The sequence below is a fragment of the Candidatus Gastranaerophilales bacterium genome (assembly GCA_028696075.1).
Taxonomy (GTDB): domain Bacteria; phylum Cyanobacteriota; class Vampirovibrionia; order Gastranaerophilales; family JAILCC01; genus JAQVHS01.
Map to the genome: position 1 here is coordinate 1 of JAQVHS010000011.1, position 57671 is coordinate 57671.

General features: G+C 36.8%; 64 protein-coding genes and 1 tRNA gene (1 of these 65 running past the window's edge). 24 read left to right on the plus strand and 41 right to left on the minus strand.

Annotated features, from left to right (window positions below):
- The coding region (locus PHX18_07305; GenBank protein MDD3594416.1) for a thiamine pyrophosphate-dependent enzyme at positions 1-1981 on the plus strand (1981 nt) is incomplete at its 5' end.
- A gap of 344 nt (positions 1982-2325) precedes the next feature.
- On the opposite strand, the gene PHX18_07310 is transcribed toward PHX18_07305, so the two are convergent.
- From PHX18_07310 to PHX18_07320, 3 genes are read right to left on the minus strand one after another with little or no spacing between them, the layout of a single operon-like run.
- Positions 2326-3540 (minus strand): S41 family peptidase, encoded by a 1215-nt coding sequence (locus PHX18_07310; GenBank protein ID MDD3594417.1) that lies wholly within the window; start codon positions 3538-3540, stop codon positions 2326-2328.
- Between the two features lie 2 nt (positions 3541-3542).
- On the minus strand, positions 3543-4295 hold the full coding sequence (map, locus tag PHX18_07315; GenBank protein ID MDD3594418.1) for a type I methionyl aminopeptidase: 753 nt from the start codon (positions 4293-4295) through the stop codon (positions 3543-3545).
- A 43-nt stretch (positions 4296-4338) separates the two neighbouring features.
- Positions 4339-4920, minus strand: a complete 582-nt coding sequence (locus PHX18_07320) for a hypothetical protein (GenBank protein MDD3594419.1) — start codon at positions 4918-4920, stop codon at positions 4339-4341.
- Positions 4921-5015: 95 nt separating this feature from the next.
- Here PHX18_07320 and PHX18_07325 point away from each other — a divergent pair, with 95 nt between their 5' ends.
- From PHX18_07325 to PHX18_07345, 5 genes are all read left to right on the plus strand, one after another.
- Entirely contained in the window at positions 5016-5924 is a 909-nt protein-coding gene (locus PHX18_07325) for a hypothetical protein (protein ID MDD3594420.1), read from the plus strand.
- 66 nt (positions 5925-5990) lie between these two features.
- A complete protein-coding gene (locus tag PHX18_07330) occupies positions 5991-6794 on the plus strand; it encodes a hypothetical protein (protein MDD3594421.1) in 804 nt (267 codons plus the stop codon).
- A 25-nt stretch (positions 6795-6819) separates the two neighbouring features.
- A complete protein-coding gene (gene rimM, locus PHX18_07335; GenBank protein MDD3594422.1) occupies positions 6820-7335 on the plus strand; it encodes a ribosome maturation factor RimM in 516 nt (171 codons plus the stop codon).
- 2 nt (positions 7336-7337) lie between these two features.
- Positions 7338-8075 carry a tRNA (guanosine(37)-N1)-methyltransferase TrmD gene (gene trmD / locus PHX18_07340; protein MDD3594423.1) on the plus strand — a complete coding sequence of 246 codons (738 nt, stop codon included), beginning with the start codon at positions 7338-7340 and terminating at the stop codon, positions 8073-8075.
- Between the two features lie 2 nt (positions 8076-8077).
- On the plus strand, positions 8078-8926 hold the full coding sequence (locus tag PHX18_07345; GenBank protein ID MDD3594424.1) for an undecaprenyl-diphosphate phosphatase: 849 nt from the start codon (positions 8078-8080) through the stop codon (positions 8924-8926).
- Here PHX18_07345 and PHX18_07350 read toward each other — a convergent pair.
- On the minus strand, positions 8923-9729 hold the full coding sequence (locus PHX18_07350; protein MDD3594425.1) for a hypothetical protein: 807 nt from the start codon (positions 9727-9729) through the stop codon (positions 8923-8925). The genes PHX18_07345 and PHX18_07350 overlap by 4 nt on opposite strands.
- A gap of 176 nt (positions 9730-9905) precedes the next feature.
- Between PHX18_07350 and pyrF the strand changes: the two genes are divergently transcribed.
- A complete protein-coding gene (gene pyrF, locus PHX18_07355) occupies positions 9906-10667 on the plus strand; it encodes an orotidine-5'-phosphate decarboxylase (protein MDD3594426.1) in 762 nt (253 codons plus the stop codon).
- Positions 10648-11322: a DUF2817 domain-containing protein gene (locus PHX18_07360; GenBank protein ID MDD3594427.1), complete on the plus strand. Its 675-nt coding sequence runs from the start codon at positions 10648-10650 to the stop codon at positions 11320-11322. Before pyrF ends, PHX18_07360 begins: the two co-directional genes overlap by 20 nt.
- Here the strand turns inward: PHX18_07360 and recO are convergent.
- Positions 11308-12021 (minus strand): DNA repair protein RecO, encoded by a 714-nt coding sequence (recO, locus tag PHX18_07365; protein MDD3594428.1) that lies wholly within the window; start codon positions 12019-12021, stop codon positions 11308-11310. The two genes, PHX18_07360 and recO, sit on opposite strands and share 15 nt — an antisense overlap.
- Positions 12022-12292: 271 nt before the next feature.
- Between recO and adhE the strand changes: the two genes are divergently transcribed.
- Together adhE and PHX18_07375 are read left to right on the plus strand one after the other, a co-directional pair.
- A complete protein-coding gene (adhE, locus tag PHX18_07370) occupies positions 12293-14956 on the plus strand; it encodes a bifunctional acetaldehyde-CoA/alcohol dehydrogenase (GenBank protein ID MDD3594429.1) in 2664 nt (887 codons plus the stop codon).
- Positions 14957-15025: 69 nt separating this feature from the next.
- Positions 15026-15646, plus strand: coding sequence for a redox-sensing transcriptional repressor Rex (locus tag PHX18_07375; GenBank protein ID MDD3594430.1), 621 nt, complete (start codon positions 15026-15028; stop codon positions 15644-15646).
- Positions 15647-15653: 7 nt separating this feature from the next.
- On the opposite strand, the gene PHX18_07380 is transcribed toward PHX18_07375, so the two are convergent.
- Positions 15654-15977 carry a multidrug efflux SMR transporter gene (locus tag PHX18_07380; protein MDD3594431.1) on the minus strand — a complete coding sequence of 108 codons (324 nt, stop codon included), beginning with the start codon at positions 15975-15977 and terminating at the stop codon, positions 15654-15656.
- A gap of 254 nt (positions 15978-16231) precedes the next feature.
- Here PHX18_07380 and PHX18_07385 point away from each other — a divergent pair, with 254 nt between their 5' ends.
- Positions 16232-17467 carry an MFS transporter gene (locus tag PHX18_07385; protein MDD3594432.1) on the plus strand — a complete coding sequence of 412 codons (1236 nt, stop codon included), beginning with the start codon at positions 16232-16234 and terminating at the stop codon, positions 17465-17467.
- On the opposite strand, the gene galE is transcribed toward PHX18_07385, so the two are convergent.
- Complete coding sequence (galE, locus tag PHX18_07390) at positions 17445-18437, minus strand: UDP-glucose 4-epimerase GalE (protein MDD3594433.1); 993 nt, start codon at positions 18435-18437, stop codon at positions 17445-17447. The genes PHX18_07385 and galE overlap by 23 nt on opposite strands.
- A 64-nt stretch (positions 18438-18501) precedes the next feature.
- Entirely contained in the window at positions 18502-19194 is a 693-nt protein-coding gene (locus PHX18_07395) for a CDGSH iron-sulfur domain-containing protein (protein ID MDD3594434.1), read from the minus strand.
- A gap of 121 nt (positions 19195-19315) precedes the next feature.
- On the opposite strand from PHX18_07395, the gene PHX18_07400 reads away from it, so the two are divergent.
- The 3 genes from PHX18_07400 (at position 19316) to PHX18_07410 (ending at position 21851) form a co-directional block, all read left to right on the plus strand.
- Positions 19316-19864: an NAD(P)H-dependent oxidoreductase gene (locus PHX18_07400; GenBank protein MDD3594435.1), complete on the plus strand. Its 549-nt coding sequence runs from the start codon at positions 19316-19318 to the stop codon at positions 19862-19864.
- A 249-nt stretch (positions 19865-20113) separates the two neighbouring features.
- Complete coding sequence (locus tag PHX18_07405) at positions 20114-20605, plus strand: hypothetical protein (protein MDD3594436.1); 492 nt, start codon at positions 20114-20116, stop codon at positions 20603-20605.
- Between the two features lie 76 nt (positions 20606-20681).
- Positions 20682-21851 carry an FprA family A-type flavoprotein gene (locus PHX18_07410; protein MDD3594437.1) on the plus strand — a complete coding sequence of 390 codons (1170 nt, stop codon included), beginning with the start codon at positions 20682-20684 and terminating at the stop codon, positions 21849-21851.
- Here PHX18_07410 and alr read toward each other — a convergent pair whose 3' ends face one another.
- Positions 21852-22985, minus strand: a complete 1134-nt coding sequence (gene alr, locus PHX18_07415; GenBank protein MDD3594438.1) for an alanine racemase — start codon at positions 22983-22985, stop codon at positions 21852-21854.
- Between the two features lie 166 nt (positions 22986-23151).
- On the opposite strand from alr, the gene cimA reads away from it, so the two are divergent.
- A complete protein-coding gene (cimA, locus tag PHX18_07420) occupies positions 23152-24738 on the plus strand; it encodes a citramalate synthase (protein ID MDD3594439.1) in 1587 nt (528 codons plus the stop codon).
- Between the two features lie 77 nt (positions 24739-24815).
- A complete protein-coding gene (locus PHX18_07425) occupies positions 24816-25682 on the plus strand; it encodes a SpoIID/LytB domain-containing protein (GenBank protein ID MDD3594440.1) in 867 nt (288 codons plus the stop codon).
- Here PHX18_07425 and PHX18_07430 read toward each other — a convergent pair.
- From PHX18_07430 to ndk, 9 genes are all read right to left on the minus strand, one after another.
- Positions 25679-26359 carry a hypothetical protein gene (locus PHX18_07430; protein MDD3594441.1) on the minus strand — a complete coding sequence of 227 codons (681 nt, stop codon included), beginning with the start codon at positions 26357-26359 and terminating at the stop codon, positions 25679-25681. The two genes, PHX18_07425 and PHX18_07430, sit on opposite strands and share 4 nt — an antisense overlap.
- The gene (locus tag PHX18_07435) at positions 26356-26826 is read right to left on the minus strand and encodes a hypothetical protein (GenBank protein ID MDD3594442.1); all 471 of its coding nucleotides are present in this window, start codon (positions 26824-26826) and stop codon (positions 26356-26358) included. Before PHX18_07435 ends, PHX18_07430 begins: the two co-directional genes overlap by 4 nt.
- Positions 26827-26886: 60 nt before the next feature.
- The gene (locus PHX18_07440) at positions 26887-27936 is read right to left on the minus strand and encodes an ATP-dependent endonuclease (protein ID MDD3594443.1); all 1050 of its coding nucleotides are present in this window, start codon (positions 27934-27936) and stop codon (positions 26887-26889) included.
- Positions 27937-27986: 50 nt separating this feature from the next.
- Positions 27987-28301, minus strand: coding sequence for a hypothetical protein (locus PHX18_07445; GenBank protein ID MDD3594444.1), 315 nt, complete (start codon positions 28299-28301; stop codon positions 27987-27989).
- Between the two features lie 229 nt (positions 28302-28530).
- The gene (locus PHX18_07450; protein ID MDD3594445.1) at positions 28531-30372 is read right to left on the minus strand and encodes an ATP-binding protein; all 1842 of its coding nucleotides are present in this window, start codon (positions 30370-30372) and stop codon (positions 28531-28533) included.
- 83 nt (positions 30373-30455) lie between these two features.
- Positions 30456-31487: a hypothetical protein gene (locus PHX18_07455; GenBank protein ID MDD3594446.1), complete on the minus strand. Its 1032-nt coding sequence runs from the start codon at positions 31485-31487 to the stop codon at positions 30456-30458.
- 8 nt (positions 31488-31495) lie between these two features.
- Positions 31496-32152: a carbonic anhydrase gene (locus PHX18_07460; protein MDD3594447.1), complete on the minus strand. Its 657-nt coding sequence runs from the start codon at positions 32150-32152 to the stop codon at positions 31496-31498.
- A 64-nt stretch (positions 32153-32216) separates the two neighbouring features.
- Positions 32217-33353 (minus strand): tRNA guanosine(34) transglycosylase Tgt, encoded by a 1137-nt coding sequence (gene tgt, locus PHX18_07465; protein MDD3594448.1) that lies wholly within the window; start codon positions 33351-33353, stop codon positions 32217-32219.
- Between the two features lies 1 nt (position 33354).
- A complete protein-coding gene (gene ndk, locus PHX18_07470) occupies positions 33355-33834 on the minus strand; it encodes a nucleoside-diphosphate kinase (protein ID MDD3594449.1) in 480 nt (159 codons plus the stop codon).
- A 137-nt stretch (positions 33835-33971) separates the two neighbouring features.
- Between ndk and PHX18_07475 the strand changes: the two genes are divergently transcribed.
- From PHX18_07475 to PHX18_07495, 5 genes are read left to right on the plus strand one after another with little or no spacing between them, the layout of a single operon-like run.
- Positions 33972-34307 (plus strand): hypothetical protein, encoded by a 336-nt coding sequence (locus tag PHX18_07475; protein MDD3594450.1) that lies wholly within the window; start codon positions 33972-33974, stop codon positions 34305-34307.
- Between the two features lie 36 nt (positions 34308-34343).
- Positions 34344-34694 carry a hypothetical protein gene (locus tag PHX18_07480; protein MDD3594451.1) on the plus strand — a complete coding sequence of 117 codons (351 nt, stop codon included), beginning with the start codon at positions 34344-34346 and terminating at the stop codon, positions 34692-34694.
- A 2-nt stretch (positions 34695-34696) separates the two neighbouring features.
- Positions 34697-35098: a holo-ACP synthase gene (gene acpS, locus PHX18_07485; GenBank protein MDD3594452.1), complete on the plus strand. Its 402-nt coding sequence runs from the start codon at positions 34697-34699 to the stop codon at positions 35096-35098.
- Positions 35091-35933, plus strand: a complete 843-nt coding sequence (locus PHX18_07490; GenBank protein ID MDD3594453.1) for a YitT family protein — start codon at positions 35091-35093, stop codon at positions 35931-35933. The genes acpS and PHX18_07490 overlap by 8 nt, the downstream gene beginning before the upstream one ends.
- Positions 35934-35940: 7 nt before the next feature.
- A complete protein-coding gene (locus PHX18_07495; protein ID MDD3594454.1) occupies positions 35941-36693 on the plus strand; it encodes a YebC/PmpR family DNA-binding transcriptional regulator in 753 nt (250 codons plus the stop codon).
- Between the two features lies 1 nt (position 36694).
- On the opposite strand, the gene PHX18_07500 is transcribed toward PHX18_07495, so the two are convergent.
- Together PHX18_07500 and PHX18_07505 are read right to left on the minus strand one after the other, a co-directional pair.
- Positions 36695-37858, minus strand: coding sequence for a peptidoglycan DD-metalloendopeptidase family protein (locus PHX18_07500; GenBank protein ID MDD3594455.1), 1164 nt, complete (start codon positions 37856-37858; stop codon positions 36695-36697).
- A gap of 200 nt (positions 37859-38058) precedes the next feature.
- Positions 38059-38325, minus strand: a complete 267-nt coding sequence (locus PHX18_07505) for a hypothetical protein (GenBank protein MDD3594456.1) — start codon at positions 38323-38325, stop codon at positions 38059-38061.
- 154 nt (positions 38326-38479) lie between these two features.
- Between PHX18_07505 and fba the strand changes: the two genes are divergently transcribed.
- Positions 38480-39430 carry a class II fructose-1,6-bisphosphate aldolase gene (fba, locus tag PHX18_07510; protein ID MDD3594457.1) on the plus strand — a complete coding sequence of 317 codons (951 nt, stop codon included), beginning with the start codon at positions 38480-38482 and terminating at the stop codon, positions 39428-39430.
- 69 nt (positions 39431-39499) lie between these two features.
- Here fba and leuD read toward each other — a convergent pair whose 3' ends face one another.
- The 11 genes from leuD to PHX18_07565 form a co-directional block, all read right to left on the minus strand.
- A complete protein-coding gene (leuD, locus tag PHX18_07515) occupies positions 39500-39997 on the minus strand; it encodes a 3-isopropylmalate dehydratase small subunit (protein ID MDD3594458.1) in 498 nt (165 codons plus the stop codon).
- 59 nt (positions 39998-40056) lie between these two features.
- On the minus strand, positions 40057-41151 hold the full coding sequence (locus PHX18_07520; protein ID MDD3594459.1) for an ABC transporter permease: 1095 nt from the start codon (positions 41149-41151) through the stop codon (positions 40057-40059).
- Entirely contained in the window at positions 41148-42116 is a 969-nt protein-coding gene (locus PHX18_07525) for an ABC transporter permease (GenBank protein ID MDD3594460.1), read from the minus strand. Before PHX18_07525 ends, PHX18_07520 begins: the two co-directional genes overlap by 4 nt.
- The gene (locus tag PHX18_07530) at positions 42116-43969 is read right to left on the minus strand and encodes an ABC transporter substrate-binding protein (GenBank protein MDD3594461.1); all 1854 of its coding nucleotides are present in this window, start codon (positions 43967-43969) and stop codon (positions 42116-42118) included. The genes PHX18_07525 and PHX18_07530 overlap by 1 nt, the downstream gene beginning before the upstream one ends.
- Before the next feature lie 121 nt (positions 43970-44090).
- Complete coding sequence (locus PHX18_07535; GenBank protein ID MDD3594462.1) at positions 44091-44855, minus strand: hypothetical protein; 765 nt, start codon at positions 44853-44855, stop codon at positions 44091-44093.
- Positions 44856-44886: 31 nt separating this feature from the next.
- On the minus strand, positions 44887-45438 hold the full coding sequence (locus tag PHX18_07540; protein MDD3594463.1) for a hypothetical protein: 552 nt from the start codon (positions 45436-45438) through the stop codon (positions 44887-44889).
- Positions 45435-46265: a FliA/WhiG family RNA polymerase sigma factor gene (locus PHX18_07545; GenBank protein ID MDD3594464.1), complete on the minus strand. Its 831-nt coding sequence runs from the start codon at positions 46263-46265 to the stop codon at positions 45435-45437. The genes PHX18_07540 and PHX18_07545 overlap by 4 nt, the downstream gene beginning before the upstream one ends.
- Before the next feature lie 118 nt (positions 46266-46383).
- Positions 46384-47052, minus strand: a complete 669-nt coding sequence (locus PHX18_07550) for a PilZ domain-containing protein (GenBank protein MDD3594465.1) — start codon at positions 47050-47052, stop codon at positions 46384-46386.
- 10 nt (positions 47053-47062) lie between these two features.
- Positions 47063-48034 carry a ribose-phosphate pyrophosphokinase gene (locus tag PHX18_07555; GenBank protein MDD3594466.1) on the minus strand — a complete coding sequence of 324 codons (972 nt, stop codon included), beginning with the start codon at positions 48032-48034 and terminating at the stop codon, positions 47063-47065.
- A 15-nt stretch (positions 48035-48049) separates the two neighbouring features.
- Positions 48050-49462, minus strand: a complete 1413-nt coding sequence (gene glmU / locus PHX18_07560; GenBank protein MDD3594467.1) for a bifunctional UDP-N-acetylglucosamine diphosphorylase/glucosamine-1-phosphate N-acetyltransferase GlmU — start codon at positions 49460-49462, stop codon at positions 48050-48052.
- 125 nt (positions 49463-49587) lie between these two features.
- Positions 49588-49890, minus strand: a complete 303-nt coding sequence (locus PHX18_07565) for a hypothetical protein (GenBank protein MDD3594468.1) — start codon at positions 49888-49890, stop codon at positions 49588-49590.
- A 141-nt stretch (positions 49891-50031) separates the two neighbouring features.
- Here PHX18_07565 and PHX18_07570 point away from each other — a divergent pair.
- Positions 50032-50105: transfer RNA gene (locus tag PHX18_07570), tRNA-Met, on the plus strand.
- 483 nt (positions 50106-50588) lie between these two features.
- Here the strand turns inward: PHX18_07570 and PHX18_07575 are convergent.
- The gene (locus PHX18_07575; protein MDD3594469.1) at positions 50589-50777 is read right to left on the minus strand and encodes a hypothetical protein; all 189 of its coding nucleotides are present in this window, start codon (positions 50775-50777) and stop codon (positions 50589-50591) included.
- 96 nt (positions 50778-50873) lie between these two features.
- Here PHX18_07575 and PHX18_07580 point away from each other — a divergent pair, with 96 nt between their 5' ends.
- Complete coding sequence (locus PHX18_07580; protein ID MDD3594470.1) at positions 50874-51101, plus strand: helix-turn-helix transcriptional regulator; 228 nt, start codon at positions 50874-50876, stop codon at positions 51099-51101.
- Between the two features lie 27 nt (positions 51102-51128).
- On the opposite strand, the gene PHX18_07585 is transcribed toward PHX18_07580, so the two are convergent.
- The 9 genes from PHX18_07585 to PHX18_07625 form a co-directional block, all read right to left on the minus strand.
- A complete protein-coding gene (locus PHX18_07585; GenBank protein MDD3594471.1) occupies positions 51129-51710 on the minus strand; it encodes a YkgJ family cysteine cluster protein in 582 nt (193 codons plus the stop codon).
- A 6-nt stretch (positions 51711-51716) separates the two neighbouring features.
- A complete protein-coding gene (atpG, locus tag PHX18_07590; protein MDD3594472.1) occupies positions 51717-52628 on the minus strand; it encodes an ATP synthase F1 subunit gamma in 912 nt (303 codons plus the stop codon).
- 10 nt (positions 52629-52638) lie between these two features.
- Positions 52639-54162 carry a F0F1 ATP synthase subunit alpha gene (gene atpA, locus PHX18_07595; protein ID MDD3594473.1) on the minus strand — a complete coding sequence of 508 codons (1524 nt, stop codon included), beginning with the start codon at positions 54160-54162 and terminating at the stop codon, positions 52639-52641.
- A gap of 15 nt (positions 54163-54177) precedes the next feature.
- A complete protein-coding gene (gene atpH, locus PHX18_07600; protein MDD3594474.1) occupies positions 54178-54738 on the minus strand; it encodes an ATP synthase F1 subunit delta in 561 nt (186 codons plus the stop codon).
- Positions 54738-55241, minus strand: a complete 504-nt coding sequence (locus tag PHX18_07605; protein ID MDD3594475.1) for a hypothetical protein — start codon at positions 55239-55241, stop codon at positions 54738-54740. Before PHX18_07605 ends, atpH begins: the two co-directional genes overlap by 1 nt.
- Positions 55234-55704, minus strand: coding sequence for a hypothetical protein (locus PHX18_07610; GenBank protein MDD3594476.1), 471 nt, complete (start codon positions 55702-55704; stop codon positions 55234-55236). The genes PHX18_07605 and PHX18_07610 overlap by 8 nt, the downstream gene beginning before the upstream one ends.
- Positions 55705-55710: 6 nt before the next feature.
- A complete protein-coding gene (locus PHX18_07615; GenBank protein ID MDD3594477.1) occupies positions 55711-55956 on the minus strand; it encodes an ATP synthase F0 subunit C in 246 nt (81 codons plus the stop codon).
- 19 nt (positions 55957-55975) lie between these two features.
- A complete protein-coding gene (gene atpB / locus PHX18_07620) occupies positions 55976-56665 on the minus strand; it encodes a F0F1 ATP synthase subunit A (protein MDD3594478.1) in 690 nt (229 codons plus the stop codon).
- A 75-nt stretch (positions 56666-56740) separates the two neighbouring features.
- Positions 56741-57671: the 3' portion of a TatD family hydrolase gene (locus PHX18_07625; GenBank protein MDD3594479.1), read on the minus strand. It continues 305 nt past the right edge of the window; only the last 931 of its 1236 coding nucleotides appear in the window; its start codon lies beyond the right edge, outside the window; the stop codon is at positions 56741-56743.

Here is a 57671-nt window from a genome sequence, read left to right on the forward strand (position 1 = left end):
CTCTCATCTGACAAAAGAGATGCAGAAAACTATCATTGACAAGAAAATTAAATTCTACAACATTAACGTTGAAGAATTAATTAAAAAACAGGCCGGTTTGCGCGGTAAAGGTGCAAATACGGTAATGATGGTTGCTTACTTTAAGGTTTCGGGCATTATTCCTTTTGAACAGGCATATGAAGGTATGAAAGAAATGACAGTCAAAACCTTTAAGAAAAAAGGTGATGATATCGTGAATATGAATTTGGCTTTAATCGATGCGGCAGTAGATGCTTGTGAAGAAGTACCTGTTCCCGAATCATTAGATGTTGTTACCTGTGCTATTGATGATGTTAAATTACTTTCTGATGATGCATCTGATTTTGCCAAGAAAATCATTGAGCCTTCAATGAGACAAAAAGGTGATGATATCCCTGTTTCAGCTATGTCGGATGACGGTGTAATTCCTGTAGGCACATCTTGTTTGGAAAAACGTCGTATAGCCCCCAGAGTTCCACACTGGAATGCGGAAAACTGTATTCAATGCGGTATCTGTGCTAACGCTTGTCCTCACGCCGTTATCAGAACAAAATTGATTAAACCCGAAGATTTGGTTAACGCGCCTGAAACCTTCCATACAATTGATGCAAAACCCGGCGACGGCGAAAAATTCAAAGTACAAGTTTACTGCGAAGATTGTACCGGCTGCGGTGTTTGTGTTGACCAATGTCCTATAAATTCAATGAAACCTCAAACACCTGCGTTAGTTTGGTCTACAGTTGAAGAAGAAGAAGCAAACTGCGAAATAGTTAATGCAAAATTCTTCGACGAGTTGCCTGATAACGTAATGGGTAAAAATACAACCAAAACCGTTAAAGGTGCAATGCTTAGAAAACCTCTGTTTGAGTTTTCAGGCGCTTGCGCGGGCTGCGGAGAAACACCGTACGTTAAATTGGTATCCCAGTTGTTTGGCGAAAATATGATTGTGGCAAATGCAACAGGATGTTCATCAATTTATTCAGGCACATTCCCGACTATTCCTTATACAAAAGGTAAAGACGGCAGAGGTCCTGCTTGGGCTAACTCATTATTCGAAGACAACGCCGAGTTTGGTTTTGGTATGAGATTAGCTGTAGAGCAAAACAGAGAAACATTGAAAGTTTATGTAGATAAAGTACTTTCCAATGAAAAAACTCCTGCTGACCTTAAAGAAGCTATAGAAGCTTCTATGGCGCTATGGGATAACTCTAAAACCGATGAGGCAATTGCTGCTCAAGATAAAGTACAGGCAGTTTTGGCTAAATACGCTGATGTTGACTGTCCTGATTTAGCCAAAGTAATGGAACTTCAAGACTACTTTACGGATAAATCGGTTTGGATTATAGGCGGTGACGGCTGGGCTAACGATATCGGATACGGCGGTATTGACCACGTATTGGCGCAAGGTAAGAACGTTAATATCCTTGTTCTTGATACAGAGGTTTACTCAAATACAGGCGGTCAAGCTTCTAAATCAACACCTACAGGTGCTGTTGCGAAGTTTGCTACCGGCGGCAAACCTACATATAAGAAAAACATGGGCTTAATGAGTATGTCTTATGGCTACGTATACGTGGCATCAGTTTCATTGGGCGCTGATAGAGGTCAAACGCTTAAAGCCTTCCAGGAAGCTGAAGCGTACGACGGACCATCAATCATATTTGCTTATGCGCCTTGTATAGCTCACGGTATTGATATGAGCAAAACCCAAACAGAACAAAAACGTGCAGTGGAAGCAGGATACTTCCCATTGTACAGATATAACCCTGCAAGCGAAAATCCTTTCACTTGGGACGCTAAAGAGCCTAAAGAAAGTTATCAGGACTTTATCAGAAGTGAAGGGCGTTATAAACAGCTTATGAAAACCAATCCTGAAGCAGCAGAAGCGCTTTATCAGCAAGCAGAAGCGGATGCGGCTAAGAGAATGGCTGTTTATAAAGCAGTAGGCGAATTGATGAAATAAGTAATTCAATAATCTTAGAAAAGGCAAGTGCTTTTTAGCACTTGCCTTTTTTGTTTTAATCCGGTATTTGTATTTAATTTGCAAATACTGTACAATAAATACGCTTACTAAGATAAGAAAGAGGTTGTTAATGCCCCCTGTGCTTATAGGAAATGGATTTGATGTTTTAATTAGTTTACTTGTAGCGGTGCTTTTATTCTTAATCGGAATGGGGAAAATAAAAATCGGGAATGTACCCTCAGATGTCAACACTTTCAGCAAAAAATACGGTAAATTTTTTATAGTACTCAGTATTTTTTCGTTTCTTAATGCCATAGTTTTAATAGTGAAAAAGTTTTTTAATTTCAATATTTTTTAGCCAACTTCACAGCCGCATCAAGCTGAGGGTCTTTGCCTGTTTTTAAATCACTGATAGTATAATCAATTTTTATATCGGGTTCGATACCCTTTTTGTTTATATCATGACCTTGCGGAGTAAGATATTTGGCTATTGTGATATTAATCCCTGTGTTAGACGGCAGCGGCGTTATTCTCTGGATTAAGCCTTTGCCGTAGGTCTTTTCGCCTATAAGTACCGCCCTTTGGTGTTCTTTGAGAGTTGCCGCCAAAATCTCACTGGCGCTTGCGCTTGAAGAATTTATAAGTACAATGACCGGTCTGTCATCTGAAATGAAAACTTTTTGGACATTTAAATCTTCAGTTGCTCCGTTTTTTTGTTTCATTGAAACTATTTTACCTGACGGTAGAAAAACACTTGCTATAAAAGAAGCGTTTTGCAATAAGCCGCCCTGATTACCCCTAAGGTCTATGATGACGGTTTTTGCATTAGCCGTGTTTTTCAGTGCGTCAACAAATTCAACTGCAACGTTGTGGCTCATAAAGGTTGAAACTTTTATATATGCAACATTGCCTATCATTTTGTGGCTGACACTTTTTATATCTATTTTTTTTCGTGTAATATTTTTTACCAACGATACATCTTTGCGCAAAAGAGTTAATTCAACCTTTGTATTTTCTTTTCCTCTTATTTTTTCTGCGACTTTTCTTACATCCATTCCGCTGACAGAAGTACTATCGACTTTTATAATTACATCATTTTTCCTTAAGTCATTCTGCAGCGCAGGGGAATTTTCTATTACATCAACAACGTTGATTTTGCCGTCCTTTGATGAAATCACGACACCTACGCCGGTAATACTGGAATCTATGTTTTCATTTTGGTCTTCATATTCTTCTTTTGTTAAAAACCTTGTATAAGGGTCATCAAGGCTCTCTACCATTGTATCTATTGCAACATAGGCATCTTGTATATTGTTGATTTTATCAAGATAGCGGGTTCTCCAGTAGTTCCAGTCCTGTTTATCAATATTTGTACCGTAAGACTGTTCCTTTATTTCAACCCAGCTTTTTAAAAACAGATATTTTGCACAAGCAGGTTCTGATTTTTGCTCACACAAAAATTTATTTCTAGGAACTTCGACATCAAAAGAAGTATTGCAGCCTGATAAAAATATTACAAATGATAATAAGCAAATATAAATCGGAAGATTTTTTTTCATAGTTAATCTCGTTTAGTTAAAATTAATGGCCCGTTATCTGTAATAGCAACAGTGTGTTCAAAATGGGCGGAAGGTTTTTTGTCATTTGTTACGACTGTCCAGCCGTCAGCCAATGTGTGAACATCATCGCAGCCTAAATTAAGCATTGGTTCTATAGCTATTACCATCCCTGTTTTGAGCAACGGTCCTTTGTTTCCTGTTCTATAGTTGAATAAAAACGGGTCTTCATGCATTTTAGCGCCTACGCCGTGTCCGCCGTATTGTCTTACAATACCAAGCTTATATGATAAAGCAACATCTTCTATCGCTCCTGAAACATCTTCAAGATAATTTCCTGCAGACATTTTTTCAATACCTGCAAAAAGCGCTTCATTGGTCGCTTTTAATAGTGTTTTTATTTCCTCTGATACGCTGCCTACTGCATGGGTTCTTGCGCTGTCGCCAACCATTCCTCTGAATGTCGCACCGATATCAACGCTGATTATATCGCCGTCTTTTAAAATAATATCCTTAGACGGGATACCGTGAACGACCTGTTCGTTTACAGAAGCACAAATTGAAGCGGGAAAGCCGTTATAGCCCTTAAAAGTTGGGAAAGCTTTGTTTCGTGTAACCACGTTGTAGGCAATTTCATCAAGCTCCCATGTGGAAACTCCCGGTTTTATTCCAGCGGCAATTTCGTCATGAGCCTCTGCTACGATGGCTCCTGCCTGCTGCATTAATTGTAGCTGATATCTTGATTTTCTGTGTATCATAACCCTAGATTAACATAAATTCCAACAATCTTCAAAGAATAATTTACTCTGTTCTTTTTAATTCTCTTATCGCATATTCTAATATTTTAGAGAATTTTGCAAGGCTTTGATTTAATGCTGCTTCCGAGTAAGAGCCTTTTGTTTTGTAGTAAGATACAAATTGTTGATTTTTATTTATGTCATACCAATAATCACGCATTGTTTGCGAGTCGTCATTTACATCGGAAATCACCTTATATGTTCTAAAATATTTTTTATGTTTATATTTCCTTTTAAAGTCTGAAACCGTTAAATTAAGTGTATTTGAAGAGGCTACAAAATATTTTACGGATTTGTCTTCATCGGTAATTTGTTTTATTTTTTCAAGCAGTCGTCGTATTTCAGCCACGTCTTTTTCATATTGTTCATATTCGCTGTCTTTTATCAAAGACGGTTTAAATTCGGGCGGAATAGTCAGTTTATCAAGCGGAAGTATTTCAAAAGCGTCCACTGCCTCTTGAGCGGGCATATCAGGCTGCATTTTATTTGGTACGGGCAATAATTCGGGCAATTCACCAACATAGCCCGAACCGGTAAGCAAGTTTGTGCAAACTAATATTAAAACTAAACCTAGACTCTTTTTCATACAACTTTTATCAAACACCCTTAATTATTATTATACTGATTTATTTTATAAATGACAACGCGTTATCTATACTAAATTAATGGTATTATAACAATATGATAATCCCGCCTGAATATTTTTCTTTAAATAACAGAGATGACCTGCTTGAGATATATGAGAGCAGGACGTTTGATGACACGGTTTTGAAGAGTTTTACAAGCGATAAACATAATATAAAAATCGTTGAGAACGAAATAGGACGATTTATTATGTTTGATGAAACTTATCAGGCAGGGCTTATAGACACGCAGTTTTATAAGGGTAATATTCCTTATATAAATTATTTTTTGTTGAGTTTGAATTTTTGCCCTAAGCCTGAAAATATCCTGCTTATAGGTATGGGAAGCGGAAAACTTGCAGCTGACTTTAACAAATACGCTAACTGCAAAAGAATTGATATAGTTGATGTTGACCCGTTTATGTTTGAAATTGCCCGGGAGTATTTCGGGTTTAAAAAGCAGGATAATATTAATTTGATAATATCAGACGGGGTTGAATTTGTTAAAGCAAGTCCCGTTAAATACGATATCATAATAGTTGATACGGCAGGAAATGACGGGCTTTTGTCTGAATTTTGCGAGATTGATTTTTTAAAAAGTCTTAAAAATATTCTCACCAAAAAAGGGATTTTGATGCAGAATTTATTTTCAAGTGCAGATTTTGCTTCGCCATATAATCTTATTTTAAAAAGTTTTGCGAAGACCTATATGTCTGTGTTTAAGGATGTAAAACTTATTAAAAGCAGCTATAGCGACGAAATTTTTTATCAGACGTTTTACGGAAAAAAAGAAAGATTGGTGGATTTGGTGAATGCGATTTTTATCGCATCAAAATCCCCTCTTGAAACGGTGCAAACTGTAAAAGATTTCAAAAATTATGCCAATGATGTTGGCGAAGTCGATTTTGAGTACAAAAGCGGGCATGTTTTGACCAAAGAATTTTTTGAGAGGTTTGTTTTGTATTAAGATTTACTTAACATAGTGTTGAATTTACGTTTGTTCTTGTTTTAAACTGGATATAGGAAGTTAAGCATGATATTAGCACCTGAAGATACACAGTTTCATATAATATCAAAACTTGTTGATATAGCAGCAAGAGATAAAAAACGCGCCAATCCTGTGATAAAATTTATCAAGCAGGATTTTTTGTATCAATTGAAGAATAATTTTCAGGGTAATCGCTTAAAAACCCCTATTATGATTGCAATTACAGGCGAATCTGCCAGCGGAAAGTCGACTTTTGTGAGGGCTTTAACCGCGCAAATCAGACAAGTTGAACAGGCAAAGAACAGAAATCTTTTAAATTTTGTCAGCGCAGACAATTATTTTAACGATATTTCAGACAAGATAGAAGAACATGGCTCTTTTGACAGTTTTTTGGCAAACGAAAATTACAACCCCGATGCACCGTCAAGCTTTCAGCTTGGTTTGATGAAATCACATCTTGAGCGGCTGGAATATAATGAAGATGTTTGGATTCCCGAGTACAAAGTTAACGGCAGCGGCGTAAGTATGCCTGATGCAATTTTTATCAAATCATCCCCCGTAATAATTTCGGAAGGTATAGCGGTTTTGTACCCTGAGATAAGAGATGTATTTCACATTAAGTTCTACGTGGAAGTTAACGAAAAAACGAGATTGGAGCGTTATTTATCAAGGGCGGTAAATAACAGAAATCAAACGGAAAAGGACGCGCTTGAGCAATACAAAGTTGTAAATGAGTCTGCAATAGAACACCTGATTCCACGCAGAAAGTACGCTGATGTTATTATTAACGGCGCTGCCGATATATCTGATTTTTCGGCAATTGCAAAAGAAATTTGTGATATCATATAAACAAATAATCAATTTTAGGTGAAGAATGTCAAATGATTTTGTTTCTATAGGGAAGGTTTTGAACTTTCATGGGATAAACGGCGAGTTCAAAGTCGGATATACAAATTCTAAAGAAAATCAATTAAAGTCGCTCAAGACTATTTATGTTAAAAAGGACGACAGATTTAGCCCTTTAACTGTTTCAAATATCAGGTTTCATAAGGGAAATGCAATAATAAAGTTTAAAGAAATTTCCTCTATTGATGAAGTCCTTGAATACAAAGGCGGCAGCCTTTATACCACCATAGAAAATGTTCGAAAAAATCTCAATGAAGAAGAGTATTTGGTGGATGACCTGCTCAATACCGAGGCTTATACGACTGATGGCAAATATATAGGTGTAGTGAAATACATAAATCAGCAGCCCTCAAGTGATTTATTGACAGTGAAATCGCCTGAAGGCAAGGAATATCTGATACCTTTTGTTAAGGATTTAGTGCCTGAGCTTGATTTAAAAAATAATAAAATTTTTATAAACGCCATAGAAGGGTTGATTGATTAGCCATGAGATTTGATGTAATAACACTTTTTCCTCAACTTATAGAAGGCTATTTTGATTTTAGTATAATGAAAAGGGCAAAAGACAATGATGTTCTGTCTATAAATACCGTTAACCCCAGAGATTTTTCAACATCCAAGCACAAAAAAGTCGATGACACGCCGTACGGAGGCGGGGCAGGCATGGTGCTTGCTTGTGAGCCGTTTTTCGGGGCATATAATTCTATAGAAAAAGTTCCTAACTCTAAAACAATTCTTTTAACCCCGCAGGGAAAGCCTTTTAACCATGTAAAATCGCTGGAGCTTGCGCAATATGACCAGCTAATTATTTTTTGCGGTCACTATGAAGGTTACGATGAGCGAATTCGTGAGAACATAGAGTGCGAAGAGATTTCCATAGGCGATTTTGTGCTTACGGGCGGCGAGCTTCCTGCTCTTTGCATTATAGATAGCGTGATGAGGCAGGTGGAAGGCGCTTTGGGCAAAATAGAATCCGCCCATTATGACAGTTTTTCAGATGGGCTTTTGGAGTATCCTCAGTATACCAAGCCTTTTGATTACAACGGTTGGACTGTGCCGGAAGTGTTGATATCAGGCAATCATAAAGAAATCGAGCTTTGGCGGAGAAAACAGCAGTTTATCAAAACCGGAAAAAACAGACCTGATTTATTCGCAAAATTTTTAATGCAAAAACATTCTAAACAAGATAGTATTTTATTAGCTGAGATTGAAAAAGAGGATTAGACATGGATTATTTTCATTCATTGATTATGGGGTTTATGCAGGGTTTGACGGAGTTTTTGCCTGTGAGCAGTTCGGGGCATCTTGTTATAACTTCTGCTATTTATAAGATTTTTACGGGTCAGGAGTTTACATCTACAGGGCAGGAGGAAATCTTTTTTGATATTATGCTGCATGTCGGAACTTTAGTGGCTGTTGTTATTTACTTTAGAAAAGATATTAAAGAAATTTTTGAGCAGTTTTTTGTATGCCTTAAAAAAAGAGATTTTAAAGGTAATTATCTTGCGCAGCTGCCGTTTTATATTTTGGCGGGTACTTTTGTAACAGGAGCTTTGATTTATCCTGTTAAGGATATGTTGGAAGCTTTGACCGAAAAGCCTGATATTGTGGGGCTGTTAATTATGTGTACAGGGTTCATTTTACTCTTGTCGGAATTTATATCAAAGAAAATCCCTGTTAAAACCGATGAGGTCAGTTTGAAAAAAGCATTGTTAATAGGCTTGGCTCAAGGTTTGGCAGCTACTCCGGGGATATCTCGTTCAGGCTCTACAATAGCTGCGGCGCTTGCCCTTGGTGTGGACAGAAAAACCGCCGGCAAATTTTCGTTTTTGCTTAGTATACCTATAATATTACTTGCTTTGTTCGTTCACTCCATGGAGATGTCAGGTCTTAACGAAATAGCAAATTTTGCATGGGGTCCGATTATAGCAGGTACTGTATTGGCTGCTGTAACAGGGTATTTTTGTATTAAATATTTTATAGCATTTTTAAGTAAGTTTTCACTCGATATTTTCGCTTATTACTGCTTAAGCGTGGGGTTGGCGGCTTTTGTTTATTTCAGGTTTTTTGCCTAGTCTTCTAAAATCCTTACGCCTCCGCCGATACCGTAGTTATTGCCGAAATCATTTCTGGCTCCGTTTCTTGATGAATTGTAGCTATTAGAGCCCATTCCGCCAAATTGCATGTAATTATTGTTAGGATTGTAGTTGTTGTAAGAAGAGTATGTTTGGTCGTAGGGGCCGTAGCTGTAGGAGTTTGGAGCCGTGTTTGTGTAATTGCCCAAGAACGGTATAATTACAGGAGCTAAAGACTGAAATAAGGATTTTTTCTTTGGCTGATTATCCACAATCGGTGCTGTTGTATAATTATTATAAGGCTTTACATATTGCAGTCCGTAGCCGCCGCTTGCTACATTTGTGGTTGCACGTTTTATATTTTCTATACGGCTTAAAATATTGCCCGGCTGTACAGCGCCAAAAACCTGAATTTCTAACCTTTCAAGTCTTTCTGAAGGGTCATTTTGCGGATAAGTTCTGCTGAAAATCTGACTTTCGGCAAAATCCAAATACCGTATTGCCATATCGTTAGTTTTATTGTTATTGATAGCTTCCAGTATATTTTGAATTCTTATATTTACGGGTAATTCTGAAAAAGTTTTATTAAAAATTTTATTTTCTATCCGATTAAGCCTTTTGTAATTATTTTCTTGAGCGAAGGTTTTGGCGAAAAGTCTTTGCTCCATATCATCAAGCGGAGTGTAGTCGCTTTGTGTGTTATATGCCACTTTTGAAAAGTTTGAGAGCGGTATAACTTCGGCATTGACGCCTGTGGAAAATAATATTAAAGCTAAAAGCACAGCACATGAAATAAATCTCATAATAACCCCAATCTGTCGCTATATAAATCATGCCTAATATAGCCTTTATTGCAGGTTTTTAAATTACCCGATGGAGCATATATTTGAGTTACAATTTCATTCTTGTGTAAGATTTTGGTTCGTGTTAAACTTTGTCATTATCAAGAAGAGTTTTTATTAGAATAGAGTTTTGCAATATGGATAGAGAAAAGTTACCAAAAGACTATTTGGTTTTGGCATTGGATGTTGATACTATAGAAGAAGCCGCCGAGCTTGTAAGAGAATTAAAAGATTATGTAGGAATGTTTAAAGTAGGGCTTCAGCTCTACACTTCCGAAGGTTCTGACGTTATCAAGATGATTCAGGATGAAGGGGCTAAAGTATTTTTTGACGGTAAATTCCATGATATCCCCAATACCGTGGCAAAAGCCAGCTCTACTCTTGTAAAAAAAGGCGTAAACACTTTGACCGTGCATATTAAAGGCGGTTCTAAAATGCTTGCGACAACAGTTAAAATGGTTAAAGAAACAGCTAAAAAATATCATTTTGAACGGCCTAAAATCCTTGGCGTGAGCATATTAACAAGTTTTGGACAAAGAACCTTGACAGAGGAAATAAAAGTCAGCCTTAATATAGATGAATACGCTCTGGCGCTGTCTAAAATGGCAAAGGATGCGGGTTTAGACGGTGTTTTGTCGGCTTCGGTTGATGTTGCGTCTATAAAGAAAACTTGCGGCGAAGACTTTATCGTTATGTGTCCTGCAGTGCGTCCGACCTGGTCGGTGGTCAATGACCAGGTAAGAGTTATAACTCCTGCCGATGCCATTAAAGCAGGCTTTGACTATATGATAATAGGTCGGCCTATTACTTCTGCGCCTGACAGAATTTCAGCGGTTAATTTAATTTTGGATGAAATAGAAGCTACCCTTCTAAAGCAAGATGATGAAAGATTTATTTAAGCTTAAAACGGCTAAATCAGTTAACGGAAAGTCAATCGATTTATATCTTTATGAATCAGAGAAGAATAACCCTTTAAACATTTTATTTGTGGGTGTTACCCATGGCGAAGAGCCGCAAGGCGGATTTTTGATATCAGAATTTTTGGAAGAGATACGCCGTAATAAGCCTTCATTTAAAAACCATCTTTATTTTCTCCCTTGTTTAAACCCTGACGGTAAAGCCGTCAATAAGCGCGGGAATGCGAATGATGTTGATTTAAACCGTAATTTTAGAACCGAAAATTGGATTGAAACAGTATTTGAGGACGGGCTTATATCGGGAACCTGCCCGCAAAGTGAGCCTGAAACTTGTTTTTTAACTCAAATTATCGAGGATTATAACTTTGATGTTATTTTAAGCATTCATGCGCCGTTTAGAGTGGTGAATTTTGACGGTCCTGCTAAAAAAATAGCGGAAGAAATTTCTAAAATTACAAACTATCCGGTTCAAGAAGACCTGGGATACCCGACACCGGGGAGTTTTGGGACTTTTTGCGGTAAAGAAAAAAATATTCCCGTGATTACACTGGAGCTTCCCGACAATGAAACCGATGAAAATCTTTGGCTGCAAAATCAAAAAGTTTTTTATTATCTTGCGGATTTAGATACACTCTAAAAAGTTTAATGATTTAATCTTTCGCTGTGAGTGGAAGGAGATAAAGTCTTTCAAAATATTGAAGCTTTTTTCAAGCAGAGCCAAATTCTGACAGTCAAATGGATTTTTAAAAACCTCAATTACTTCCGCAGAAAAAGCATGGTTTTGTCCGCAGCTTGGGCAAATCACTCCGCCGCCTTGCATTGAAAACCCAAAGTTCTTATCATAAGGTTTGAAGCAGCATGCGCAGTTATTGAGGGCAATTTTATACCCCACAATATCCATAAGCTGCATTTGAAAATCCAATACATGCGCTAAAATATTGCTTTTACCGGCAGTGGAATTTATTTTCTCTAAAGTATCCACAAGAAGGTTATAAATAATTTCGCTGTTAAAATCATTTTCGATACCAAATACGCTTACCAATTCCGCACAATACATGCTGAAACTCAGTTTGTTAATATCAATCCTTAAATTTTTAAAGTTATGCAAAACCTCTGCCTGAGAGACAATATCAAGGTTTCTGCCTTTTACAAGAACGAGATTATTGGCGATAAGCATATCCATTCTGCCGCTTAGTTTGCTTTTGGGCTTTTTAACCCCTTTGGCAACTGCGCGAATAATACCATGTTCTTTAGAATACATTACAATTATTTTATCCGATTCACTTAAATTATATGAATTGATATTAATTGCATCAGTAGTATAATTTTTAGACAAATCTTAATCCCCAAAAAAGACCCTCTCCGTTATTACAATATCATTTTTAACGGAAATCGGCAAAAAATTAACAAAAAGTAATAGTGATGTTATTCACAATTGATTTTTGCCTTAAAATAATTTCTCTCCGGCTAAAAATATGCTTATTAGGCTCCTTGCTGTCATTTGGCTAATTTTTCTTAACAATTGTCAAAAATACACTTGCAAAAATTTTCAAATAGGTTATACTAAATATAGTGAATTAAATCACAATTAAAAAAGGAGACCAAAAATGGCTAAAGAAAAAACTACAAAAACAGCGGTAGTAAAAGACGAACCTAAGCCGGTTGTTGCAGTTAAAAAATCTGTTACAACAACAGAAGATTTGGAACGGCTTTTAGACAGAGTGAAAAAAGCACAAGAAAAATTTGCAACATTTTCACAAGAAAAAGTTGATAAGATATTCAGAGCAGCTTCCCTGGCGGCTAATAAGGCAAGAATCCCCCTTGCTAAAATGGCTGCGGCTGAAACAGGTATGGGGATAGTCGAAGATAAAGTTATAAAAAATCACTTTGCTTCAGAGTATATTTATAATAAATACAAAGACAGCAAAACCTGCGGTGTTATTGAAGAAGATAAAGTTAACGGGATTAAAAAAGTAGCTGAGCCTATCGGCGTTATAGCAGGGGTTATTCCTACTACCAATCCTACTTCTACAGCTATTTTTAAGTCATTAATTTGTTTGAAAACAAGAAACGCGCTTGTGTTTTCTCCGCACCCCCGTGCTAAAAAATCCACAATAGAAGCGGCAAGGGTTGTACTTGAAGCTGCCGTAAAAGCCGGCGCCCCCGAGGATATTATCGGCTGGGTAGATGAGCCAAGCGTAGAGCTTTCTAATCAGCTTATGAAGCATCACTCCATAGATATGATTTTAGCGACAGGCGGTCCCGGTATGGTTAAAGCAGCTTACTCTTCAGGCAAGCCCGCATTAGGCGTCGGACCGGGCAATACACCTGCTGTGATTGATGAAACAGCTGATGTAAAAATGGCGGTAAGTTCGATATTATTGTCTAAAACTTTTGATAACGGTATGATTTGTGCGTCCGAGCAGTCTGTAATTGCAGTAAAAGACGTGTATGAACAGGTAAAGGAAGAGTTTGTATACAGAGGGGCTTATATTTTAAATAATAAAGAACGTCAACAAATAGCCAAAATAATGATTATAGACGGCGCTTTAAATGCCAAAATCGTAGGTCAGCCTGCATATAAAATTGCAGAATTGGCAGGAATAAAAGTTCCCGAACATACCAAAATATTGATAGGTGAAGTAAAGGACATAAGTTTAGCAGAAGAGTTTGCACATGAAAAATTATCTCCTGTTTTAGCTATGTATAAGGCAGAAGATTTTGAAGACGCGACACAAAAAGCTTATGAACTTGTTGAGCTTGGAGGGCAAGGACATACTTCTGTTCTTTATACTGATGAGCGTAAACAGGACAGGGTTAAAATATTCGGCAGAAAACTCAGAACAGGCAGGGTACTGATTAACCAACCTGCTTCACACGGTGCTATAGGTGATTTGTATAACTTTAGACTGGAGCCTTCTTTAACATTAGGCTGCGGTTCCTGGGGTGGCAATGTAGTCAGTGAAAACGTCGGGATTAAGCACTTATTGAATTACAAGACTATAGCAGAAAGGAGAGAAAACATGCTTTGGTTTAAAGTTCCGCCAAAAGTTTACTTTAAAAGAGGAGCTACCGATTTAGCTCTTAGAGAATTAAAAGGTAAAAAGCGCGCATTTATAGTAACAGACAGATTCTTGTTTAATTCAGGAGCTGTATATACTATCACTAATGTGCTTGAAGATATAGGGATGGATTTTCAGATTTTCTTTGATGTTAAACCTGACCCTACTTTAAGTACAATTAATGAAGCCCTTCAAATGGTGAAAACTTATGAACCTGATGTAATTATAGCATTTGGCGGCGGTTCTCCTATTGATGCTGCAAAAATTATTTGGTTAATGTATGAGCAGCCTGATACTGTATTTGAAGATATAGCAATGAGATTTTTGGATATCAGAAAGAGGATTTGTGATATTCCCGAGCTTGGCAAAAAAGCTCAGCTTGTTGCAATCCCTACAACATCAGGTACAGGCAGCGAAGTTACACCGTTTGCTGTTATTACGGATGATAAAACCCATATCAAATACCCGATTGCAGATTATGCGTTGACACCTAATATGGCTATTATAGACCCTAATTTTGTTGACAGTATGCCAAAAGGACTTTGTGCGGCAAGCGGGATAGATGCGCTAACCCACGCTATTGAAGCTTATGTATCAGCTCTTGCGACAAACTTCACAAATTCTCCTGCACTGGAGGCAATTAAATTAATCTTCAGATATTTACCCCGTTCTTATCAAAACGGTGCGGAAGATTCTGTTGCAAGAGAAAAAATGCACTACGCTTCTACTTTGGCCGGTATGGCGTTTGCTAACTCATTCTTAGGGTTATGCCACTCTATGGCGCATAAACTGGGCGCGGCATTTAATTTGCCTCACGGTATTGCAAATGCACTGATTATTAATCAGATAATAAGATATAATGCTAACGATTGCCCTGCTAAGCAATGTGCTTTTGCTCAGTATAAATACCCTAATGCAAAGAAAAAATACGGTCAAATTGTAGATAATCTTGATTGTGGCTGTATGAAAGAGAAAACTGAAGATGATAAAGTGGAAATATTGCTTGATATGATTACCCGGTTGAAAAAGGATGTAAGCATTCCATTGTCTATTAAGGATGCGGGTGTATCAGAAAAAGACTTCCACGACAAATTGGATGAGCTTGTTGATTTGGCATTTGACGATCAATGTACGGGCGCTAACCCTGCTTATCCGCTAATGAGCGAAATCAGAGAGATTTATATCAAAGCCTTTGAAGGAATCGTGTAAATCGTTTACTTCCTGCAGAGCCGTTTTACGGCTCTGCGGCTGTGCTTTAATTATCTTAAGGAAATAACCATGAAAAAGAAAAACATGTCCGCTAAGGTTATAAACCGTTTAACCCTATACCATTGTATATTGGATGATTTTGTCGGTAAAAATATTGAATTTGTTTCCAGCCCGCAAATAGCATCGCTTTTAAAGATGGATGATTCACAAGTCCGCAAAGATATAGCACTCTTGAACAATACAGGTAAATGCAGGGTCGGTTACGATACAGCAGAATTAAAAAATGCCATAGAAAAAACGTTGGGGTTTTCCAAGACTAAAGATGCTTTTATAGTGGGAGCGGGTAATCTTGGTATGGCGCTTGCCAAGTACAGTAATTTTTCAAATTACGGGTTAAACACTCTGGCTTTATTTGATAATGACCCGCTTAAGATAGGTTTAAAGGTAAATAATAGAGAAGTCTTTGGCATTGCCAAGCTGCCTAATCTGGCACAAAGATTAAATGTTGAAATCGCTATTTTAACCGTGCCAAAAGAATTTGCACAGGAAACCTGCGACTTTTTGGTTTCTTCTGACATAAAATATATTTGGAATTTTACCCCGACTGTTTTGCATGCTCCCGATGCAGTACAAATTTGGAACGAAAACCTGATGGGTAACTTTTTGCAGTTTACCTATAACAGTGATTAAAAGTTTTTTAATGCCCAAATTTCAAGCATACAACGCCGCTTATTATAAGCGCTATTCCCAGTAAACGTATTAAACTCATTGAATCTTGAAAGAACATTACCCCGATTATAAATGTACAGGCAGCGCCTATTCCCGTCCAAACCGCATAAGCTGTTCCTATCGGAATATGTTTTTGCGCAAAATATAAAAACACTCCGCTTAATGTCATTGCTATTATTGCAAATATAATCCATAAAACTTTGTTGTTGGTTATTTCCGCCATTTTAAGCCCAACCGGCCACCCCACTTCAAATATTGAGGCCGCTAATAAATATATCCAGCTTAAAATCATGTTCAATTCTCCTTTTATCTTATGAAAACTGCCATTACTTTAATTTTAACATTAAAATTATCTTACCTAAAGAGGATAAATAATAACGCATTTTATATTGACTGCGACTTCCAATAGGACGATATAGCTGCACCTTCGTCCAATCTCACAAAATCACAGATTTTGAGAAACGCCGGAATCTCTTTATTATCACAAACCTCGCGGCTTAATAAAGATTTAGTATTAACTATGATTTGAAATGATATAATTTTTTTATGAAAAAAACAATGCATAAAATATTCTCTTCAACTTTTAGAGCTTTGTATTCAAGAAATTACAGATTATTTTTTATAGGCCAGTCTATTTCTTTGATAGGAACATGGGTTCAAAATGTTGCTATTATGTGGCTCATATATAGCCTTACCAACTCTGCTTTTTTAATGGGTGTTGTGATGTTTATAAACTCATTGCCGTCTATAATTTTTACCCCTTTTGCCGGTGTATTAGTTGACAGAGTAAACCAGTATAAAACTTTGATTTTATTGCAAATCTTATTTGGAGTGCAGTATTTTATTTTTGCTTTGTTGACCCTAAGCGGGCATATTAACATATATTATATAATTTTGTTAGGGCTTGGGATTTCTACTACCATGGCATTTGATATGCCGTTAAGGCAGGCATTTGTTATACAACTTGTTGATAATAAAAAAGATTTAAATAATGCTATCTCCTTGAATTCTTCTTCTTTTAATCTTGCCAGGCTTATCGGGCCTTCTATTGCAGGTATTTTAATAGCTTTATTCGGTGAGGGAATTTGTTTTTTATTTAATTCATTGAGTTATATTCCTGTTATAGCCGCTTTGCTTTTAATGAAAATAACAACAGAAACACACCTTTCTAATCTGTCCGATGATTTTTTTACGGCATTTAAGTCAGGAATTAAATATGCTTCTGAACATAAAAGTATCAAAAATATATTGATTTTTCTCACAATCGCAAGTTTTTTAGGGATGTCTTATCCGTTGTTAATGCCTATTTTTGCAAAAGAAATACTGCATGGTGATGCACAAACTCTTGGTTATTTGATGAGCGCGGCAGGGGTGGGGGCTTTGGCGGCCTCTTTACAGCTGGCGGCAAAAGAATCGGTTGAGGGTCTTTCTAAATGGTTATATTTAGGTGCGCTTATATTATCGTTCGGTATGATAAGTTTAGGTTTTATCCATTATTTATATTTGTCTTTATTTCTTCTGTTTTTCGTAGGCTATGGAATGGTTGTTATAATGATAACATCCAATACTTTGCTTCAGCACTTGGTTGATAATAGCAAAAGAGGCTGGATAATGGGACTTTATACTATAGCTTTTATAAGTACATTACCCTTAAGCAATTTGGCGGCGGGAACTATGGCTGAAAAAATAGGCATTCTCAATACTTTTATTGTTTTTGGTTTGGCAATGCTTTTTACAGGTCTTATGTTCAGAAGCAGCTTTATTCCCCGAAAAAGCCGTTAGGATGGTTTTTGTGCCAATTCCAGGCTGTTGAAATTATTTCTTCAATATTTGTATATTGAGGCTGCCAGCCTAAAATTGATTTGGCTTTTTCACTTGAAGCTACAAGTTTAGCCGGGTCGCCTGCCCTTCTTGGTTCCGTTTTTGCGGGGATTGGATGAGATGTAACTTTTCTTGCCGTTTCTATGACTTCTTTTACGCTGAAACCTATGCTGTTGCCAAGGTTAAAAATATTGCTTTCATTACCTTCTTGCAAATAATTCACTGCTAAAATATGAGCTTGCGCCAAATCAGTTACATGTATGTAATCTCTTATACAAGTGCCGTCCTTGGTATCATAATCATCACCGTAAATGCTTATAAACTCTCTCTGTCCGTTTGGAACCTGCAAAATCAGAGGTATCAGATGGGTTTCTGTTGTGTGGGCTTCTCCTATTTTGCCGCTTATATGAGCGCCCGACGCATTGAAGTAACGCAAAGATACAAATTTTATATTATGTGCCAACGAAACCCATTTGAAGAGTTTTTCCATAGCAAGTTTTGTTTCACCGTAGGTATTTGTCGGGTTTGCGTTATCGGTTTCGAGAATTGGGATGTTTTCAGGTTCGCCGTAAACAGCAGCGGTAGATGAAAATACTATTTTGTTAACGTTATTTTCAACCATTGATTTTAAAAGCATCATAGTGCCGTAAAGGTTATTGTCGTAATATTCCAGCGGTTTTGTCATACTTTCGCCTACAAGCGAATTTGCCGCAAAATGTATAACCGCATCGATTTTTTCTTTTTGAAATAAGTTATCTAAGAAGTCCTTATCCCTTATATCTCCCCGATAAAATCTTGCCCCGGTCGGGATAGCCTCTATATGCCCGGTTTGCAGGTTATCCGCAATAACGGTATCAATGCCTTTTGCTATAAGTTCATACGCCGTATGAGAGCCTATATAGCCTGCTCCGCCTGGTATTAATAAGGCCATTTTGCTTCTCCGATTAAATCTTCGTTCTAATTATATGATAAGATTTCACAAAAGTACAATGAAATTAGTCTTTATAGGTGGCTTTGTAGCCTTTGTGGCAGTGTGCGCTGTCGCAAAACGGTTTGTTTTTTGAGTTTCCGCAGCGGCAAAGTGTTTGGTCGTTTCTTATTTCATAACTTTTGCCATTTATGCTTTCTACTCTGATACTGCCTTTTACCCATATAGGACCGCTTATTTCGAGTCCTTCATCCTCCAAAATAGAAATTTCCTGAGGCGATATATCTTCTATAACAGTTCCGTTTTTATCGGTTATTATAAATCTGCCTGCCGGGCAAAGATTAGCTTGCCTTATTACTTCTTTTTGTGCTTCTTCTGTTTCTTCAAAAATTAAATTCCAGATAGTTCCTTTTGCATCGCAAAATCTGGCTGAAGCGCATAAGTCCTCATTGTCTTTTAAAATTAAACCGGCACCTTCATAAACTACGGTATTATTAATAACCGGTTCAAAAGAAGCTGTTTCTGTCCCGTCAAAATTATCTTTGGTATGCTCTCCATCACAAAACGGCGCATTCTTAGTTTTGCCGCATCGGCATAGTGCTGCGGGGAATTTTTTGATTTCAAAAATTCTGCCTTGCCGGTACTCTATCGCTATATTTTCTTCATCGCTTATTATTATTTCTTCATTGATTTTTGGAATGCCATACAGAAGGTAAGGTCCGTCTTTTGTTACTTTGATATAGATTTCTTTTGGCTGCATTTGAAAATTTTCTCTCAATTTTTATCCAAATATGATACTTTGTGACTTATTATAATGATATTGGACAATTGAATATTTAACAAGTAATATTATAATAAAATTGTATAAAGTCAGGTGAACTATGAAAATTTTTGTATTGAACGGGCATAAGTATTATCCTTTTGCGGAAGGAAAGTTAAACAAGACACTTTTTGATAAGATTGTAGAGATTGTTTCCAAAAACAATGAAGTCAAAACTACTATTGTTGAGCAGGGCTATGATATTGACGAAGAAATAGAAAAATTTCAATGGGCAGATGTTATTATTTTTCAAACGCCTATGAACTGGTTTTCTGTTCCCTGGATTTTAAAAAAATACTTTGATGAAGTATACAGGTATGGCGCTTTTTACGCCGCTTCCGAGGCTTACGGTGAAGGCGGACTTATGAAAGGTAAAAAATACATGTATTCAATTACCTGTAATATCTCGGAAAAAGATTTTGAGAAGCCTAATACTTTCTTTGACGGTAAACAAATTGAAGATATTATTTTACCTTTGCACAAATTGCAGCAATTTTGCGGTATGACACCTGTTAAAGCCTTTTTTGCCTTTGATGTTGTGCATAATCCTGATGTGCCGAAGTATTTAGAAGAGTTAGAGGCTCATATCAGCGCTAATATATTGGTTTAACTGAATTTAGAGTGACAACTCTTAAGCTTTTCACCTCTTAAGCCCTTAAGCCCAATCCCAGCCTCTCAGCTGTCTAGCTTCCTCTTTTTTAATATTAAGAAAAATTAATTTTTTGCACTATTTTTTGTAAGGTGATTTAATATGTTTGTTAATAGTCTAACCATTCCTTTCTTGACTAATGCGGCCGCTATCGGTCGCTTTATTTTGCAAATTATTAATGTATAATTATAATAATTAAAAGAGGTAAAAATGCTCAACAGATTACCTGACTATATAAAACCGACTGTTTTTCAAAGCTCCGTCTTAGGCGCTGTCCTTGGGGTATTGCTTTTAATTCCTATTGTGAATTTTCTTACGATTTTTATTTTTTGGCTGGCAGGCGCCCTTATAGTGATTTCTTTAAAATACAATAAATTGGCAGGGCATCTGGAAAACAGAGAAGGTATTGTTATAGGCTCTATATCGGGCATGTTGACGGTAGTAGTTGCAAGTCTTGTATTTATACCATTGTCTGTTATCACCGGGCTTATTTTTAAAACAGCAAGCATAGCAGGTTTTTTAACCGCGTCTTTTGTTAACTCGGTTTTTTCTTTATTCGTCCTTTTTATCTTTGTTCTTTTTATCGGACTTATGAATATTGTTTTTACGATAGCATCCGCTCTTTTAGCAATTTATATTATTAACAGTTATATTGAACCTAAAGAGGAAGAAGAAATAGCTGAATTTAAAATAGATTTATAGTTAGGGTATCCGGGTTACTATTTAAAACTCCTTTTCTCTGTTGTATTATTAGAAAAAGACAAACAGGAGAGATAACATGATTCAAGAAATAGTTAAAAACATTTATTATTGCGGTATAAAAGATGTGCAGAGAAAGCTTTTTGATGAATTGATACCCCTTCCCCAAGGTACTTCTTATAACTCTTATGTTGTCGAAGGTACGGAAAAAACAGCGCTTATTGATACTTGTTATCCGCCTAAAATTAATGAATATATAGAAAATTTAACCAAAAATGTAAAAAAGATTGATTATATTATCGCAAACCACGGAGAACAAGACCACTCCGGCACTATTTTTGCTGTTTTGGAAAAATATCCCGATGCTATAGTGGTTACGAACGCTAAATGCAAAGAAATTATACAGGATATGGTTCATGTTGAAGAAGACAAATTCAAAGTTGTATGCGACAACGAAGAACTTGAACTGGGCGGTAAAACTCTGCAGTTTAAAATAGCGCCCTGGGTACACTGGCCTGATACGATGTTCACTTATATTAAAGAGGATGAGCTTCTTTTTACATGTGATTTTTTGGGTGCGCATTATACCCAATTTGATTTGTATTCTGATGATTCACAGGAGCTTTTGGAAGCGGCAAAACGCTATTATGCAGAAATTATGATGCCGTTTAGGACTTTTTGCAAAAAATACGTGCAAATGATAAAAGATATGAATGTAAAAACTATTTGTCCCAGCCATGGCGCTGTTTATAAAAACCCTTCATTTATTCTTGATGCTTATGAAAAATGGACCTGCGACACTCCTGAAAATATAGTCGTATTACCCTATGTTTCAATGTACGGCAGTACCAAGCTTCTTGTTGAAGATTTGAAATCCAAGCTTGAGGCAAAAGGTATTACAGTAAAAGTATTTGACTTAATTCAGGCTGATATAGGAGAAATAGCAGTTGCTTTAGTTGATGCAGCTACCTTAGTGTTAGGTTCATCAATGGTTTTAGCAGGACCTCATCCGGCTGCTGTTTATGCGGCGTTCTTTGTCAATGCGCTAAGGCCAAAACTAAAAAATGTGTCGATTATCGGCTCTTACGGCTGGGGCGGAAACCTTGCAGGAAAACTGCAAGATATTTTAGCTCCGCTGAAGCTTCAAAGCCTTGAAGGTGTGATTATAAAAGGCAAACCTAAAGAAGAAGACTTTAAGAAGCTGGATGCCTTGGTTGATGCTATTTGTGAAAAACACGCTGAATTATAGTTATCTTGAATAAACTCTGGGTAGTCTTGCTTTTAAACGGCAGGTTAATTCATAGTTAATTGTGTTGAGCAGCTTTGCCCATTCATCAATAAAAATTGTGTTTACGCCGTCTGTTCCGATAAGGGTTACCACATCGCCTATATGAACGTTTTCGACGTCGCTTACATCAAACATCATTTGGTCCATGGTAATATTGCCGATTTGTTTTACTTTTTTACCGTTTATCAGTCCGTAAATCTTATTTGATAACGCTCTTGAAACACCATCGGCATATCCTACGGGAATTGTAGCTATTTTGGTGGGGTTATGGTCTGTTTTATAGCTGTAACCGTAACTTACACCCAAATCGGACTCTATCTCTTTCAGGTGGACTATTCTTGCTTTTAAGCTCATGGCAGGTTTCAAGGAAGGAACACTGTTAACGTTAGATGATAAATCAGGCATGAGCCCGTAAATGGCTATTCCTGAGCGTACCATATCGAATTGTTTGCCTTGGTAGCTCATTATTCCTGCTGAATTTAGGATATGAGCGGGAATAAAAGGGAATTCTTCTCTTATCGGCTCAAAGTTGCTGAATTGCATTTCAGAGATTATTTCATCCTCGGCACATGCTAAATGGCTGAAAATACTTCTTAATTCTACTTCTTTTGTGCTTATTACCTTGTTAATAAATGAAGATGCTTCTTTATAGGTCAAACCTATTCTGTGCATGCCTGTATCTATCTTGATATGGACTTTGGGCTTTATTTTTAAATGTTCAAAGGTATTAACGCAGGCGGTTAAATGTTCTTGAGTAAAAATAGAAAGCTCAAGGTCATTTTCAACGGCGCTTGCTACAGACCAGGACGGAGCAGTACCAAGAACGAGTATTGGAGCAGATACCCCGCTGTTTCTCAGTTCTATTCCTTCGTCTACCGAAGCCACCCCTAAAACATCAACGCCTGAAGCAAGCAGCGTTGGCGCTGCCATGGTAGAGCCGTGTCCGTACGCATCTGCTTTTACAACCGCAAGAAATTTTGTTTTTTCATTGCAAAGCCTTAACATAGCGGAAATATTATGCTCAATAGCCCCGAGATTTACTTCTACCCAGGCATCTCTTCTTGTTTGCAGGTAAGGTTGTCTTAGTTTTGACATTTTTATCTTTCTGTTAAAATCTTAACTAAATTATACTACTAACACGTTTTAAAACTAATGCACAAATCGAAAAAACAAATTTTCCTGACTTGCGTGGTAATCTTCTTAACTTTAATTATTTTTATGTGCTAAAATTATTAATTATACGGAGTTCTGAGATAGCTTTATGAAGATTGAAATTTACGATACGACATTAAGAGATGGCGCACAGGCAGAAGGGATATCCTATTCTGTAAATGATAAACTCAAAATAGTTAAACTCTTGGACGATTTGGGAGTTTCATATATCGAGCTGGGCTGGCCGGGCGCTAATCCTAAGGATGAAGAAGTTTTTCAGCTTGTAAAAGATATGGAATTGAAAAACGCTAAAATAACAGCCTTCGGCTGCACCAGAAAACCTAACTGTCCTGCAAGCGAAGATAAGGTTTTGCAGCAGCTTTTGCTTGCGGATACGGAAACAGTTACAATTTTTGGCAAAACCTGGGATTTCCACGTAGAATACGCTTTAAATACCACGCTTGAAGAAAACTTAAATATGATAAAAGACTCTATAGAATATTTGATTTCTAAAGGTAAAAGGGTCTTTTTTGATGCGGAACATTTTTTTGACGGGTATAAAAACAACCCCGAATATGCTTTAAAAGCTTTAAAGACAGCTTATGACGCAGGTGCTGCAAGAATTATTCTCTGTGATACAAACGGCGGAAATATTAACACATGCATTTATAAAATGACTAAAACCGTTAAAACCGAGCTTCCTGACGCTTTTTTAGGGGTTCATGTCCATAACGATTCTGATATGGCGGTGGCTTCTTCTCTGGCTGCTGTTGAAGCCGGTGTAAGGCAGGTACAATGTACTATTAACGGTTACGGCGAGCGCTGCGGAAACGCTAATTTAAGCAGTATTGCCCCTAATTTGCAGTTGAAAATGGGGTATGAGGTTTTAGGTGATAATATTGAAAAATTATTTTATGTTTCAAGGCAAATTGCAGAAATTGCGAATAAAAAAATGAATAACCACGCACCTTTTGTGGGGATGAGCGCTTTTGCCCATAAAGCCGGAATTCATGCCAGCGGTGTTATGAAGCATTCGGAAACTTACGAACATGTTGCCCCTGAAAAAATAGGAAACTCAAGAAGGATTTTAGTGAGCGACCAGGCAGGTATGGCAAGTATTAAAGAAAAGTTTAAAAATTTAAGGCTTAACAGCGATATATCGGAAGATGATATCCCGAAAATTATCAAAAGTATAAAAAAGCTTGAATGGGAAGGTTTTGCCTTTGAAGATGCAGATGCTTCGTTTGAAATTCTGCTTATGAAAGTCCTTGACAGAATGCCGAATTATTTTGATATTTGCGGTTTTAGGGTTATTGATGATACTATTTCCCAGGCTTATGAAGGATTAAATGCGGAAGCCTCCGTAAAAATCCAAATAGGAGATGAAGTTGTTCATACCGTAAGTGAAGGTGACGGACCTGTGAATGCTTTGGATAAAGCGCTAAGAAAAGCCTTAAGGGGGCTTTATCCCGTAATTAATAATTTTAAGCTGTCTGATTTTAAAGTAAGAATTTTAGACTCAACCGAGGGAACGAAAGCAAGTACAAGAGTGCATGTTGAAACTACCGACGGGTTTAACAGATGGGATACGGTCGGAGTTTCAAGAAACGTAACAGAAGCCGCGTATCTTGCGTTAGTTGACAGTATTATTTTCGGATTATTATTAAATAAGACAGAACCGCTGAACGCTAAATAAAGTTCAAAATTCCTTTTCCTGATTGATTGAAAAAGTCTTTTTTAAGGTAAAATAATATTATAACGGGGATTAATGTAATGAGAGCAACTTACGGACTAATTCTAATTATTATTACCGGTATTTTTCTATCATCTCCTGCTTATGCAATAAAAATAGGCCTGCTTGATGATGTTAATAAAACTGCTGTTGCCGTATCTTCGGCCGGAGCTGTGTTTGACAGCAGAACAGGCAGAGAAGTGTACAAGCTTGAGCCTATGAAGCGCTATCCTCTAAAAGTCCACCGAAATAAGATAGCAATAAATATAGAAGGCAAATATTACACGCTTGGAACCGATAACGTTACTATACGTACGCAGGAGCCGAGAGGTTTTGTCTTTGTCAAAGGCAGATGGTACAGACAAAATTTAATCATTTCTAAAAAGTTTGACGGTTTGACAGTTATAAATGACATAGATTTAGAACTTTATCTGCTTGGGGTTGTTCCTGCTGAAATGCCGAGCGGGTGGAATTTTGAAGCTCACAAGGCACAGGCAATAGCGGCAAGAAGCTATGCTGTAGCTAACTTAGGTAAAAGAGCGGCAAGGGGCTATGATTTGAAGGATACTCCCGAAGACCAGGCTTATGGCGGCGCCAACAGCGAAACAAAAAGAACTAACAATGCCGTTATAGAAACGCAAGGTCAGGTTTTGGTCTGTAATAACAAAGTTATTTCCGCATATTACCATGCCAGCTCCGGCGGTCAAACCAAAAACAGCGGCAAGGTTTGGAATCAAAACCTTCCTTATTTAAAATCCGTTTCAGGCTTTGATATGGGTGTTCCTAAAAAAGGACATGGAGTGGGAATGAGCCAATACGGCGCTAATAACCTTGCTAACAACGGTTATAACGCTTATCAGATTTTAGCTCATTATTATACTAACGTTACACTTGCCCAAATAAATTAAATTTTTAATCCGCTTGAAGGCGGGAGGATAGAGGCAGTATCTCTAAATACGGGTCTTTTGACAAACTGCTGCTCGTATTTTTTGAAGTCGACATTTCCAAATTTTTCGTTTATATCAAGTCTTTGTTCATTAGGTTTGCCCTGTTTTTTCAATTTCCATGTTTGATAAATACTTGCCAGCTTATTTCTTATTATAGGGGTTACAAGATTACAGGCTACTACTGACCCTATAATACTTGTAATTAATCCTATCCCTTCAATCGCATTATGTGCTTCGGCGAAATTGTTAGGGCAGGTTTTCCTGACATGGTTGAAAAACTCCTGCTGAAGCTTCTCAACCTTGAATGATTTTGGTTTAAAGTCTTTGAGATGTGGAGCAAGAGATTTGGGGATGAATTTTTTGGTTAACACTAATTTTCTGCCCCAGTCGGTTGCCCTTGAAGTTAAACACCAAAATAACGCGACATTTACCACTCCCTCCATAATTTCCTGAGGGATTAAGAATTTCTTTTCTTTGGAAGGTATTTTATCATTAATGATAATAGCCCCTACCTGAGCTAAACACGATAAAACCCAGCCTACAGTACTTACGTTTTTTAAGAATGCTGCACGATTATTAACACCTTGCTCACAAGCTTTATCCAATAACTGTTTTCCAAAAAGCATCAGTTTATTCATTTAGAGCCTCCTGTTTTTTCGGGAGAGTCTTTTTTAATGAATTTTTTTGCTAAGAAGTTAGTTCCCATTTTGGTTAAAGGTGCATCTATTAAGAAGTTAGTGAAGAGCATGACACCTATGGCAATAATATCGCCAAGTGATTTTTGTAAATTGCTGCGGTCTTGCAGCGTTTTGAATACCTCGGGTTTTACCCTTGTTACATCGGGTAATTTTATAAATCTTGAAGCATATTTAATAGCCAGATAGCGGACACTTACGCCCACTACTGTACCTGCTATAATTTTTGACACGGTTCTGCAAACAGAATATTTTCTGGTTTTATCATCTACATTTCTATTATAATAATCAATGAGAGGTTGTGAACAAATAGCTGTAGCCCCAAGAATTAACCTCTGTTCAGGCCCCGCTATTTTTAAAGCGCGGTTCACAAACTTCATGGATTTTTCACCAAGTATTATAGGCCCCATGTCTGTTTTTCTTATTACACTAACTTCATTCCTATTAAAGCAGAAAACAGAATGAATTTGCTAGCATTTTACACATTTTGTAATTTTTTGTAATATAAATTTAATTTCATTCGAGATATCAGACTGCCTTGAGATGTTATTTTTTAGAATTTGAGCAAATCTGGCTTTTTGAAAATCGCCAAACCCCTTGTTTTTATAGAGTATTTTGAGTTTTTTGCACATAGGCATATCGCCTTGCAGGTCTTTTTTTGTTATTTGTCCGATTTGTGAATAATTCTTGTTTATGGTTCGCATTATTAACGCCGGGCTTAATATATCTTCTATTTCGCCGTCAGATATAATATGAAGAGTGTCTTTCTTTAACAATACGGAAGTCAGCGAATCCAAAATATCGGTAGCATCGGCATCTAACAGAATAAATACAGGTATTTTCATAAGGTTTCTTATTTGCGTATAATATTTTACCAGCGGACTTTTCCCCCCTGCCGCAATAAGTTTTATCCCCGATTTTTCAAAACCGCTGCCTATTTTTTGGGCAAATTCGGGTAAAAGTTTTTCTTCCGTAATGCCTTCCGTTAACAAAACCAGTTTTATTGAAGTATAAAGACTTTGATAATTGTTAAAAACCTCTTGTACGCTTAGCTTTTGCAGCTTTTTAGATAGGTATACAAGTCTGTTTATGTACGTAGGCAAGTTTTTTTGATGTGAGAGGGCATTAATTATACCGTCAATTTCAAAGAATAATTGTTTTCTTAACGCATTAAAATTCTTCCCCGGCAAATTATAATCCTGGACAAGCAGCGATGTATTAAAGGTTTTGCTCTCTTCAAAAATTAAAAAATCTTTTAAAGCACTATTCTTAGGTCTTTTTATCCCAAGCCTTTCACAAGATGTATTCCAAATATAATTTGCGATTTTAAATTTATCCAAAAGACCTAATTCTGATGTCTTTTTTGCACTAACAGCAGGTGCGATAAGATTTTTGGAAATTATCTTGTCGCACACTCTGTTAATATTAAAAAACGGATTTTTAAACCTTGTGAGCCAGTCAATATAATGGATGAAATCTTCCATTTCAAGGGGTTTTATTTTAGCGTATTCTAATTCCATTGCTGATTATAAGCTGTGTAACAACTTAATCATAGCATGGAAAATAGCAATTACGCTACATAATTAACACTTGAAGCATGTTTTGTTTTTACCAAATCTTTTATTTCTTCTTCTATCATTTTGGCCTTTATTTCTAAAATAGGGTCAGGTTTTTTAGTGAAAAGATTCCAATATGTCCTGATTTTATCTTTTAAAAACGACAAAAGTGAGATATCTCCATCGGCGAAATCCGTATATACATCCCTGTTTCTTTCCAGGTAGGCTTTTACTTGTCTATTATTGTTTGGCAATGTAAGAGCCTGGGTTTCATTAGGGGTATAGGCCCTGAATATTGTATTGTCTCTAACATTTGCTATAGTTAACATTGTTTTTCTTCCTTAATTAGTGTACTCAAAACACTTTATCTTACAAGCATATTATTAATCATAATAGAAAAAAAGTCAACCCCTCCAGTTGGAGCGCCCGCGAACCCGCAGTTTAACTGCAAAAACACATTTATAATTTATAATCGTGATAAAAATAACTCAAATATTAAGTGTATTTTTTACACATCAAAGGCATGGGTTTTGCACAAGAATATATAAAATAAACCGGTTATTGTTGGATTATAGTATCTGTTTCAGTTTCTGATTCAGTTACTTCCCGAGTGTTATTATCAGCGCTGTCAACAGTATTTAGCGGTAATCTGAAGCCGAACTTGCTGCCGGTTCCGGCTTTGCTTTCAACAAATACTTGTCCGCCGTGATGTTTCTCAATATTAAGCTTTACAAGATGAAGTCCTAAACCCGTTCCTTTTATAGTATGAGCCTCTGTTTCAACCCTGTAAAATCTGTCAAAAACTTTATCAAGATGCTCGGACGGTATGCCAATGCCGGAGTCTTCTATTGTACATTCAAGGTATTGACCTGTATTGTCAATTTCAATTCTGATTTTTACCCTGCTGTCTTCCGGAGAATATTTAATAGCATTGCTTAAAAGGTTTTTAAGAGATCTTTCTATACTGTCAGGGTTCATATAAACCTTTGGCAAGTCAGGCTCTGTAATTACAGAGAATTTTATATTCTTTTCGCTTGCTATAACGTTAATAGAGGCTACAGTTAATTCTACAATAGGCTTTAAATCGAGTAATTGTTTTTCTATCTTAACGTTAGGAGATTCCAGTCGCGAGAAGTCAAGGATATCATTTACCATATTATTAAGCCTTTTAGCTTCCTGATTCATAATTTGCAGGAACTCATGTTTTGTTTTTTCGTCAAAATCATTACCGTAGTTGCATAATGTATCTATATAGCTTCTCAGAACAGTTACGGGAGTGCGAAGCTCATGGCTGACGTTTGATATAAAGTTATTTTTTAATTTATCTATTTGCGCTTCTTTAGTTATATCATGCAATACGATTACGTAACCCAGATAATCCTCATGAGGGGTAAATATAGGTGAAATTGAAGTCTGGTATATTTTTTCTTCAATATTTGCCTGAAATACCAATGGTTCCTGCTCTATTTCTTCACGGGGGGTATTTTTAAACTCCGAAATATGCTGCTCAAAGGCAAAATTGCCGTTAATATCACAATAAGACTGGATTTTTTTGTTTAGGATTTCTTCGGGTTTAACTTTCAAAACAGAAAGCCCCGCATTGTTTATCAGAATTACGTTATCGTAGTTATCACAAACTACAACGCCGTTTACAATACTCATTAAGACGGATTCAAGCTTATTTTTTTCATAAGCCAGCTCTTCTATATTTTCTTCTTCATATTTACGGAGTTTGGTTGACATGTGGTTAAATTCATCAAACAGCAATTTGATTTCACCCCAAAGGTCTTTTCCTTCCAGTTTGTAGCCGAATTCTCCGCTTGAGATTTTCTTTACGCCTTTAGACAGCAGTGAAATTTGTCTTGTTATGAGCAAAGTATTAATTAATACGGCAAGCATTGATAAAAGCCAAATTACGGTAAAGATAATTATCATTGAGTTGCGTGTTGTTTTGGAAATACCGGTCATTGAAGAACCGGTAAAACCTATTTCTACGGAACCTACTATATTTTCGTTAAGATACATAGGAACATTGATGGAAAAAGCGTTTTTGTCTTCTTTTTGAGGTTTGCTGCCGAATTGATACAATACTTCCGATTCATTATTTTTATAAATAATGTATTCAATGTCCTTATTGTCATGCATTAATTTTTCGCTGTAAAATTCAAGCTTATATTTTTTATCTTCAGGAGGAAGACCTTTGATAAGGTCGGTGCTTTCTGTTGCTAAAGTCCTCGAAAGTACAAGCCCGAAATTCTGATAGCTTTCGGAAATTGTTTGCTGGGTTTTGTCTATCATAAACCATGCTATGGCGAAAATCAGCAAAGAGCTGAGGCACCAGCCTGCGATAATTATCTTGTTTTGGTTGCTTAAATTAAACAAATTGCTTTTACTCTTCACTAAAAACTTATTCTAATAGAATTATATCATTAAAAATACCTGCTAGACAATAAGTAAAAGCAATCAGGTTTGATTTATAAAGATTAGAAATCAAATTTCTCTTCACATCCGTTTATTTTTAAGTAGAATTCCAAAGGTTTGGGGTTATCTCTATCCCTCAATACTAATATTCTGGCTGTTCCATGCGGCGCTACAGTATAGTCTTCGGGGAACTTATAAGTATACCTTATTGATTCTGTCTGTATATTTACTGTTCTTATCCAATCGGGGATGCATGCCAGAAGGCTTACTCCAAGAGTAAAAGGAGCCAAAAAACTGCCCGCATAAGCTGCTGCATCTACCCTGTCCAAGTCTATATAGGTGCTTTTTGTTATATCTTTAATATTAATAATGTTATCAGAATCAATTTTTTCTATTAAAAGAGTTGAATCAGAATTGTTTTCTATAAGATATTCATAAGCATGAGCCATTTTATAGGTTTTTTGTTTCAGTTTATATTTGTTTTTTATTACTTTAAACCCGGTACCGGTGTATGTTTCGCTTGATAATTTTCTGAGTTTGATATAGGATGCATCTTCTTTGTAAGGAAGCTGCGGAACCTTTTTATTATCTTTAATTATTGTCGAATCAATTTTATTAACCAAGTTTTCAAACCATTCTGTTCTTTTTTGTATTACAACAAAGTCTAACGGCTTATTTTCCCTTGCATATTTCACAAAATCAAACTTATATTCCTGTATAATCTGTTTGTCTTTAGACTGTAAAAACGGAATATTATGGTTTTTCAATGTTTGTTCTATATCATTACTTTTAAACGGGCGCTTGGGTGAAGATACCAAAAAGATATTTGTATCGTTAAAATCCTGATAAAATCTTACAAAATAAGAGAAATCCCCATTTTTACCGGTTCGTTTGTAGTAGTATATGTTGTTGGCTTTATCCCTGAAAACAGTGCCGGCATTATTTTTTGCAATTTCAGTCATCATCGCCGTTTCTATTTTATTTTTTTCTGTATTTTTTATCGTATACAGGTCATAATCAATTGTAATTGCGGCATGTGCGGTTGTATTTATAAGAAACATAAACACACCGACGTATAATAATTTTTTTAACATATTACCTCCTATCTTTTTAAAAACTCAACTTCACCATCATCAAGATGATAATAAGCAGGAATCACCAGTAAGCCTTTTTCTTTAACATAATGAGAAATAATACGGTCGGATTTTACTAATTCCTCTGCTCCTATAATGGCATTTTCTTTTACTGTATTAGTTATAGTACAGCTGCCGTGATGTTTTTTACTCTCTTTTATTGCAGGCTGCAATGATTTAATAAAACTGTCTATATATTTGCCTTCATGGGCTTTCTTAACGGCGGCAGTTACTGCGCCGCAGTCCTCATGCCCCATTATTATTACAAGCTTTACACCCAGATGTACAACGGCATATTCAATACTGCCTATAACGTGCTTATCTAATACATTGCCTGCATTGCGGATTTCAAAAATATCTCCTAATCCCTGGTCAAATATAAGTTCGGGAGGGACCCGTGAATCAGAGCATGTTAACACAGCCGTAAACGGATGCTGCCCTTTTAACAGTTCAGCTCGTCTTTCTTTTGACAAATCAGGGTGAGAAAGGTGCATTTCCTGAAATCTGATATTACCTTCCTTTAATTTTTGTAACGCTTCATCAGCGCTGAGATTTGACATTCCGGAGGCTATGCATACTGATGAGGTAAATAACAACAGTATTAAACTAAATATTAGCTTTTTCATCTTTTCTATTCCTTTTAATATGTTTTTAGCAGGATTTTGATTATTATGCAATAAAATTTTACAATTATTTTGCATAGATATTAACTGTATTTTCCTCCTTGTTTTCCCTGTAAAATTCTGAAAATCTGTCCTCAAGTATTGCCTGTCTTGCTTCTTCCATTAAATTAACGAGGTAGTGTATGTTATGTATTGATAAAAGAGTAGCGGCAGTTGCTTCGCAGGACTTAAATAGGTGTCTTATATAAGCTCTCGTGTGGTTACGGCAAGCATAACATTGACAGCCTTCTGCGAGAGGGCGAAAATCATTTTCAAATGTTTTGTTTGAAATGATGCCCCTTTCTTTTTTCATAAAGAAGCTGCCATGCCTGGCTATTCTTGTCGGCATAACGCAGTCAAACATGTCTATCCCTCTTAGCACCCCGTCTAATAAATCCTGAGGAGTACCCACTCCCATAAGGTATCTTGGTTTATTTTCCGGCAGGAGAGGGGCTGTGATTTCAACAATATGGTTTTTAACGTCAGCGGGTTCACCTACGCTTACCCCGCCTATAGCGTAGCCGGGAGCTTCAAAAGAGGAAATAACCCTTGCGCTTTCTGTTCTTAAATCATCGAAAAATGCACCTTGTACAATAGGAAATAACGCCACATCCGGTCTTTTTTTTGCGTTAAAACAACGCTCAAGCCACCTGTGCGTACGTTCCATTGCTGTTTTCGCATGGTCATAATCACAAGGATACGGAGCGCATTCATCGAAAGCCATAATAATATCCGCGCCCAATGCTTCTTGGATTTCCATGGAAATTTCAGGATTAATGTAGTGAGAAGTTCCTGACTTAGGGTCTTTGAAGGTTACACCGTCTTCTTTTATTTTTCTTATATCAGCAAGGCTGAATACCTGAAAGCCCCCGCTGTCAGTCAAAATCGGCTTATTCCAATTCATCCATTTATGTAATCCGCCTGCCGATTCTATAAGCTTATGTCCCGGTTTTAAAAACAGATGGAAAGAATTAGACAGTATTATTTGGGCATTTGTGCCTGCAATCTGGTCATTTGTGAGTGTTTTTACGCTCGAATTTGTACCGACAGGCATGAATACAGGCGTTTTAATTTGTCCGTGTGGCGTAAATAACGTCCCTGCCCTGGCTTGAGAGCTATTGCAGGTTTTTTCAAGTTGATAGTTAAAATACTCTGATGGCATCATTTTATACTTTTGCGTATTTCTTTATGTAATATTCACTGATAATTTCACGTCCCATGCAGAGTTCTTCAGGCTTGAAATATAGATTGATTTCTCTTTGAGCGCTTTCTTCCGAGTCTGAACCATGGACAATGTTGCTTTCTTTAACTTGTGCGTAATCCGCTCTTATTGTTCCCGGCGCTGAATTCTGCGGGTCGGTTGCCCCCATCATTTTCCTTGCTTCTGCTATAGCATGTATACCTTCAAGTACCATCGCTACAATCGGACCTTCCGTTATGAATTTTATTAAAGAAGGATAGAAATCTTTTCCTTTATGTTCTGCATAATGAGCTTCAGCTAACTCTAAATTCGGATGAACCATTTTTAACGCAACAATTTTTAAACCTTTTTTTTCAAATCTTGCAATGATTTCTCCGATGAGGCCTCTTTGTACGGCATCAGGCTTAAGAGCTACAAAGGTTCTTTGCATTTTAATCCTTGTCATTTTCTCTCCTCATTAAATTGTGATAAGCATTCTCATTTTAACCCAAATATTAAATAAAGTCCTAAAGTTTACATTATTATTTTAAAAGTTGCCCGACTGCCCTCTATTATGGTATAAAATTGATAAAAGGGAAGAATATGGAACAACGACGTTGGTATGATAATAATGAAGATATGACAAGTATTCTTGAGGTTATTAAGGATCAGCCCGCAGAGCTGATTGATAATTTAGCCGAGAATATTATGAGTTTTTCTAATATTATCAGGGAAAATTTGCTTGAGCTTGAAACAGAAGAACCTATAAGTATAGGTAAGGAGCGGGTTTTAGGACTGTATAAATCCTTTCGCAGAAGAAGATGGTATGACAAAAACTGGACAATTTTAAGCACTATGAATATCTTGTCGACATTGCCTAATGATGATTTTGAAAAAATAGCGGCGGGCACTATGGGGCTGTTAAATGATTTACGCTGAAATAAGGCTTAACTAAACGAGGTATCAGGAGAATATATGAGTGAAGAAGAAAAAAAATATGTACGCTGGTATGACCAGGAGGAACAATTAAGTCTTGTTGTTAATGCCTTGGAGTTTGCTGATGATGATGTAAAATTATCTATTGCTGCAGATTTAATTCAAATGGTGATGGCTAAAAGACAGGTAGATGCCGATGATTTTATAGAAGATATTAATGAAGAATACGTTCCTGTGCGAAAACGCTGGTACGATAAGTTCGAATCACTGCATTCCGCTATAGAAATGCTGAAACACATGGATCCTGAAGAACGCCCCGAAATTTTAAAAGAAGTTCTTAATTCTATGATATATTTTCAATCGACCAAGACAAATAATGAGAATTTGTAAGTATGAAAATATACCTTGGTACTGATATACTTGAAATCTCAAGAATTAAAGATGCCATAGATAATTATGGTGCTAAATTTTTAGAGAAAATATTTACCGATAATGAAATAAAGTTCTGTAGTTCTAATACTTATAAACAGGCAGAGCGTTTTGCGGTTCGTTTTGCCATTAAAGAGGCTGTATCTAAGGCGCTTAAAGCCGGAATTAACAAGTTAGGCTGGGATAAAGGTATTAACTGGAAAGATGTCGAAACCATAAAACTGTCCAACGGAGAGATTTCGGTTGTATTGTACGGAAAGGCACTTGGGCTTGCAAAGCAGTTTGGAATAACAACATGGGAGCTAAGCGCTTCACATTCTAAATATCAGGCAACAGCAGCAATAATAGGTTATACCGATGGTTAGGGTGAGGCTTGTTCTTAAAAATTTAATATTTCTTACAATAGGTGCGTTTATTGCGGCAACAGGATTGGAAGAGTTTTTGGTTCCTAATAATATTATAGACGGCGGCGTTGTAGGCATATCAATTATGGCAAGCTATGTTACAAAACTTCCGTTAGGTATGTTTTTGATTTGTCTTAATATACCTTTTTTAATATACGGTTATAAGCAGCTGGGGCGTGGGTTCCTGGTATATTCTCTTTATGCTGTTGTTATGCTTGCAATTTTTGTTACGCTGCTGCACAAAAGCCCGAATGCCACTGACGATTTATTTTTAGCCTGTATATTCGGGGGGATTATTGTGGGGCTTGGGGTAGGGCTGATTTTGAGAAATAACGGCTCTCTTGACGGTACGGAAATAGTAGCTATGTCTATCGGCAAAAATATTCCGTTTTCCGTCGGTGAAATTATTATGTTTATCAATCTTTTTATACTTGGTTCGGCAGCGTTTATTTTTGGAATTGAAAAAGCAATGTATTCTATTGCTACTTATTTTATTATTTCAAAAACAATAGATGTGGTGCTTGAAGGGTTTGAAGAATCCAAATCCGTTACCATTATTTCTTCGCTTCCTGAAAAAATAGCTGATATTATACTTCATGAATTAAAAAGAGGGGTTACATTTATTGAGGGTGAAGGAGGTTACAGCAGAGAGTATAAAAAAATTATTTATTGTATAGTAACAAGATTAGAAATTTCCAAACTTAGACAATTGGTTTTGGAAACCGACCCAAAAGCATTTTTAGCAATAGCGAATGTACATGAGGTTGAAGGCGGAAGAGTTAAACTAAAAAGGTAATTGAATTATGTCAGGACACTCTAAATGGGCAACAATTAAAAGAAAAAAAGCAAAAATTGACTCGGCAAGAGGAGCGGAGTTCGCTAAATTCTCGAGGGAAATTATGGTAGCCGCAAAGCTTGGCGGAGCTGACCTGAGCGCAAATTTCAGGTTAAGAACTGTTGTTGATAAAGCAAAAGCAGCCGGATTGCCTAACGATAATATTAAACGCGCTATTGAGAAAGCTTCCGGTTCTTCAAGTAATGAAAATTATGAAGAAATAACATACGAAGGCTACGGACCCTCAGGTGTTGCTGTTTTCATAGAAGCTTTGACAGAAAACCGCAACAGGACAGCAGGTGATATAAGAAGTTATTTCAATAAATATAACGGCAACTTGGGTGAAAACGGTTGTGTGAGCTGGATATTTAAGCAAGAAGGTCAAATCATCGTTAAAAAAGATAACGTTAATCAGGACGAATTGTTTGAAGCAGCGATAAATTCAGGCGCGCAGGATTTTCTGGAGGAAGAGGAAGAATATCGGATAATTACAGCACCTTCGGACTTGCAAAGTGTAGCGGAACAGCTCGAAAATTCGAGTTATAAGCTTCTGTCTTATGAGGTAACAAGAACCCCTCAAAATTCAATAGAAATTACTGACGCAGCCGATGCAAAAAATCTTTTACGCTTGCTTGACAGTATTGAGAATCATGACGATGTGCAAAATGTTTATTCTAATTTTGATATGGACAGTGATTTATACGAAAAACTTTCGGTTTAATCTAAAAAGGATTGGTAGGATTACCGTTTATACGCACTTCATAATGGAGGTGAGGACCGGTTGAATATCCGGTAGAACCGACATATCCCACAGTTTGTCCTTTGCTGATACTTGCACCCTGATTGACGGAATAACGGGACAAATGTGCATAAAGGGTAGAGGTGGGCTTTCCTTTGTAATTACCATGGTCTATGATTACAACCTTACCATAGCCGCCGTACCAGCCCGCATATATCACAACCCCTGAATTCGTTGCTCTGACCGGAGTACCGTAAGGCGCACCTATATCCACTCCGGCGTGGAAAGTGCGGCTCCGAAATATCGGATGTATACGCCAGCCGAAAGGTGATGTGATAGGACCTGCTACAGGTCTTGAGAAATCTGTGGTAGTACTGAACTTTGAAGATTGTTTTTTCGCCGTGCCTCTTAACATACGGGCTAAACTTTCTGACTGGTTTGCTAACTCTTTTTCAGCTCTTTCATAAGTTCTTCTGTCTGTTTGGAGTTTATTAATCAAATACTGGCTTGTGTTAATATCCTGGGCGATTTTGTCTTTTTTGTCCTGTATTCTTGCCATCGAATACAAAATGCTCTGCCTTTGCGTATTGACCTGTCTTGTATAATCCGCCAGTTTGGATGCATTTGCTTTTAGGCTTATTAACGCTTCCGTATCTTTTTGCGCAATTATTTGCTGGTAGTAAACTTTATCCAATAATTTATTTATGTTTTCAGATAAAAATATTACATTCAAAAAGCTTATTCTCTCGCCTTTATAAATTTCTCTTAATCTTTTAGCAACTTCGTTCTGGTCGGCTTCATACTTTGCGTTAGCTTCATTAAGATTTTGTTGAAGCTTTGTGAGCCTGGCTTTCGTTTGCTCAAGATTTTGCTGGGTCATAAGGAGTTCTTTTTTTGTTATCTCCATGTTGCCCTGACTTTTATAAAGCTTATTTATTTCCTTGTTTTCTTTTACTTTAAGCTCACGAATCTTTTGTCTTGTATTTTGTCGCTTTTTCTCAATGTTATCCTTCACTTTATGTATTTTGTCGTTAGATACAGTGCCTTTGACCGCATCATTGTAAGTAAGTGCGGCAAAAGACACACTTTGTATGACAAAGAGTAAAAATACACATACTAAAACTAATATTTTAGACTTTAAAGACATGAAATCACATTAAATTAACTGAATAAAAGCGGTATGAGAGATAATCCTACCATCCAAAAGATAAAAACAACCGCGATAAACAAGATTACGGACTTTTGATGTTTTCTGAAAAATTCCAACATATTCACTCTCCTAATAATATTATTACATTAATAATAACTTAAAAGTATCAGCAGGGCAAAAATATTACAAAAATGCTGTTAAGCAAGCTTCTTGGGTTTAACGGTAAGTTCGGGATTCCCGATTTCTTTAAGCAAGCTTTGAACGACTTTTGGCATTTGACAAACAAATGAATAGTTTCCGCCTGCCACAGAACACTCGGTACAGTTGCAATTACTTCTGTAACATGCAATTGCCTGGTCAGTCCAGTTTTTGGTAATTGAGTTGGATATATTTCCTTTGTTTCTCGGTAATGTTTTTCTTGTTTCTGAATTTTTTGAGAGTCTTAATTTTTCTTTTGTTAACATATTTCCCTAAACCTAAAGAACTAATTCTTTATTAATCCTACAAATAATATTGAGCAAATAAATCATCTTGATAGTGTAAAAAATCTATTTTTAGGTTATTTTTTTTGTGCATGGTAAAATTATAGGCGTAAGAAAAATTTACAAGGAGATGAAAATGAGCGAAAGAAAACTCGTTGGAACGCAAGAAATGTTCAAAAAAGCATTAGAAGGCAAATATGCCATCGGCGCTTACAACGTAAACAACATGGAAATCCTTCAGGCAATCGCTGAAGCAGCGGAAGAAACAAAATCCCCCATTATTCTTCAAGTTTCGGCAGGTGCAAGAAAATATGCTAACCAGACTTATTTGATTAAATTAGTAGAGGCTGCTCTTGCTACAACTACAGTACCTATAGCGCTTCACTTAGATCACGGTGCAGACTTTGAAATTTGTAAATCCTGCATAGATGGCGGTTTTTCATCAGTTATGATTGACGGTTCAAGGTTCCCGCTTGAAGAAAATATTGCACTGACTAAACAAGTTGTTGAGTATGCCCACGCACGAGGGGTCAGTGTTGAAGCTGAACTTGGTAAATTGGCAGGTATTGAAGATGATGTTAATGTATCAGCTGCAGATGCTAAATTTACTAACCCTCAGGAAGCGGCAAGATTTGTAAAAGAAACAGGCTGTGATTCTTTGGCAATTGCTATAGGAACAAGCCATGGCGCTTACAAATTCTCAGGCGAAGCAAAGCTTGATTTCGACAGACTTGCAGAAATTAAAAAAGCTGTTAATGAGGCGGTAGGATACGATTTCCCAATCGTACTTCACGGTGCTTCTTCAGTTCCGGAATATTTAGTAGCAAAATGTAATAAATTCGGCGGCAAACTTCCTAACGCAAAAGGAGTTCCTGAAGAAATGCTTTCTTTTGCATCCAAAAACGGCGTAGCTAAAATTAATATTGATACAGATTTAAGATTAGCTATGACAGCTACAATCAGAGAATTCTTCGTGGAAGAACCTGCTAAATTTGACCCGAGAGAATATATGGGGCCGGGCAGAACTGCTGTTAAAGAACTTGTTAAACACAAAATGCAACTTCTTGGCACTGCAGGTAAAGCTTAGTATCAAATTTTCAAATAAAAACAGAGCATTATTTAATGCTCTGTTTTTTTTATGTGCCGATAATTTCTTTTATTTTGCTAATTTTTCTCTGGTGTAGTTAACCAAACCGCCCGCTTTAATAAGATTTTGGATAGACTCCGGGAATTTAGCCGTTGAGTATTCTTTATTTTGGGTTTTGTTGTATATTTTTCCCGAAGCTAAATCGACTTCTATAACATCACCTTTTTGAACTTCATCAGGAAGCTGAGAGTTTTCCAGGATAGGCAAACCTATGTTAATGGCGTTTCTGTAGAATATTCTTGCAAAAGTCTTAGCTATAACAACGCTTACTCCGCTTGCTTTTATTGCGATAGGAGCGTGTTCTCTTGAGCTTCCGCAGCCGAAATTTTCACCTGCTACTATTATATCGCCTGCTTTTACTTCTTTGGCAAAAGCTTGGTCTATATCTTCCATACAGTATTTTGCAAGTTCTTTAGGATCAGAAGTGTTTAAATATCTTGCCGGAATGATTACATCCGTATCAACATTATCTTTGTAAACCCAAGCGTTACCCGAAATATTTGTCATATTGCTCTCCTTTTAAAATCTGCTTAAATTATATATAAAACAAGCCGATAAAACAATTATTATCGCCCGTAGCTTTTGGGGTCTAAAATATCTCTTATGGTATCGCCTATTAAGTTAAAGGACAAAATTGTTATAAAAATCAAATACCCCGGAGTCAAAAGCCATGGCCTGTAGATTATATTTGTGTATTCCTGTGCTTCTTTGAGCATATTACCCCAGCTTGCGTCGGGCTGCTGAATACCTAACCCCAAAAAGCTCAACCCCGACTCGCCCAGGATATACCCGGGTACGCTTAAGGTTACGGCTACTATGACAAAACTTGCGGTTTGAGGAAGGATATGTTTCATAATAATTCTTAAACTGCTTGCCCCTATTGCTTTGGCTGATTCTACATATTCCTGTGTTTTGATGGATAAAACCATTCCCCTCACTACCCTTGAAAACCCTGCCCAGCCTATAAAAGCCAGTATTACTATTATGAGAGTAAACCTTTGTGTGCTTGTCATTCCGGCGGGCAAAAGCGCTGCTAAAATTATCAGGAGATAAAAGCTCGGTATAGACATAATCGCTTCTGCTATACGCATCATAACGGTATCGACAATTCCGCCGCTAAACCCTGCTATACCGCCGTAAATCAAGCCTATCGGAAACGATATAAATAATGCCAAAAATCCGATTGTCAATGATACCTGCCCTCCGTATAAGAGTCTTGAAAAATTATCTCTGCCGTTAATATCGGCGCCTAAAAAATACAGCCTGCCGGCAGGTTTATCAAGTCCGACGAGGTGCCTGTCCGTTTTGAATACACCTAAAAATTTGTATTCAAACCCTTTGGCAAAAAGTTTCAAATAGTATTTTTGCGACCTGTCAAGAGTATAGTCTGTCGAAAAGGTTTCTTTGTTAAATGTTCTTGTATAGTTGTATGTATAAGGTTTTGAGAGGTTTCCACGCTGGTCTATTACAAAAATTTTAGAAGGCGGTGCATAAGAAATATGCCTGTCGCTAAAGTCTTCGGAATTTACAGCGAAAAAGTCCGCAAACGCTATCAAAATATAAAAAACGAACAATATAAAAATAGCTATACGTGCAAATTTATCTTTAAATATTTGCCTTAGGGGGCTTCTGTTTATTTTTAACTCATTTATTTTACTCATTCCATCACCACCCGCGGGTCAACTGATTTTAAAAGAATATCACCAATCAAATTCCCTGCAATAAGCATTATTGAGCCAATCATAAGCGATGCCATAACAAGATTAATGTCAGACTTGAGTACGGCTTCCAAAACAAGCCTTCCCAAGCCGGGGTACTGAAAAACATATTCTGTTAAGGCCGCGCCGCTCAATAAACCTGCAAACTCAAAACCTATAAGCGTTATCATAGGGTTTATTGCGTTAATTAAAGCATGTTTGTAGACTACGGTATTTTCGCTAAGCCCTTTTGCACGGGCAAGTTTTATATAATCTGATTCCAAAACATCAAGCAAATTTCCTCTCATTTGTCTTTGAAGACTTGCAAGGCTTAGTGTAAAAAGTACAAGCACGGGCAGGAATAAATGATGGGAAATATCTAAAATCTTAAAAAACCAGTTCATATTGCTAAATCCGGGGCTGGTTAATCCTCCGACAGGAAACCATCCTGTTTTTACGGCGAAAACCAGAAGCAGCAATGCAAAGAAAAAAGAGGGGATAGCCATTCCTACTGAGGTAAATACTGTAATTATCCTGTCTATCGGCTTTCGCCAGTTTAAGGCTGCATAAATACCCAGCGGTATTCCGACAACCCAGGTGAAAAGTATTGTTATTATTGTTAAAAGAAGAGTGTTTGGTATACGTTCTTTGAGCTTATCGGAAACCTTTTCCCCGGCGGTTGTTACTCCGAAATCTCCTCTTACAAAACTTCCTGCCCATTTAAAATACTGTTTATACAAAGGTAAATGAAGCCCGAGTCTTTGTTCCTCGGCTTTGAGAGTTGCCGCTGAAATGGCAGGGTTAAGCTTTAGTTCGCTTAAAGGGTCAATAGGACTCATTCTTATTATAAAAAAGCTGAAAATCGATACCAAAATTAATAATGGTATGGATTGCAGTATTCTTTTCAGTATATATAAAGGGATAGACATTATTTTATATAAATCTCCTCTAGGTTATGAACAGGACCGCCAAGAGGGGTCGGGTTGATGTTGCCCAAATGTTTTCTTATTGCAACTATATTCAGCGGGGTATAAAGATAAATAAAAGGCTGCTGCTCGTAAGCGATTTGTTGGTATTGGTCGTAAATAGCCTTTCTTTTATTGAAGTCAAGTTCAAGGGCTCCTTTTAAAAATATATCGTCAATCTGAGCTTCCCAAGGTCTTAAATCGGCTTTATTAAGAGCATCTTTGCCCTGCCTTAAATTAAACATGTGCAAAGTCCCGTCAGAGCGCCATACATTTGCACCGTTATTGGGTTCCAGACTTGAGCCGGTAAGCCCTAATATAATCGCATCCCAATCCATAGCGCCTGTTATTTTGCCGACTAAAACATTAAATTCTATCGGTTTAAAGTTTACCTTCATACCGAGTTCTTTGAGGTCTTCTTTTACCATTACGCCGACAGATTCTCTTTCTGTATTGCCCGCATTTGTCAGCATTGTAAATTCTACTAAATGCCCCTCCTTGTCATATAGATTCCCTTTTTTATCATAATAAAACCCTGATTTTTTGAGTAGTTCTCTGGCATAATTCAAATCTCTCGGATGTCCTTTTGCAAGTTCTTTGTCCAGAAATATAGAAGATAAGCCTTCTGCCGTAAACAACGGGGAACCCACGCCTTCAAGGATATTTGACACTATAAAATCACGGTCGATGGCATAGTCAACAGCTCTTCTGAAATTGATATCGTTAAACCATTTTTGCTTTACGGGGTCTACGTAATATTGCCCTTTATCATTTTTTCTGCGGTTCAGATTAAAAGTTATAAAAGTGGTTCCGTCACCGGCACCAAGGTTATACATTTTGTAGTTCGAAGCTTTTTCTTTTTGTTTAAATCGTGCAACCTGATTGCCGCGCACATTCAGATAATCAATCTCGTTAGCTTCAAATTTTAATATCTGATTATTCAGGTCGCCTACTATATAAATCACGTAAGTATCAAGGTACGGGAGTTTTTGGTTTAGTTTATCCGTCATTGCAAAGTTTGGATTTTTCTCGAGAATAACACGTTGGGCAGGCACATATTCTTTTAATTTAAACATTCCGCTTACGACAAAATCTTTCGGGGCTGTTGTAACGCCCCAATATTGATTAAATTCCGCTATGCCTTTTTTTGTAACAGGCTCAAGTTTGTGTTTTGGTGCTATTGGAAAGCCGAGCATTCTTAAAAAAGGTGCAAACGGTTTTGGGGTAGTGAATTTTATCGTGTATTTATCAACTTTTTCTGCTGCGGGCATTTTGCCGTCTACCAGCATTACATCTCGTGCGCTCGTATCGCCGTAGCCGCCTTTTATTATTGTATTAAACGTAAAAAGAACATCATCTGCCGTGATTTCTTTGTCATCTGACCATTTAAGCCCTTTTCTTAAAGTTACCGTATAAACTTTGCCCGTCTTATCCACGCTGTAGCTTTTTGCAAGACGTGGTATTACTTTGCCTGAATAGGGGTCTGTAATAAAAAGTCCTTCAAACATTGTGCCTGCAATAGATGATGAAGTTGCATCTTTTGAATTCCAATAGTTAAAAGTCTTAGGTCCTTCACCTATCATGGAAGAATAGAAAGTTCCGCCTGGTTTGCCTGTTTCACCTCTCGATTGAAGGTACTCTACTCCGCCTATTTCTACTATTTTATAAGGCGGAATTTCTTCCGGTCTGGTTTCTTCCAGGCTGCTTGTATTTTGGTGCTGCGTTTCTTTTTCAGGTACATCTCTATGCAGACATGAGGTGAATATCAGTGCTGCCAGAAATATTATTGAAAGTATTGTAAGGATTTTCTTAATCATAAATTTATTATGATTAACTTCAAATTATTTATCAAGCCCGTTTACATTAGATAGTAGGATAAATTGCAAAATGAGATGAATAAGTAAAAGGTTTGCCGGTGTGCTGCCTCTGCACCTTTTATCACAAATCTATATCTTTATAATCAACCAGTGTTTTTATAAGCTGCGGGTCGTACTTTCTTCTGCCTGTTACCAAAAGCTGCAGCCCTTGCGCATCTTTATTGGAACTATCTATAGAACATTCAACCATATTGTAGTCTTTTTTGGGGGTTATGTTTGTGTAGTAATCTTTTGGGAATTTGTCGTAAATATTTTCTATGCTGATACTGTATTTTTTACATTTTGCCTGTATGGCAAGTTTCGTGCGCAGAGAATCAAGCTGGGTTTTGCTCAGAGTTTCTTCTTTTACCGGGTATTTTTTTACGGGCAGCTCCATTATGCGTTTTTGAGGGAATTTTTTTGTGTAAGGTTCTACCTCGAGAATTTCGTTTACGGTTTTTATACTGTTTGCTATACATATATCTTTTGCTTTGAGTCTGGTTAACTTTGGGCTAAAGCCGATTTCTTTTTTTATAGGCGGGTTGCAGGCATTTTGAAGCACTGTGTTGTAAAAACGCGCAATGCATGAGAATTTTACCGGTTCTTTTCTTATTTTTATGGAGTTATAAAATTCCTCTTGGGTGTTTTGTATAACAAGTTTTTCTTTTAAAGTCGGATATTTACGGACTTTTGCCTGGAATTTTGTAAACTTCGATTTGTTTGTTTTCACTTCATCGGCAGGCAGAGTGTTGAATTTTACTTTTCTCTTGTTGTGTTTTATGCTGCTTAATTTGTGGGTTTTTGCAACAGAGGGTTTGATTTCACAGATTATAGGGTCAAAATCCATGAAAAATCCTAAGAAATGATTATAAATATTTCTAATTTTCTTTAGATAATATGAGCTCAACGGTTTTTTGCACCCTTTCAAGCGGTTCTGTTAAATCAATAAAATTATTGGTATATTTTGTTAATTCCATTACTTTTGTATAAACAGGGTTGTTTTCATCGACTGCTGTTGCAAATTGTATCCGCAATGGCGGGCTTGTTTTAGAAAATTTCACTATGTATTCGTTATCTTTTGTTTTTTGTATTTCGTTTTCCTGGGTTGTTTCTGCGATATTTACAGGGGACATTCTCACAATATCAACTTTTGAACTTTTATAGCCCAGCATTTGTTCGTCTTTTACGATCAGGATATCTACCTTGTTGGAGATAACTTTCATTAAACTGTCTAAAATAACATCAACTTTTAAATATTGTTCAAGTCCGCTTCCATACAATACCTGTTGAATTTTTGTCGGTAAAATCGGGTCTGTATACTGAAATTCTAAAGGAAAACCTTTGCAGTCAGTTACCAGAATTGCCCCTATAAATCCGCTTCCTGTGGAAGAGGCTAATGCATAGCCTATTTTTGTATTTTCGTTGCTCATTCTACTATTTTCCTTAATTCTAACTTGTTACTTGTTAATATATTTCTCAGCTTCATTATTGATTGCGCATGAACCTGGCAGGCACGAGATTCTGAAATTTTAAGCGCTTCTCCTATTTCTTTAAAAGTCATATTTTGGTTATAATACAATGTCAGCACAACTCTTTCTCTTTCCGGAAGTTTTGATAACCCTCTTATAAGGTCTTTTTTTGCGTCTTTTTCTTCCAGTTTATCTAACGGGTTTATGCTCTTGGTATCTTCTATATTATCTATAATTTCGGAACTTTGGTCGGAGGCATCTCTTGTTGCATTTAACGAAATTACTATATCAGAACCGGCTTCTTTTATAATTTCGCGTATTTTTTGGATGGGCATTTCCATTCTTTGAGCAAGCTCTTCTTCGGTGGGCGGGCGTTTAAGCTCTTTTTGCATTATTTGGATAACGGCATTTATTTCTTTTTGTTTTCTCCTGACTGCTCTGGGCACCCAATCCTGCTCACGTATTTTGTCTATAATTTCCCCGCGGATTCTTGTCAGGGCATAGGTTTCAAACCTTGTGTTTTTATCTAAAGAATATCTTTCTATAGCATTAATCAAACCTTCTATCCCAAAGCTTGCTATATCTTCAGAAGCAATGCTTGACGGAAGACTTACTCTCATACGGCCTACAACGTATTTTATTAAATAAATATACTGGACAACCAGGGTGTCTTTGGCTTTTTTGTTGCTCTTATCCTTTATGTATTCAATCCACAAAGCCTCTAACTCAGCTTCTGTGAGTTTTTTTATTTTCTTTTCCGATAAGTGGATTTGATTTACCGAATCCATTTAGTATGCCTGCTTTTCCCAAGTTATCCGAAAAAATAGAACACGAAGTCCTATCCCTTAATATTGTCCGATTTTAAAGGCTTTTAGTCATCATTCATTTAGTGTAATTGAGGAAAAATCAGATGGAGCTGAATAATTTTTCGTTTCTTCTTTGTTCCAATTGAAATTTAAAGCAGGCTCTTATAATTTTGTTAATATCATCTGTTTGAATATTGGTGAAGTTAAGTGCATTTAAAAATATTTTGTCATTGTTCAGGTGTACTTCTCTGGTGTAAACTTTCTCACATACCAAATCGAGCTGCTCATCTTCTATGTTCAGAAGAACTTTCATTTTATCAGCTTGCGGCAGTTCTTTTTGCGATATAAAACAGCAGCCTTTTCCCGATAAATTTTTTGTTTTAAACGCCTGTTTTAATACCAAAGAACCTTCTTTAAACATACTCAGCTCCAGTGTGGTATGGATAGGAACTCTTACATATTCACGTCTTTGGCAATGCTGATTATTATAAGGAAAGCTTATAAATACATCCTGCCCGGGACCGAAATCTCTTTTTAATATACTTGCGTTACCTGAAAATATTCCTATCTCTGTACAAATAATTATCCTTATTTTCCCGTTTTCTTCAATGGTTACATTTTCTTCCAAAGGCAGGGGCTTTGCTATAAGTATCTTATCTTCCTGAACTTCTTTTATTTCGCTGTTTAAAATAAAAGAAACACCAAGTTTGTCAGTATAGACTATTTCCAACTTTGTATCTTTTGTTAAAAATTTGTAAATATCAACCATACATCAGCCTCTATTCAAATAAAGAGCTTACAGATTCATCATCGTGAATTCTTGTAATTGCTTTTCCAAGTAACCGTGCTACATTTAATTGTATTATTTTTTTAGGTAGTTTTTCAACATCTAAAGGAATGGTATTGGTAACAATAATTTCTTTGGCACAGGATTTTTCCAACCGTTCTATGGCAGGTCCGCTGAATACAGGGTGCGAAGCGCAGACAAATACTTCTTTTGCCCCGCATCTTTTTAACAGATTTGCTCCTTCGCTTATAGTGCCTGCTGTATCTATCATATCATCAAAGAGTACAGCTACTTTGCTTTTAACATCACCGATAACATATTCTACTTTTGCTACATTATGCTCTTCGCGCCTTTTGTCGATAAATGCGATAGGAATATTGCCCAAAACATTTGCGAAGTGCCTCGTCCTTTCTACCCCGCCTGCATCAGGGCTTACCAGCACCAATTCTTCCGGAGGAATTTTTTTGTTTTTTATGTATTCAACAAAAATAGGCAAAGATTGAAGATGGTCAACCAAAATATTAAAATATCCCTGGATTTGTCCCGTATGTAAATCCATGGTTAATACCCTGTCAGTGCCGGCTGTTGTAATTAAGTCGGCCACAAGCTTTGCCGTAATAGCTTCTCTGCCGGAAGTTTTGCGGTCTTGTCTTGCGTATCCGTAGTAAGGAATAACGGCAGTGATAGATTTTGCACTGGCTCTTTTAAAGGCATCAATTATTATTAAAAGTTCCATTAAGTTTTCGTTAACGGGCTTACACAGCGGCTGTAATATAAAAATATCATCACCACGTACACTTTCCTGAACTTTGATATAAATTTCACCATCGGCAAAATTCTTAATAATCATAGGTCCTACAGTAGTTCCCAAATATTCGGCTATATCTTTAGCAAGTTTAGGGTTAGCCCTGCCCGAAAATATTTTTATATCATGTGTGGGTTTAATGGTTGTTTTAGTGTCCATTATATGGATATTCCTTTATTTTGTCAGACTCTTTACTTTGTTTTTTACCCAGTCATTAAAGACTTTTAACTTGCTTCTTGTTACAGCAAGGGCATTTTCGGGAACATCTTCGGTAATTACGCTTAATGCTCCTATCATTGCATTTTTTTCAATTTTAACAGGCGCCACAAGTACGCTGTTAGCACCAATGCTTGCTCCGTCTGCAATTATGGTTTTGCATTTTTCCTGAGTTATAGAATTGTAGTTGGCGGTTATTGTACCTGCGCCTATATTGACGTCCCGTCCTATTTTGGTATCACCTATGTAGCTCAGATGGGCTACTTTTGAGCGATTGTCAATGTAGGATTTTTTTACTTCCACAAAGTTACCTATTCTTACTTTGTCTGCTATTTCCACGCCATCCCTGATATGGGCAAAAGGTCCTATGGTCACGTTTTCTGCTATAACAGCATCGCTTACATGCGAGCAGAATATTTTAACGTTATCGGCTGTTTCTACGTTACCTTTGATAATAGTATTAGGTCCTATAGTATTTCTTTCTCCGAGAAAATTTTCTCCGTCAATATAGCAGTTGGGATAAACCATGGAATCATTGCCTATTTCTGTTTCAGGAGAAATCCAGGTCATCATAGGGTCTACAATGGTGACACCGTTACTCATTAATTCTTCAAGCTTACGGTTTTTCAACAAAACCGCGGCTCTTGCAAGCTGTTTTTGGGAATTGATTCCGAATACTTCCAGATTATCTTCAAGAACATAAGCGTTTGTTTTATAGCCCTGTCTTACCGACCAGTCGATTATGTCGGTTAAATAAATTTCGCCCTGCACATTATTAGGCGTTAATTCTGCAAATACAGGTGCGATTTTTTGCCAATCAAAACAATATATTCCTGCATTAATTTCTTTTATTGCTTTTTGAGAGGGTGTAGCGTCTTTTTCTTCAACAATTCTAAGGACATCACCGTTATCATCTCTGATGATTCTGCCGTAATTTATGGGGTTTGCCACAACAGCTGTCATTACGGTTAAAACAGCTCCTGACTGGCGATGCGAGTCAAGAAACTTTTCAATGGTTTCTGTCCTTATTAAAGGAGTGTCTCCGCACACTACCATAACGCTGCCCTGGAAGTCTCCCAAATGATTATAACATTTAAAAACAGCATCACCTGTTCCCAGCTGCGGTTCCTGAAGTACGGTCATGACGTTTTTCAACGGGTATTGTTTCTCTACGAGGTCTGTTACCGTTTGGGCTTCATGTCCGACGATAACGTAAGTCTGCTTAATATCTTCTGCCTTTAATGTGGCATTAATTACCCTCTCTAAAAGGGTTTTACCCATAATACTGTGCAATACCTTTGGGATACCGGATTTCATTCTAGTTCCTTTGCCCGCCGCAAGGATTATAGAGCGAATTTCGTCAGTTGTCATGTCATAAACCTTTACTCAATGAAACATTTTCATTTTCTCATAAATTTTGAAAAATTGGTAGTAAAAATTTATATTCATTACGTAATATATCAAAAGAGAAGCTTTATAGCTTCTCTTTGAAATCTTTATTGGAATATGCTTACCAGTTTGCTTCCTATTGTTGAAACGGAGCTTTTTATTCCGTCTTTTATGAAGTCTGCTGCCAGCTTTGTTACCGGCTGCCTGTCCAAATTGTCAAAAGCCAAGTAAATTGGGTCTCTTGCATTCTTGAAATGCATTCTGTCATATACAGGGTTGAACGGGTCAAATTCACCTTTATTTTCCTTTTTTTGGACTTTTCTTAAAGGCTTATGTTTACCGTTGCCGCCTTGTGTAAGGTTGTTGCCTATGGTTGCTCTTTCTTGTGTTAATAGGAATGTAGTGTTCATTTTCTTGTCTTTCTTTGCTCTCTTACTATAATAAAGTCATTAGTATATACAAAATTGCTATTTAGTATATACTATATTAAGTTTTATTAAGAAAATAAAGCCTTGAAAAAAAATAATCAGCATTGATAATAGATAAAGTACGGCACAGTAGCTCAGATGGTTAGAGCGCACGGCTCATACCCGTGAGGTCGACAGTTCGATTCTGTCCTGTGCTATTTTTGTTAGGTTCGACAGTTCCGCGGATGTGATTTTTTACGCACGTTGTGCTTAAAAATCTACATCTCCGACCCGTCAAACTACGGCTCATAAATTCACCTTGTTTGTCGTGCGATTCTGTCCTGTGCTATTTTTGTTGGGTTCGACAGTTCCGCGGATGTGATTTTTCACGCACGTTGTGCTTAAAAATCTACATCTCCGACCCGTCAAACTACGGCTCATAAATTCACCTTGTTTGTCGTGCGATTCTGTCCTGTGCTATTTTTGTTAGGTTCGACAGTTCCGCGGATGTGATTTTTTACGCACGTTGTGCTTAAAAATCTACATCTCCGACCCGTCAAACTACGGCTCATAAATTCGCCTTGTTTGTCGTGCGATTCTGTCCTGTGCTATTAGTTTTTAGAACTTTAGATATAAGTTACCCGGGGAGAGATCTCTAAATATCTATTAATACTGGAGTTCTTAAGCAAGAATGACTATTATTAATATTCCATATCAATAAATAGGTCATTCAATTTGTCAATGTTATCATGGAGATATTCTACCAATGAATATAAATTAAGAATTTCATCAAGGTCATTATTATTAGCTTTGCAATATTCTTTTAATACAGAACTAAGATTGTAAATTCTCTCTGAAAGTAACGCTAATTCTTCTATCTTATTATTCATTTTTATCCTCTTGTCCTTGCATCTTGTTATTTTTATAACCTAAAGATATTATAATTTACTGACACTTTAGTGTCAATATGTGATAATAATCACATTATGAAAAAAGAATTAGCTAGAAAATTTGGATTAAGGGTTAAATTCGAGCGAATGAAAAAGGATTTAACACAAGAACAGCTTGCTGAATTGGCGGATATTAGCCGTGCAACAATTACAAAATTAGAAAAAAATCTTTCCTCGCCTACTCTTGATATTGTCGAGGATATAGCAAGGGCTTTGGGTTATGAGCCTTATGAACTTTTTATTTTTAAAGATTTAGAAATCTAAATATTCTTTATTCCTTCAGCCGGTCCTCTACCAATGGTAAGAGCCGTATTCTTCCCAAGGTTTGATTTTTTCTTTGATAAGATTTTCAAGCTCTGTTGTTGTCATATTTTTACCCGGGATTTCACCTTCTGCGTAGAGTATTTGGCATTCATACAAATATTCCTTCAACTTACGTACAGTTCGTTTTGTTTCCTCTTTTTTATTAAATTGCCAGCCTTCAAACCCGCAATTGGGCGGCATTAACGACCAGGCATTGGCAGGAGCTTTTCTACAGGCCCCGGGTCTTGTTTTGTGAATTTTACATAATTTATTTTCATCAAGGTGCGGGCAGTAGTAAAAGCTTATTTTTGATTCATCGTAGCCGGGGGATTTTCTTAATTCTTCCAGAACTTGGTCTACATGCTCGGGACAGGCATTTCTGGCTGCTGCTATGTTGTCATAGCGTTTAAAAATATCTATAAAGGTGGAAGCTTCCCCCTCACCTTGTTTTGCAAGTTCTATAAGCTCTTCATGAGAATAGGCGGGAATTATTGCAATACAACATCTGCCGCACATACGACAAAGTCTTTGAGGTCTGTTAATTCCCAGGTTTTCTTGTTCGTCCGTCATAATATCCTATTCTATAGCGTTTGCACCGCTTACAACTTCCAAAATATCTTGAGTAATAGAGTATTGACGCGCCTTGTTGTATTCTATTGATAAAGAGCGAGCCATTTCTTCGGCATTTTTGGTAGCGTTGCTCATAGCGTTCATTCTGCTTGCAAGCTCTGATGCCATTGCCTCTCTTAAAGAAGTAAATACTATGTTTGATAAATATAAAGGAACGATTTTTTGCAGAACAGCCCCTTCTGACGGTTCAAAAATCATTTCGCCGTTGAGTTTTACTTCTTTATTGTCAGGAGGATTAACAGGCAAAAGGTCAAAAGACTCTACGCTGTAAGAAAGCATTGTTTTAAATTTTGTTGTTATTACTTCGATTTTATCTATTTGTTCATTTACAAAAGCTGTTGCTAAGTCTTCAGCTACCATATTTGCTATTTCTATCGTAACAATAGGTGGAATTTTAGAATATTTTTTTACAATTTCGACTTCTGTATTAAAATAAATTTTCTTTAGCGCCGAGATACCTTTTAATCCGACAACAAATAATTTAACCCCTAACCCTTCTTTTTGCAGTTTATCAACGGTTTCTGTTGTGCGTTTGACAATATTGGTATTATAAGCACCCGCCAAACCTTTGTCAGAAGTTATTACAAACAAACCTACCGTCTTAATATCACGTTTTGTAAGTAGTTTAGGGTAGTTTTCTATTGCGTTTTTGAATTTCTTATTGGTTTCTATATCAGGTCTGGAGTTGAGTACTTCGCTGAAAACTTTTATAAGGCTTAATGCATAAGGGCGGGATTCCTTGGCTGACTTTTCTGTTTTTTTTACTTTGGAAGCCGCAACCATTTTCATAGCCTGGGTAATCTTACCCGTACTTTTAACGCTTTTTATTCTGGTCTTTATGTCTCTTAGATTTGCCATAAGTTTCTTTCTAATTTACTGTCAGCATAAGGCTTTTTACCTTATTAATACCCTCTGTCATTTTTGCTTTTGTTTCATCGCTTAAGGCCGTACCTTTATTCAATTCAGCTTCAAGTTCAGGAAGGTTTGCATTCATATAATCAAACCATTCTGCACGAAGCGCTGCAATTTTATTGTTTGGAACATCATCCAACGAGCCTTGATTGACCGCAAACAAAATTGATACCTGCTGAGCAACACTGAGCGGTTTATATTGAGGCTGTTTTAAAACTTCAATAAGTTTTTCACCTCGTTTAAGCTGGTTTTGGGTAGCTTTATCAAGGTCGCTTGCAAACTGTGCAAAAGCTTCTAACTCTCTGTATTGTGCAAGGTCAAGTCTTAACTTGCCTGCTACAGATTTAATAGCTTTAGTTTGAGCAGCTCCGCCTACACGCGATACTGATATACCGGGATTTATAGCCGGTCTTACACCGGAGTTAAACAAATCTGTTTCCAGAAAAATCTGACCGTCTGTAATACTGATTACGTTTGTAGGGATATAAGCCGATACGTCGCCGGCTTGTGTTTCTACAATAGGAAGGGCTGTCATGCTGCCGCCGCCTTCTTTATCAGAGAGCTTTGCCGCTCTTTCAAGCAATCTTGAGTGAAGGTAGAATACATCGCCGGGATAGGCTTCTCTGCCCGGAGGTCTTCTCAGAAGAAGACTCATTGCACGGTATGCTTGTGCGTGGCGGGTTAAATCATCGTAGATAATTAACACGGATTTGCCGTTATCCATAAATTCTTCACCGATGGCAGCGCCTGCAAACGGTGTTATATATTGCAGCGGAGCTGATTCATGGGCTGCTGCAGATACTATTATTGTGTAATCCATCGCGCCTTTTTCTTCAAGAGTTTTGGCTATTTGTGCCACCGAGCTTGTTTTTTGTCCGATTGCTACGTATATACAGATTACACCGGTATTTTTTTGGTTGATGATGGTGTCTAACGCAATAGCTGTTTTGCCTGTTTGTCTGTCGCCGATGATTAATTCACGCTGACCTCTGCCGATGGGAGTTAAAGCATCAATAGCCGTCAAACCTGTTTGAAGCGGTTCCTGAACTGACTTTCTTTTAACGATGCCGGGGGCAATTCTTTCGATAGGGCGGACTTTCGTATAGTGGATTTCGCCTTTGCCGTCTATTGGCTGACCTACAGGGTTGATAATCCTGCCTATAAGACCATCCCCTACGGGAATAGCTGCAATTTCACCCGTGGATTTAACGCTCATTCCTTCTTTGATGTTGGTATAATCTCCCAAAATAACCGCGCCGATGTTATCCTCTTCAAGGTTAAGCGCAATACCCAGTGTTTGGTGTCCGTCATCAAATTCAACAAGCTCGGAAGACATAACGTTTTTTAGACCGTATATTCTTGCAATACCGTCACCAACTTCAAGTACGCTTCCGGAGTTCTCAACTTCGGTTTGAGAATTGTAGTTTTCAATTTTTGATTTAATAATTGCCGTGATTTCATCAGGTCTTATTGTAGCCATTATATATTTCCTTTTTTATACTAATTGCTTTTCAAAATGTTTAAGTTTATTTGCCAAAGAGGCATCTATTATTTTATCCCGAAATTTTAACATTAACCCTGCAAGGATAGAAGGGTCTGTTTTATATTCAGGTTTGATTTCTTTTTGAAGTTTATTTTCAAGTTTTGCTTTAAGAGAGGTTTTTAAATCTTCGTCTATTTCTATTGCGGAAATTACTTCAACCTTTACTATATTCTTGATTTCATCATATTCTTCTTCGTAAGTGTAGATAATAGTCGGAAGCAAATTAATCTTGTTTTCATCAACCAGCAAAAATAAAAAATTCAGTGTTATATTTGATATTTTGCCATCAAATACTGATTTTAAAACATCTTTTTTGTCATTTATTGTAACAACCGGATGGAGTAAAAATTCTGCCATATCAGAGGAATTTGAATAAGTTTCATCGACTAATTTAAGGTCGTTAAATACTGTATCAAGCTCGTTTTTTTCTTGTGCTGTTTTAATAAGAGCTTTAGAGTATCTTCTTGCCAGCGAAGATAGTTTATTATTTATTTTTGTAGTGTTTTCCGCCATTATATTTCCAGTCCGTCTATGTTATCTATAACCTGTGATATAAATTTGCGATGGAGTTCTTTGTTATCGCTTAATGTTGATGTAATTTGTTTTTTTGCCGCGGTCAGGGATTTTTCGCCTATGTATTTTACAAGGCGTGAGTTCGTTTGATTTTCTTCGTTAACAATTCTTTTGTCGCTTGTTTTCTTTGCATTGTCAATTAGAGATTCAAGCTCTTCTTTTGTTTTAGCTTCAAAAGACTCGATAGTTTGTTTTGCTGCATTAATTATTTCTTTCAGTTCTTCTTCAAGATTTTCTAAAGATTTCTGTGTTTTGTGAAGTTCCTGTTTTGCATTTTCTTTTAACTCATCAGAATGATTGATGTTATTGTGAACATCCTGTTTCGCGGTTTCGATTTTTTCACCTGCTTTTGCAGCCTTCCAAATCCACACAAAAACCAATACCATTAGTATAAAGTTAAAGGCGTTTGAATTTAATATATTGCTCCAGCTAAAATCAAACATTCATGACCTCATCAATTTCTTTTTCATTAAGCGGGGTGTAGGTCACCCCTTCGCCTAAAATTTTTGCCGTGATTTGGTTTGCCAAATCCGCAACATGAGTTCTTAAACCGCCAATCGCAACATTTTTCTGATTTTCAAGCTCCTGTTTTTTTGCTTCAAAATCAGAATTCAGGTCAGTCTTTACCTGAGATAACTGTTTGCTTTTGTTTGCTTTTATTTCTTCTGTTTTTGCAGTAAACATATCTCTTGACTGTATTTTTGTATCATGCACTTTTCTGTTTTTGTTTTCAATAAGTGTAGTTGCTTTTTGAAGATGATTTTGCGCTTCTGTTTTATTGTTTTCAATATAAGATTCACGCTCGTCAATAATTTTTGCAATAGGCTTATACATAATGGAATTCATTATGAAAATAAAAATCAAAAACGAAATAGTTGATGCAATAATTGTTGCGTTGATTTCCATTAAAAACTATCCTATAAGTTGCAAAGCTATAAATAACGCATAGATTGCAGTTGCTTCAGCCAGCCCCGCACCGATAATGAAGTAAATCAAAGCTTGCCCCGCAATTTCAGGTTGTCTTGAGATAGCTTCCATTAGACCTTTTGTGGCAATACCAAGCCCAAGCCCTGCACCTACCGCACCAAAACCGATAGCAATACCTGCGCCTAATTTTGCTAAATCTAAACCTTGAGCTGCTACTTGTTCTACTGACATAATTTTTCTCCTATATAAACTAATGTTCTTCTACTTGTGTTGCTGTTGCAATGTATGCTGTTGAAAGCAATACAAAAACCAACGTTTGCAAAAATGCGACGAATACTTCAAACAACATAAAAGGTAACGGTAAGAAGTAAGCGCACATTCCGACAAAGGTAAATACTAATATTTCGCCTGCCAAAATATTGGCAAAAAGCCGCAGAGCCAATGAAAAAGGTCTTATAATCATTTCTAACAGTTCAATTATTGCCATAATGATTCCTACAAAAGAAAACTCGTGCAGGAAGAATTTGAAGCCCTTCACCCTTACGCCATGGTAAACATAATAAATTAACACCATAATAGCCATAGCTGCTGTCATGTTAATATCGTTGGTAGGTGAAGCCAATTCGCCGGTAACCTTAAGGTGGTAAATTCTCCATGGAATTTGCCCCATTAAATTAGCTGTTAATATAAACAAGAATAATGATGCCAAAATAGGAATATGAATTCTTCCTGATTTGCCTATCATAGAATCCGTCAGCCCCATAAATCCGCCGACGATTTTTTCTGCTGTCAATTGAAGTTTATTTGGAAATATAGAGATTTTTCTGGTAGCTATAAAAGCAAAAACAATAACTGCCGCCATGGCGACCCACATAGTAACAAGTGTATCCATGTTAAAGCTTAAATTTCCCGCCTGTACTACCCAATGTTCTGATGACACCCTTATTCCTCATAAAAAAATCTTTCCCTCTAATTATGATACTAAACATTTGAATTTAAAACAATTATTTTCTTTTTATTTTTTGCAAAGGCTGATAAATTCATCAACCCCCAAAGCTTTTAATTGAGGTACTTGGGCGATAGTTTGGGCAGGTGTTGCAAAAGTGTTTGCTGCAGGTGTTTTCAAGATTGTTTTTTGCGGAAATATTTTATCCTTGAAAATAAACGCCAATAATGCACATGTCGCCAACAAAACAGAGCTTAAGATTAATCCGATTTTAGTTTTGGACATTTTTTTTACAACAGGTTCAATCGGATTGTTTTTTGCCCAATTTTTTTCAAAGAAAAGCTCTTGCGAATTTTTGTAAAAGATTTTTTCGGTAATTTCATCGGCTTCATTGCCAAAATTGTCTTTAATCATTGTTTTAAGCCCGGAAATGGTTTTTTCGTAGGCTTCTTTTGCGCTCAATCCATTTTTTAATTTTTCACCAAAACAACCTAAGGGCGCGTCTGTTCCGAATAGAATTCTATCAAGGGCATCCCGCTTTTTTAGTTCGGTGATAAGGGTTTTCACTTTGGAATGAACTCCGTCCGGCAAATCGTTTTTCCAATCAAGCCAAGAAATATCACAGTATAATTTTGCATCTTTGTTTTCAATTGAACTTTTTAAAACCTCAAGCGCTTCGTTAAAATTGGCATCAGACCCTGCCCCGGTATGCCCTAATATGACGGGTACATCTTTGAATTTATTTTGAATTAATTTATAAATCTCTTTTGCCCCTGAAATATCGCTATCACAGTGGAATAAACAAGGGAGTTTTTTTTCTTGAGCAAGTTTCATATAATTTTCATACCACTTGTGACTTGCGGATATTTGCTCACCGCTTGGTGTCATAGATAAATCTCTGGGGTGGAATTTCAATCCGACAAATTTGCCGTCATTTTCTATCAAAAGCCTCCTGATTTCACTTGTATCACCGCCTGTTATATTAGGCTGGCAAACAGCC

Coding starts and splice junctions, on each gene's coding strand:
- PHX18_07310 (MDD3594417.1), bottom strand. CDS start 3,540: ATGAAAAAAAATCTTCCGATTTATATTTGCTTATTATCATTTGTAATA.
- map (MDD3594418.1), bottom strand. CDS start 4,295: ATGATACACAGAAAATCAAGATATCAGCTACAATTAATGCAGCAGGCA.
- PHX18_07320 (MDD3594419.1), bottom strand. CDS start 4,920: ATGAAAAAGAGTCTAGGTTTAGTTTTAATATTAGTTTGCACAAACTTG.
- PHX18_07325 (MDD3594420.1), top strand. CDS start 5,016: ATGATAATCCCGCCTGAATATTTTTCTTTAAATAACAGAGATGACCTG.
- PHX18_07330 (MDD3594421.1), top strand. CDS start 5,991: ATGATATTAGCACCTGAAGATACACAGTTTCATATAATATCAAAACTT.
- rimM (MDD3594422.1), top strand. CDS start 6,820: ATGTCAAATGATTTTGTTTCTATAGGGAAGGTTTTGAACTTTCATGGG.
- trmD (MDD3594423.1), top strand. CDS start 7,338: ATGAGATTTGATGTAATAACACTTTTTCCTCAACTTATAGAAGGCTAT.
- PHX18_07345 (MDD3594424.1), top strand. CDS start 8,078: ATGGATTATTTTCATTCATTGATTATGGGGTTTATGCAGGGTTTGACG.
- PHX18_07350 (MDD3594425.1), bottom strand. CDS start 9,729: ATGAGATTTATTTCATGTGCTGTGCTTTTAGCTTTAATATTATTTTCC.
- pyrF (MDD3594426.1), top strand. CDS start 9,906: ATGGATAGAGAAAAGTTACCAAAAGACTATTTGGTTTTGGCATTGGAT.
- PHX18_07360 (MDD3594427.1), top strand. CDS start 10,648: ATGATGAAAGATTTATTTAAGCTTAAAACGGCTAAATCAGTTAACGGA.
- adhE (MDD3594429.1), top strand. CDS start 12,293: ATGGCTAAAGAAAAAACTACAAAAACAGCGGTAGTAAAAGACGAACCT.
- PHX18_07375 (MDD3594430.1), top strand. CDS start 15,026: ATGAAAAAGAAAAACATGTCCGCTAAGGTTATAAACCGTTTAACCCTA.
- PHX18_07380 (MDD3594431.1), bottom strand. CDS start 15,977: ATGATTTTAAGCTGGATATATTTATTAGCGGCCTCAATATTTGAAGTG.
- PHX18_07385 (MDD3594432.1), top strand. CDS start 16,232: ATGAAAAAAACAATGCATAAAATATTCTCTTCAACTTTTAGAGCTTTG.
- galE (MDD3594433.1), bottom strand. CDS start 18,437: ATGGCCTTATTAATACCAGGCGGAGCAGGCTATATAGGCTCTCATACG.
- PHX18_07395 (MDD3594434.1), bottom strand. CDS start 19,194: ATGCAGCCAAAAGAAATCTATATCAAAGTAACAAAAGACGGACCTTAC.
- PHX18_07400 (MDD3594435.1), top strand. CDS start 19,316: ATGAAAATTTTTGTATTGAACGGGCATAAGTATTATCCTTTTGCGGAA.
- PHX18_07405 (MDD3594436.1), top strand. CDS start 20,114: ATGCTCAACAGATTACCTGACTATATAAAACCGACTGTTTTTCAAAGC.
- PHX18_07410 (MDD3594437.1), top strand. CDS start 20,682: ATGATTCAAGAAATAGTTAAAAACATTTATTATTGCGGTATAAAAGAT.
- alr (MDD3594438.1), bottom strand. CDS start 22,985: ATGTCAAAACTAAGACAACCTTACCTGCAAACAAGAAGAGATGCCTGG.
- cimA (MDD3594439.1), top strand. CDS start 23,152: ATGAAGATTGAAATTTACGATACGACATTAAGAGATGGCGCACAGGCA.
- PHX18_07425 (MDD3594440.1), top strand. CDS start 24,816: ATGAGAGCAACTTACGGACTAATTCTAATTATTATTACCGGTATTTTT.
- PHX18_07430 (MDD3594441.1), bottom strand. CDS start 26,359: ATGAATAAACTGATGCTTTTTGGAAAACAGTTATTGGATAAAGCTTGT.
- PHX18_07435 (MDD3594442.1), bottom strand. CDS start 26,826: ATGGGGCCTATAATACTTGGTGAAAAATCCATGAAGTTTGTGAACCGC.
- PHX18_07440 (MDD3594443.1), bottom strand. CDS start 27,936: ATGGAATTAGAATACGCTAAAATAAAACCCCTTGAAATGGAAGATTTC.
- PHX18_07445 (MDD3594444.1), bottom strand. CDS start 28,301: ATGTTAACTATAGCAAATGTTAGAGACAATACAATATTCAGGGCCTAT.
- PHX18_07455 (MDD3594446.1), bottom strand. CDS start 31,487: ATGTTAAAAAAATTATTATACGTCGGTGTGTTTATGTTTCTTATAAAT.
- PHX18_07460 (MDD3594447.1), bottom strand. CDS start 32,152: ATGAAAAAGCTAATATTTAGTTTAATACTGTTGTTATTTACCTCATCA.
- tgt (MDD3594448.1), bottom strand. CDS start 33,353: ATGATGCCATCAGAGTATTTTAACTATCAACTTGAAAAAACCTGCAAT.
- ndk (MDD3594449.1), bottom strand. CDS start 33,834: ATGACAAGGATTAAAATGCAAAGAACCTTTGTAGCTCTTAAGCCTGAT.
- PHX18_07475 (MDD3594450.1), top strand. CDS start 33,972: ATGGAACAACGACGTTGGTATGATAATAATGAAGATATGACAAGTATT.
- PHX18_07480 (MDD3594451.1), top strand. CDS start 34,344: ATGAGTGAAGAAGAAAAAAAATATGTACGCTGGTATGACCAGGAGGAA.
- acpS (MDD3594452.1), top strand. CDS start 34,697: ATGAAAATATACCTTGGTACTGATATACTTGAAATCTCAAGAATTAAA.
- PHX18_07490 (MDD3594453.1), top strand. CDS start 35,091: ATGGTTAGGGTGAGGCTTGTTCTTAAAAATTTAATATTTCTTACAATA.
- PHX18_07495 (MDD3594454.1), top strand. CDS start 35,941: ATGTCAGGACACTCTAAATGGGCAACAATTAAAAGAAAAAAAGCAAAA.
- PHX18_07500 (MDD3594455.1), bottom strand. CDS start 37,858: ATGTCTTTAAAGTCTAAAATATTAGTTTTAGTATGTGTATTTTTACTC.
- PHX18_07505 (MDD3594456.1), bottom strand. CDS start 38,325: ATGTTAACAAAAGAAAAATTAAGACTCTCAAAAAATTCAGAAACAAGA.
- fba (MDD3594457.1), top strand. CDS start 38,480: ATGAGCGAAAGAAAACTCGTTGGAACGCAAGAAATGTTCAAAAAAGCA.
- leuD (MDD3594458.1), bottom strand. CDS start 39,997: ATGACAAATATTTCGGGTAACGCTTGGGTTTACAAAGATAATGTTGAT.
- PHX18_07520 (MDD3594459.1), bottom strand. CDS start 41,151: ATGAGTAAAATAAATGAGTTAAAAATAAACAGAAGCCCCCTAAGGCAA.
- PHX18_07525 (MDD3594460.1), bottom strand. CDS start 42,116: ATGTCTATCCCTTTATATATACTGAAAAGAATACTGCAATCCATACCA.
- PHX18_07530 (MDD3594461.1), bottom strand. CDS start 43,969: ATGATTAAGAAAATCCTTACAATACTTTCAATAATATTTCTGGCAGCA.
- PHX18_07535 (MDD3594462.1), bottom strand. CDS start 44,855: ATGGATTTTGACCCTATAATCTGTGAAATCAAACCCTCTGTTGCAAAA.
- PHX18_07540 (MDD3594463.1), bottom strand. CDS start 45,438: ATGAGCAACGAAAATACAAAAATAGGCTATGCATTAGCCTCTTCCACA.
- PHX18_07545 (MDD3594464.1), bottom strand. CDS start 46,265: ATGGATTCGGTAAATCAAATCCACTTATCGGAAAAGAAAATAAAAAAA.
- PHX18_07550 (MDD3594465.1), bottom strand. CDS start 47,052: ATGGTTGATATTTACAAATTTTTAACAAAAGATACAAAGTTGGAAATA.
- PHX18_07555 (MDD3594466.1), bottom strand. CDS start 48,034: ATGGACACTAAAACAACCATTAAACCCACACATGATATAAAAATATTT.
- glmU (MDD3594467.1), bottom strand. CDS start 49,462: ATGACAACTGACGAAATTCGCTCTATAATCCTTGCGGCGGGCAAAGGA.
- PHX18_07565 (MDD3594468.1), bottom strand. CDS start 49,890: ATGAACACTACATTCCTATTAACACAAGAAAGAGCAACCATAGGCAAC.
- PHX18_07575 (MDD3594469.1), bottom strand. CDS start 50,777: ATGAATAATAAGATAGAAGAATTAGCGTTACTTTCAGAGAGAATTTAC.
- PHX18_07580 (MDD3594470.1), top strand. CDS start 50,874: ATGAAAAAAGAATTAGCTAGAAAATTTGGATTAAGGGTTAAATTCGAG.
- PHX18_07585 (MDD3594471.1), bottom strand. CDS start 51,710: ATGACGGACGAACAAGAAAACCTGGGAATTAACAGACCTCAAAGACTT.
- atpG (MDD3594472.1), bottom strand. CDS start 52,628: ATGGCAAATCTAAGAGACATAAAGACCAGAATAAAAAGCGTTAAAAGT.
- atpA (MDD3594473.1), bottom strand. CDS start 54,162: ATGGCTACAATAAGACCTGATGAAATCACGGCAATTATTAAATCAAAA.
- atpH (MDD3594474.1), bottom strand. CDS start 54,738: ATGGCGGAAAACACTACAAAAATAAATAATAAACTATCTTCGCTGGCA.
- PHX18_07605 (MDD3594475.1), bottom strand. CDS start 55,241: ATGTTTGATTTTAGCTGGAGCAATATATTAAATTCAAACGCCTTTAAC.
- PHX18_07610 (MDD3594476.1), bottom strand. CDS start 55,704: ATGGAAATCAACGCAACAATTATTGCATCAACTATTTCGTTTTTGATT.
- PHX18_07615 (MDD3594477.1), bottom strand. CDS start 55,956: ATGTCAGTAGAACAAGTAGCAGCTCAAGGTTTAGATTTAGCAAAATTA.